The sequence below is a fragment of the Bordetella saccharivorans genome, assembly GCF_045862855.1.
GTDB classification, from domain to species: domain Bacteria; phylum Pseudomonadota; class Gammaproteobacteria; order Burkholderiales; family Burkholderiaceae_B; genus Bordetella_A; species Bordetella_A petrii_F.
Genome location: NZ_BAAFZO010000001.1, coordinates 4,728,127 through 4,783,413 on the forward strand (window position 1 = coordinate 4,728,127; position 55,287 = coordinate 4,783,413).

At 67.9% G+C, this 55,287-nt stretch carries 52 protein-coding genes and 1 tRNA gene (2 of these 53 cut by a window edge); 20 read left to right on the forward strand and 33 right to left on the reverse strand.

Annotated elements, in window-relative coordinates:
* The 3 genes from ACKTT0_RS22640 to purL all read right to left on the reverse strand — a co-directional run.
* On the reverse strand, positions 1 to 482 hold the 5' portion of the coding sequence (locus ACKTT0_RS22640; protein ID WP_407851994.1) for a DUF1415 domain-containing protein. The gene continues 73 nt to the left of window position 1, outside the view; only the first 482 of its 555 coding nucleotides appear in the window; its start codon is at positions 480 to 482; the stop codon falls past the left edge of the window.
* Between the two features lie 4 nt (positions 483 to 486).
* A complete protein-coding gene (locus ACKTT0_RS22645; protein ID WP_407851995.1) occupies positions 487 to 1,956 on the reverse strand; it encodes a M20 family metallopeptidase in 1,470 nt (489 codons plus the stop codon).
* Positions 1,957 to 2,049: 93 nt separating this feature from the next.
* Complete coding sequence (gene purL / locus ACKTT0_RS22650; protein ID WP_407851996.1) at positions 2,050 to 6,096, reverse strand: phosphoribosylformylglycinamidine synthase; 4,047 nt, start codon at positions 6,094 to 6,096, stop codon at positions 2,050 to 2,052.
* A gap of 345 nt (positions 6,097 to 6,441) precedes the next feature.
* On the opposite strand from purL, the gene ACKTT0_RS22655 reads away from it, so the two are divergent.
* Genes ACKTT0_RS22655 through ACKTT0_RS22665 form a run of 3 tightly spaced genes read left to right on the forward strand, consistent with a single transcriptional unit; the run spans position 6,442 to position 9,362 of the window.
* On the forward strand, positions 6,442 to 6,981 hold the full coding sequence (locus ACKTT0_RS22655; protein WP_407851997.1) for a TRAP transporter small permease: 540 nt from the start codon (positions 6,442 to 6,444) through the stop codon (positions 6,979 to 6,981).
* The gene (locus ACKTT0_RS22660) at positions 6,978 to 8,276 is read left to right on the forward strand and encodes a TRAP transporter large permease (RefSeq protein ID WP_407851998.1); all 1,299 of its coding nucleotides are present in this window, start codon (positions 6,978 to 6,980) and stop codon (positions 8,274 to 8,276) included. Before ACKTT0_RS22655 ends, ACKTT0_RS22660 begins: the two co-directional genes overlap by 4 nt.
* A 57-nt stretch (positions 8,277 to 8,333) precedes the next feature.
* On the forward strand, positions 8,334 to 9,362 hold the full coding sequence (locus tag ACKTT0_RS22665) for a DctP family TRAP transporter solute-binding subunit (protein WP_407851999.1): 1,029 nt from the start codon (positions 8,334 to 8,336) through the stop codon (positions 9,360 to 9,362).
* A gap of 111 nt (positions 9,363 to 9,473) precedes the next feature.
* On the opposite strand, the gene greB is transcribed toward ACKTT0_RS22665, so the two are convergent.
* The 7 genes from greB to ACKTT0_RS22700 all read right to left on the reverse strand — a co-directional run bounded on the left by greB (position 9,474) and on the right by ACKTT0_RS22700 (position 17,287).
* A complete protein-coding gene (gene greB / locus ACKTT0_RS22670) occupies positions 9,474 to 10,034 on the reverse strand; it encodes a transcription elongation factor GreB (protein ID WP_407852000.1) in 561 nt (186 codons plus the stop codon).
* A 6-nt stretch (positions 10,035 to 10,040) separates the two neighbouring features.
* Positions 10,041 to 10,886: a 3',5'-nucleoside bisphosphate phosphatase gene (locus tag ACKTT0_RS22675; protein ID WP_407852001.1), complete on the reverse strand. Its 846-nt coding sequence runs from the start codon at positions 10,884 to 10,886 to the stop codon at positions 10,041 to 10,043.
* Positions 10,887 to 10,928: 42 nt separating this feature from the next.
* Positions 10,929 to 11,864, reverse strand: a complete 936-nt coding sequence (locus tag ACKTT0_RS22680) for an alpha/beta fold hydrolase (RefSeq protein WP_407852002.1) — start codon at positions 11,862 to 11,864, stop codon at positions 10,929 to 10,931.
* A 60-nt stretch (positions 11,865 to 11,924) separates the two neighbouring features.
* The gene (locus ACKTT0_RS22685; RefSeq protein ID WP_407852484.1) at positions 11,925 to 14,333 is read right to left on the reverse strand and encodes a DNA internalization-related competence protein ComEC/Rec2; all 2,409 of its coding nucleotides are present in this window, start codon (positions 14,331 to 14,333) and stop codon (positions 11,925 to 11,927) included.
* Between the two features lie 149 nt (positions 14,334 to 14,482).
* Positions 14,483 to 15,289 (reverse strand): TatD family hydrolase, encoded by an 807-nt coding sequence (locus ACKTT0_RS22690; RefSeq protein WP_407852003.1) that lies wholly within the window; start codon positions 15,287 to 15,289, stop codon positions 14,483 to 14,485.
* A 65-nt stretch (positions 15,290 to 15,354) separates the two neighbouring features.
* Positions 15,355 to 16,062, reverse strand: a complete 708-nt coding sequence (locus tag ACKTT0_RS22695; protein WP_407852004.1) for an ABC transporter ATP-binding protein — start codon at positions 16,060 to 16,062, stop codon at positions 15,355 to 15,357.
* The gene (locus tag ACKTT0_RS22700) at positions 16,055 to 17,287 is read right to left on the reverse strand and encodes a lipoprotein-releasing ABC transporter permease subunit (RefSeq protein ID WP_407852485.1); all 1,233 of its coding nucleotides are present in this window, start codon (positions 17,285 to 17,287) and stop codon (positions 16,055 to 16,057) included. Before ACKTT0_RS22700 ends, ACKTT0_RS22695 begins: the two co-directional genes overlap by 8 nt.
* A 132-nt stretch (positions 17,288 to 17,419) precedes the next feature.
* Between ACKTT0_RS22700 and ACKTT0_RS22705 the strand changes: the two genes are divergently transcribed.
* From ACKTT0_RS22705 to ACKTT0_RS22730, 6 genes are all read left to right on the forward strand, one after another.
* Positions 17,420 to 18,370 carry a hypothetical protein gene (locus ACKTT0_RS22705; protein WP_407852005.1) on the forward strand — a complete coding sequence of 317 codons (951 nt, stop codon included), beginning with the start codon at positions 17,420 to 17,422 and terminating at the stop codon, positions 18,368 to 18,370.
* Positions 18,352 to 20,052, forward strand: a complete 1,701-nt coding sequence (gene recJ / locus ACKTT0_RS22710; RefSeq protein WP_407852006.1) for a single-stranded-DNA-specific exonuclease RecJ — start codon at positions 18,352 to 18,354, stop codon at positions 20,050 to 20,052. The genes ACKTT0_RS22705 and recJ overlap by 19 nt, the downstream gene beginning before the upstream one ends.
* A 47-nt stretch (positions 20,053 to 20,099) precedes the next feature.
* A protein-coding gene (gene prfB / locus ACKTT0_RS22715; protein WP_407852007.1) for a peptide chain release factor 2 occupies positions 20,100 to 21,204 on the forward strand; the annotation gives its coding sequence in 2 pieces (ribosomal slippage) (positions 20,100 to 20,180 and positions 20,182 to 21,204; 1,104 coding nt in all).
* Positions 21,205 to 21,253: 49 nt separating this feature from the next.
* Positions 21,254 to 22,009 (forward strand): SDR family oxidoreductase, encoded by a 756-nt coding sequence (locus ACKTT0_RS22720; RefSeq protein ID WP_407852008.1) that lies wholly within the window; start codon positions 21,254 to 21,256, stop codon positions 22,007 to 22,009.
* 6 nt (positions 22,010 to 22,015) lie between these two features.
* Positions 22,016 to 23,536 carry a lysine--tRNA ligase gene (lysS, locus tag ACKTT0_RS22725; protein WP_407852009.1) on the forward strand — a complete coding sequence of 507 codons (1,521 nt, stop codon included), beginning with the start codon at positions 22,016 to 22,018 and terminating at the stop codon, positions 23,534 to 23,536.
* Between the two features lie 15 nt (positions 23,537 to 23,551).
* Positions 23,552 to 23,860 (forward strand): preprotein translocase subunit TatB, encoded by a 309-nt coding sequence (locus ACKTT0_RS22730; protein ID WP_407852010.1) that lies wholly within the window; start codon positions 23,552 to 23,554, stop codon positions 23,858 to 23,860.
* A 20-nt stretch (positions 23,861 to 23,880) separates the two neighbouring features.
* Here ACKTT0_RS22730 and ACKTT0_RS22735 read toward each other — a convergent pair whose 3' ends face one another.
* The 11 genes from ACKTT0_RS22735 to uvrB form a co-directional block, all read right to left on the reverse strand.
* Positions 23,881 to 24,771 (reverse strand): methylglyoxal synthase, encoded by an 891-nt coding sequence (locus tag ACKTT0_RS22735; protein WP_407852011.1) that lies wholly within the window; start codon positions 24,769 to 24,771, stop codon positions 23,881 to 23,883.
* Positions 24,772 to 24,774: 3 nt separating this feature from the next.
* Positions 24,775 to 24,969 carry a Fe-S cluster assembly protein IscX gene (gene iscX, locus ACKTT0_RS22740; protein ID WP_407852012.1) on the reverse strand — a complete coding sequence of 65 codons (195 nt, stop codon included), beginning with the start codon at positions 24,967 to 24,969 and terminating at the stop codon, positions 24,775 to 24,777.
* The gene (gene fdx, locus ACKTT0_RS22745; protein ID WP_407852013.1) at positions 24,969 to 25,310 is read right to left on the reverse strand and encodes an ISC system 2Fe-2S type ferredoxin; all 342 of its coding nucleotides are present in this window, start codon (positions 25,308 to 25,310) and stop codon (positions 24,969 to 24,971) included. Before fdx ends, iscX begins: the two co-directional genes overlap by 1 nt.
* A gap of 21 nt (positions 25,311 to 25,331) precedes the next feature.
* Entirely contained in the window at positions 25,332 to 27,197 is a 1,866-nt protein-coding gene (hscA, locus tag ACKTT0_RS22750) for a Fe-S protein assembly chaperone HscA (protein ID WP_407852014.1), read from the reverse strand.
* 58 nt (positions 27,198 to 27,255) lie between these two features.
* Entirely contained in the window at positions 27,256 to 27,765 is a 510-nt protein-coding gene (gene hscB, locus ACKTT0_RS22755) for a Fe-S protein assembly co-chaperone HscB (RefSeq protein ID WP_407852015.1), read from the reverse strand.
* A gap of 3 nt (positions 27,766 to 27,768) precedes the next feature.
* On the reverse strand, positions 27,769 to 28,092 hold the full coding sequence (gene iscA, locus ACKTT0_RS22760; protein ID WP_407852016.1) for an iron-sulfur cluster assembly protein IscA: 324 nt from the start codon (positions 28,090 to 28,092) through the stop codon (positions 27,769 to 27,771).
* 1 nt (position 28,093) lies between these two features.
* Positions 28,094 to 28,519, reverse strand: a complete 426-nt coding sequence (gene iscU, locus ACKTT0_RS22765) for a Fe-S cluster assembly scaffold IscU (RefSeq protein WP_407852017.1) — start codon at positions 28,517 to 28,519, stop codon at positions 28,094 to 28,096.
* Positions 28,520 to 28,550: 31 nt separating this feature from the next.
* On the reverse strand, positions 28,551 to 29,762 hold the full coding sequence (locus ACKTT0_RS22770) for an IscS subfamily cysteine desulfurase (protein ID WP_407852018.1): 1,212 nt from the start codon (positions 29,760 to 29,762) through the stop codon (positions 28,551 to 28,553).
* 16 nt (positions 29,763 to 29,778) lie between these two features.
* On the reverse strand, positions 29,779 to 30,315 hold the full coding sequence (gene iscR, locus ACKTT0_RS22775) for a Fe-S cluster assembly transcriptional regulator IscR (protein WP_407852019.1): 537 nt from the start codon (positions 30,313 to 30,315) through the stop codon (positions 29,779 to 29,781).
* Between the two features lie 161 nt (positions 30,316 to 30,476).
* Positions 30,477 to 30,968 carry a low molecular weight protein-tyrosine-phosphatase gene (locus ACKTT0_RS22780; protein ID WP_407852020.1) on the reverse strand — a complete coding sequence of 164 codons (492 nt, stop codon included), beginning with the start codon at positions 30,966 to 30,968 and terminating at the stop codon, positions 30,477 to 30,479.
* Positions 30,969 to 31,171: 203 nt separating this feature from the next.
* Complete coding sequence (uvrB, locus tag ACKTT0_RS22785) at positions 31,172 to 33,199, reverse strand: excinuclease ABC subunit UvrB (protein ID WP_407852021.1); 2,028 nt, start codon at positions 33,197 to 33,199, stop codon at positions 31,172 to 31,174.
* Between the two features lie 76 nt (positions 33,200 to 33,275).
* Between uvrB and ACKTT0_RS22790 the strand changes: the two genes are divergently transcribed.
* Together ACKTT0_RS22790 and lexA are read left to right on the forward strand one after the other, a co-directional pair.
* Entirely contained in the window at positions 33,276 to 34,481 is a 1,206-nt protein-coding gene (locus ACKTT0_RS22790; RefSeq protein ID WP_407852022.1) for an amino acid aminotransferase, read from the forward strand.
* Positions 34,482 to 34,645: 164 nt separating this feature from the next.
* Positions 34,646 to 35,317: a transcriptional repressor LexA gene (gene lexA, locus ACKTT0_RS22795; RefSeq protein ID WP_407852023.1), complete on the forward strand. Its 672-nt coding sequence runs from the start codon at positions 34,646 to 34,648 to the stop codon at positions 35,315 to 35,317.
* A gap of 95 nt (positions 35,318 to 35,412) precedes the next feature.
* Here lexA and lon read toward each other — a convergent pair whose 3' ends face one another.
* From lon to ACKTT0_RS22830, 7 genes are all read right to left on the reverse strand, one after another.
* Complete coding sequence (gene lon, locus ACKTT0_RS22800; protein ID WP_407852024.1) at positions 35,413 to 37,869, reverse strand: endopeptidase La; 2,457 nt, start codon at positions 37,867 to 37,869, stop codon at positions 35,413 to 35,415.
* Between the two features lie 176 nt (positions 37,870 to 38,045).
* Entirely contained in the window at positions 38,046 to 39,344 is a 1,299-nt protein-coding gene (clpX, locus tag ACKTT0_RS22805) for an ATP-dependent Clp protease ATP-binding subunit ClpX (RefSeq protein ID WP_028355697.1), read from the reverse strand.
* 107 nt (positions 39,345 to 39,451) lie between these two features.
* Positions 39,452 to 40,105 (reverse strand): ATP-dependent Clp endopeptidase proteolytic subunit ClpP, encoded by a 654-nt coding sequence (gene clpP / locus ACKTT0_RS22810; protein ID WP_028355696.1) that lies wholly within the window; start codon positions 40,103 to 40,105, stop codon positions 39,452 to 39,454.
* A 2-nt stretch (positions 40,106 to 40,107) separates the two neighbouring features.
* Positions 40,108 to 41,418, reverse strand: coding sequence for a trigger factor (gene tig, locus ACKTT0_RS22815; RefSeq protein WP_407852025.1), 1,311 nt, complete (start codon positions 41,416 to 41,418; stop codon positions 40,108 to 40,110).
* 296 nt (positions 41,419 to 41,714) lie between these two features.
* Complete coding sequence (locus ACKTT0_RS22820) at positions 41,715 to 41,921, reverse strand: cold-shock protein (protein ID WP_028355694.1); 207 nt, start codon at positions 41,919 to 41,921, stop codon at positions 41,715 to 41,717.
* Positions 41,922 to 42,127: 206 nt separating this feature from the next.
* Positions 42,128 to 42,331: a cold-shock protein gene (locus tag ACKTT0_RS22825; protein WP_028355693.1), complete on the reverse strand. Its 204-nt coding sequence runs from the start codon at positions 42,329 to 42,331 to the stop codon at positions 42,128 to 42,130.
* A gap of 276 nt (positions 42,332 to 42,607) precedes the next feature.
* Positions 42,608 to 42,928: a hypothetical protein gene (locus ACKTT0_RS22830; RefSeq protein ID WP_407852026.1), complete on the reverse strand. Its 321-nt coding sequence runs from the start codon at positions 42,926 to 42,928 to the stop codon at positions 42,608 to 42,610.
* 128 nt (positions 42,929 to 43,056) lie between these two features.
* Here ACKTT0_RS22830 and ACKTT0_RS22835 point away from each other — a divergent pair, with 128 nt between their 5' ends.
* Positions 43,057 to 43,353, forward strand: a complete 297-nt coding sequence (locus ACKTT0_RS22835) for a DUF2513 domain-containing protein (RefSeq protein ID WP_407852027.1) — start codon at positions 43,057 to 43,059, stop codon at positions 43,351 to 43,353.
* A gap of 9 nt (positions 43,354 to 43,362) precedes the next feature.
* Here the strand turns inward: ACKTT0_RS22835 and ACKTT0_RS22840 are convergent, their stop codons facing one another.
* Entirely contained in the window at positions 43,363 to 43,668 is a 306-nt protein-coding gene (locus tag ACKTT0_RS22840) for a hypothetical protein (RefSeq protein WP_407852028.1), read from the reverse strand.
* Between the two features lie 53 nt (positions 43,669 to 43,721).
* Positions 43,722 to 43,808 (reverse strand) — tRNA-Leu (locus tag ACKTT0_RS22845).
* 45 nt (positions 43,809 to 43,853) lie between these two features.
* Between ACKTT0_RS22845 and dapC the strand changes: the two genes are divergently transcribed.
* Genes dapC through ACKTT0_RS22870 form a run of 5 tightly spaced genes read left to right on the forward strand, consistent with a single transcriptional unit; the run spans position 43,854 to position 49,906 of the window.
* Entirely contained in the window at positions 43,854 to 45,050 is a 1,197-nt protein-coding gene (gene dapC / locus ACKTT0_RS22850) for a succinyldiaminopimelate transaminase (protein ID WP_407852029.1), read from the forward strand.
* A 26-nt stretch (positions 45,051 to 45,076) separates the two neighbouring features.
* Positions 45,077 to 45,898: a 2,3,4,5-tetrahydropyridine-2,6-dicarboxylate N-succinyltransferase gene (gene dapD / locus ACKTT0_RS22855; protein ID WP_407852030.1), complete on the forward strand. Its 822-nt coding sequence runs from the start codon at positions 45,077 to 45,079 to the stop codon at positions 45,896 to 45,898.
* A complete protein-coding gene (gene dapE / locus ACKTT0_RS22860; protein WP_407852031.1) occupies positions 45,898 to 47,040 on the forward strand; it encodes a succinyl-diaminopimelate desuccinylase in 1,143 nt (380 codons plus the stop codon). Before dapD ends, dapE begins: the two co-directional genes overlap by 1 nt.
* Positions 47,041 to 47,052: 12 nt before the next feature.
* A complete protein-coding gene (prmB, locus tag ACKTT0_RS22865) occupies positions 47,053 to 47,952 on the forward strand; it encodes a 50S ribosomal protein L3 N(5)-glutamine methyltransferase (RefSeq protein ID WP_407852032.1) in 900 nt (299 codons plus the stop codon).
* 19 nt (positions 47,953 to 47,971) lie between these two features.
* Positions 47,972 to 49,906, forward strand: a complete 1,935-nt coding sequence (locus ACKTT0_RS22870) for an ABC-F family ATP-binding cassette domain-containing protein (protein WP_407852033.1) — start codon at positions 47,972 to 47,974, stop codon at positions 49,904 to 49,906.
* A gap of 28 nt (positions 49,907 to 49,934) precedes the next feature.
* On the opposite strand, the gene ACKTT0_RS22875 is transcribed toward ACKTT0_RS22870, so the two are convergent.
* Complete coding sequence (locus tag ACKTT0_RS22875; protein ID WP_407852034.1) at positions 49,935 to 50,837, reverse strand: LysR family transcriptional regulator; 903 nt, start codon at positions 50,835 to 50,837, stop codon at positions 49,935 to 49,937.
* Between the two features lie 165 nt (positions 50,838 to 51,002).
* Between ACKTT0_RS22875 and ACKTT0_RS22880 the strand changes: the two genes are divergently transcribed.
* From ACKTT0_RS22880 to ACKTT0_RS22890, 3 genes are read left to right on the forward strand one after another with little or no spacing between them, the layout of a single operon-like run.
* On the forward strand, positions 51,003 to 52,259 hold the full coding sequence (locus ACKTT0_RS22880; protein ID WP_407852035.1) for an aromatic ring-hydroxylating dioxygenase subunit alpha: 1,257 nt from the start codon (positions 51,003 to 51,005) through the stop codon (positions 52,257 to 52,259).
* A gap of 2 nt (positions 52,260 to 52,261) precedes the next feature.
* A complete protein-coding gene (locus tag ACKTT0_RS22885) occupies positions 52,262 to 52,735 on the forward strand; it encodes an aromatic-ring-hydroxylating dioxygenase subunit beta (protein ID WP_407852036.1) in 474 nt (157 codons plus the stop codon).
* Positions 52,736 to 52,754: 19 nt separating this feature from the next.
* Positions 52,755 to 53,069: a non-heme iron oxygenase ferredoxin subunit gene (locus ACKTT0_RS22890; protein ID WP_407852037.1), complete on the forward strand. Its 315-nt coding sequence runs from the start codon at positions 52,755 to 52,757 to the stop codon at positions 53,067 to 53,069.
* Positions 53,070 to 53,077: 8 nt separating this feature from the next.
* On the opposite strand, the gene ACKTT0_RS22895 is transcribed toward ACKTT0_RS22890, so the two are convergent.
* Both ACKTT0_RS22895 and ACKTT0_RS22900 read right to left on the reverse strand, forming a co-directional pair.
* Positions 53,078 to 53,383, reverse strand: a complete 306-nt coding sequence (locus ACKTT0_RS22895; RefSeq protein ID WP_407852038.1) for a chorismate mutase — start codon at positions 53,381 to 53,383, stop codon at positions 53,078 to 53,080.
* Positions 53,384 to 53,388: 5 nt separating this feature from the next.
* Positions 53,389 to 55,287: the 3' portion of a UvrD-helicase domain-containing protein gene (locus ACKTT0_RS22900; protein WP_407852039.1), read on the reverse strand. 363 nt of this gene lie beyond the right edge of the window; 1,899 of the gene's 2,262 nt are visible here — the last part of the coding sequence; the start codon falls outside the window, past its right edge — the gene reads right to left on this strand; its stop codon occupies positions 53,389 to 53,391.

Here is a 55,287-nt window from a genome sequence, read left to right on the forward strand (position 1 = left end):
TCGGCGGGGTCGCCGAACGCATCCACTGCGCGGTCGACGCTGTCTTCGCGCAACAGGTGCAGGATCGGGTGCGGCGACCGGTTGGTGCAGTTCTCGATGTCTTCCGGCTCGGTGTCGGCGAACTGGAAGGCCGGGTGGAAGGTGGCCACCTGCAGCACGCCGACCAGCCGCATGCGCTTGAGCAGGCGGTCGGACAGGTCGGCAAAATCGTTGAACTCGTAGAAATCGTCGAGCGCGTCCGGCAGGATCAGCAAGGTCGTATCCAACTGCTCCGGGTCGGCCTGCGACAACCGCAGCAACTCGTCTTCCAGGTCGGCCAGCACGCCTTCGGCATCGGTGGCGTCGCTGGCCGCGTAGCGTACCTGGTCTTTGACCTGCACCGCCTTGGCGAAGGGACACAGGTTCAGGCCGATGACGGCCCGCTCCACCCACTGGCGGGTCTCGTCGATGATGCGCTGGTAGGCGCCTTCGGTGTGGATCATGGATTCAGGCCGGCATGGCCGCCATGGTCTGCGCCACCGCGGCGGTCAGCCGCTTGCCGTACGGGACATGCAGGAACTCGTTGGGGCCATGGGCGTTGGAGCGCGGCCCCAGCACGCCGCACACCATGAACTGCGCCTTGGGGAACCCCTGCTGCAGCAGGCTCATGAGCGGGATGGTGCCGCCCTGCCCGATGTAGCCGCACGGCGCCCCATAGTACTGGCGCGAAGCGGCATCGAGCGCCTGGGTCAGCCAGGGCGCCGAGGCGGGCGCATTCCAGCCGGTGGCCGCCCCCTGGTTGGCATGGAAGATGACCTTGGCGTTGTACGGGGAATCGGCTTCGAGCAATTGCTTGATTTCCTGCGAGGCCGCCACCGCGTCGACCAGCGGCGGCAGGCGCAGCGACAGCTTGAAGGCCGTGCGCGGGCGCAGCACGTTGCCGGCGCTGGACAGCGGCGGCAGGCCCTCGGCGCCGGTCACCGACAGCGTGGGGCGCCAGGTGCGGTTCAGCAATGCCTCTTCCGGATGGGTGGTCATGGGCAGCACGAAGCCGCCGTCGGCGCCACAGCTCCAGGGGAAGCGGCGCCAGACTTCGTCGCCCAGGATGCGCGCGGTCTCGCGCACCTGCTCGCGGCGCTCGGCGGGGATTTCGCAATGCAGGCTCTGCGGCAGCAGGCGCCCGGTGGAGCTGTCCTCCAGGCGGTCGAGCAGATGGCGCAGGATGCGGAAGCTCGACGGCACCACGCCGCTGGAATCCCCCGAGTGCACGCCTTCGTCGAGCACCTGCACTTCCAGCGTGCCTGCCACCATGCCGCGCAGCGAGGAGGTCATCCAGAGCTGGTCGTAGTTGCCGGCGCCGGAATCGAGGCACACCACCAGGGCCACGTTGCCCAGGCGGTCGCGCAACGCATCGACATAGGGCAGCAGGTCGTAGCTGCCGGATTCTTCGCAAGTTTCGACGATGCCGACGCAACGCGGCCGCGGCACGCCCTGCGCATCGAGCGCCATGATGGCCGTCAGCGAGGCATAGATGGCGTAGCCGTCGTCGGCGCCGCCGCGCCCATAGAGCTTGCCGTCTTCGTACTTGGGCGTCCAGGGGCCGAGGTCGGAGCGCCAGCCGGAGAACTCCGGCTGCTTGTCCAGGTGCCCGTACAGCAGCACGGTGTCGCCGCTGTCGGCGCGCGTGGCCGGCGCGTCGAAGAAGATGACCGGGGTGCGGCCCGGCAGGCGCACCACTTCCAGCTTCAGGCCCGCGACCTTGCGCGCTTCGACCCATTGGGCCGCGTCGCGCACCACCCGCTCGATGTAGGCGTTCTTTTCCCAGTCGGCATCGAAGGCCGGGCTCTTGGCCGGCACGGCGATGTAGTCGGTCAGGGCAGGAATGATTTCATCGTCCCACTGCCGGTCGACGAAGGCCTGCAGGGCGTCCGGGTCGAGGGTGGGAGGCAGGGCGTCGTCGGGGATGCGGGCGTTCATGGCGCGGTCCTGTACGGGCAAAACCCGATTTTATGCCCGCCGCGCCAAAAGTGGGGGAACGGCCGCCACCGCCCCCCCATGCAGGCTGCCGCCCTACCCCAGCCAGACGCGCGCGTTGCGGAACATGCGCATCCAGGGGCTGTACTGCCCGCCGCTGTCGGCCGGGCCCCATTGTTGCGGCGCCCATGACATCATCACGTTGCGGGTCACGCGCTCGGGGTGCGGCATGATGACCGTGAAGCGGCCGTCGGCGGTGGTGACCGAGGTCTGCCCGCCCGGGCTGCCATTGGGGTTGAACGGATAAGCCTCGGTGGGCTGGCCGCGATTGTCGATGTAGCGCGCCGCCACCAGCACCTTGCCGGGATCGCCCTGCTGGGCGTAGTCGGCATAGCCCTCGCCATGCGCCACTGCCACCGGCACGCGCGTGCCTTGCATGCCGGCGAAGAAGATCGACGGCGAGTCGGCGATCTCGACCAGCGACAGGCGCGCCTCGTATTTCTCGGACTGGTTGCGGGTGAAGCGCGGCCAGTGCCCGGCGCCCGGGATCATGGGCGCCAGCGCGGCCATCATCTGGCAGCCATTGCATACGCCCAGCGCAAAGGTGTCGGGCCGGGCGAAGTACGCGGCGAACTGATCCGACAGGCGGCTGTTGAAGCGGATGGTGCGCGCCCAGCCCTCGCCGGCGCCCAGCACGTCGCCGTAGCTGAAGCCGCCCACCGCCACCAGGCCCTGCATGCCGGCCAGGTCGATGCGGCCGGCCAGCAGGTCGGTCATGTGCACGTCGATGGCGTCGAAACCGGCGGTATCGAAGGCCCAGGCCATTTCCACCTGGCTGTTGCAGCCCTGCTCGCGCAGAATGGCCACGCGCGGGCGCTTGCCGCTGGCGATGAACGGCGCCGCGATGTCCTCCTGGGGGTCGAATGCCACGCGCGGGGACAGGCCCGGATCGGCGGCGTCGTTCCAGGTGTCGAGTTCCGCCTGCGCGCAGGCGGGGTTGTCGCGGCGCGCCATGATGCGATAGCTGACCTCGCTCCAGGCGCGGCCCAGCTCGGCGCGCGGCTGGCTCCAGACTTTCTTGCCATCCCGGAAGAACTCGACCGTGTCGGCGTCGTTCAGGCCGCCGATGACGTGCGAATGGGCCGACAGGCCGGCGCCGCGCAGCACCTGCATCACGGCGTCGCGCTGCGCGGCCGGCACCTGGATCACCGCCCCCGCCTCCTCGGAGAACAGGGCCTTGAGCGTCAGCTCGTCGCGCTGCACCGCCACCTGCTCGGGGCGGATCTTGTAGTCGCCCCAGTCGGCCGACTGGGGATCGAAGGTGAGCATGTCCAGGTTGACCGAGATGCCGGTGCGGCCGGCGAACGCCATCTCGCACAACGTGGCGAACAGGCCGCCGTCGGAACGGTCGTGATAGGCCAGCAGCACGCCGGCCTCGGCCAGCGTGCGGATGGTGACGAAGAAGGCGCGCAAGTCCTGCGGCACGTCGATGTCCGGCACGCTTTCGCCGAGCTGGTTGTAGACCTGCGCCAGGATGGAGCCGCCCATGCGATGGCGGCCGCGGCCCAGGTCGACGAGGATGAGCACGCTGTCGCCGGCATCGGCGCGCAGTTGCGGCGTCAGGCTGGTGCGCACGTCGCCGACCGGCGCGAAGGCGGTCACGATGAGCGAGACGGGCGCCACCACCTGGCGGGCTTCGCCGTCCTGGTCCCAGGTGGTTTTCATGGACAGCGAATCCTTGCCCACCGGGATCGACAGGCCGGTGGCCTGGCACAGCTCGCTGACGGCGGATACGGTGTCATACAGCGCGGCATCCTGCCCGTCGACGCCGCAGGCGGCCATCCAGTTGGCCGACAGCTTGATGTCCTCCAGGCGCGCCACGTCGGCGGCGGCCAGGTTGGTCAGCGCCTCGGCGACAGCCATGCGGCCGGAGGCCGGCGCGTCCAGCACGGCGAGCGGCGTGCGCTCGCCCATGGCCATGGCTTCGCCGCGGAAACCTTCATAGTCGGCCAGGGTGACCGCGCAATCGGCCACCGGCACCTGCCAGGGGCCGACCATCTGGTCACGGCTGGACAGCCCGCCCACGGTGCGATCGCCGATGGTGATCAGGAACGACTTGTTGGCCACGGTGGGATGGCGCAGCACCCGGTAGGCAGCCTCGGTGAGGTCGAGGCCGGCCAGGTCCAGCGGCTCGGACACGCCAGGCTGGCGGCGCACGTCGCGTGTCATGCGCGGCGGCTTGCCGAGGATGACGTCGATGGGTACGTCGACCGGCCGGGTGCCGGCCTGTGGCGCCTCGGCGTCGATGCCGGGCAGCCCCTCGCCGTCCACCACGCGCAGTTGGCGCGACTCGGTCGCCACGCCCACCACGGCGTACGGGCAGCGCTCGCGCCGGGCGATGGCATCGAAACGGTCCAGGTCTTGCGGCAGGATCGACAGCACGTAGCGCTCTTGCGACTCGTTGCTCCAGATCTCGGCCGGCGACAGGCCCGATTCCTCCAGCGGCACGCGCTTCAGGTCGAATACCGCGCCGCGCCCGGCGTCGTTGACCAGTTCCGGAAAGGCATTGGACAAGCCGCCGGCGCCGACGTCATGGATGGCCAGGATGGGGTTGGCCTCGCCCTGCTGCCAGCAGCGGTCGATGACTTCCTGCGCGCGGCGCTCGATTTCGGGGTTGCCGCGCTGGACCGAGTCGAAATCCAGTTCGGCCGAATTGCTGCCCATGCTGATGCTGGAAGCCGCGCCGCCGCCCATGCCGATGCGGAAGCCCGGGCCGCCGAGCTGGATCAGCAGCGCGCCGGGCGGGATCACTTCCTTCTTGGTGAGGCCGGCATCGATGCTGCCCAGGCCGCCCGCGATCATGATGGGCTTGTGGTAGCCCCAGCGCGTGCCGCCGGCGGTCTGCTCGTAGCTGCGGAAGTAGCCCAGCAGGTTGGGCCGGCCGAATTCGTTGTTGAACGCGGCGCCGCCGATGGGGCCGTCGATCATGATGGACAGCGGCGAGGCGATGCGGTCCGGCAAGCCGTGATGATCGGCTTCCCAAGGCTGCGGCGCGTCGGGAAAGCGCAAATGCGACACGGTGAAACCGGTGAGGCCCGCCTTGGGCTTGGAACCGCGGCCGGTGGCGCCTTCATCGCGGATCTCGCCGCCCGCGCCGGTGGAAGCGCCCGGAAACGGCGCGATGGCGGTGGGATGATTGTGGGTCTCGACCTTCATCAGCGTATGCACGGTGGTGTCGCGGCGCACATAGCGCGCGGCCTCGCCGCCCTGCCCGTCCGCCTGCGGCACGCCCGCCTGGAAGCGTTGCGCGGGGCCGCCTTCCATGATCGCGGCATTGTCGGAATAGGCCACCACCGTACCGGCCGGCTGGGCCTTGTGGGTGGCGCGGATCATGCCGAACAGCGTCTCGGATTGCGGCTGGCCGTCGATGACCCACTGCGCGTTGAAGATCTTGTGGCGGCAGTGCTCGCTGTTGGCCTGCGCGAACATCATCAGTTCGACGTCGGTGGGGTCGCGCCCCAGGCTGGCGAACGACTGCGCCAGGTAGTCGATCTCGTCTTCGGACAGCGCCAGCCCCAGGCTGGCATTGGCCTCGACCAGCGCCGCGCGGCCCTGCGCCTGGACCGCCACGGTGCGCATCGGCTTGCCCTCGAGCGGCTGGAACAGCGCCTGCCCGTCGAAATCGGCGCCCACCACGGTTTCGGTCATGCGGTCGTGCAGGCAGTCGGCCGCCCGCGCCAGCATGGCGCTGTCGAGCGCCTTGGCGCCCAGCAGGCCGCGTTCCGGCACCAGGAAATAGCGCACTCCGCGCTCGATGCGGCGCACCGCCGCCAGCCCGCAGTTGTGGGCGATGTCGGTGGCCTTGCTGGCCCAGGGAGAAATGGTGCCCAGGCGTGGAATGACCAGCAGCGCCAGGCTCTTGGCGGGCGCTTCGCCGGCGGCGGCGGTGGTGCCGTAGTCGAGCAGTTGCGCCAATTGCCGCTGCTGGTCGTCGCTCAGGGCGGCGTCGGTGCTGACGAAGTGTTCGTAGCGCGCGGAGATATCGGCGATGGGCAGGCCGGCTTCCTGGAGCCGCGCCAGCAGGCGTTCGCGGCGAAAGGCGGAAAGGACGGAGGAACCGGGCAGATGCTGGACGAGGGACACGATGCGGGCGCCGTTAGAAGTGGAAAGAAGCGAAACGGGGATTTTACCTTTTCAGGGTTTCCCCCGAGCGGCCGGTGTCCCCCGGGTCGGGCATGCCCCCCTGCGCGGTTACAAAATAATTCGAGAGCGCCCCCGACTTTCATGTCGCGACGCACAAACCGGTACCATCGGCCGGCCTCCCCGGCCGCCGAAAGCATGCCAAGGGCGCGCCGAAGACGCGGATGCTGTGCCGCAGCATGTTGCAAAAGCCCTTCACCCGCGGGAAAACACGCACTAACGCACCGCGGCGGTGCGAGTAGCATGCTGCGATCCACGTTTCTGTCCCGCTTTTCGTAGCTGTTGCCAATGTCCCGCCCTGACGTCGCCGTCGAACCGGCCGAGCCGGTTGAGCCCATCATCCCCGCCGAACCAGATCCCGCCGTAAAAGTCCCGCTGGCCGTGGAAGACTGGTTGGCCGTCATCGTGCTGGCGGTGCTGGCGCTGATCACTTTCACCAATGTGCTGGTGCGCTACTTCACCGACCAGTCGTTCGCCTGGACCGAAGAAATCTCGATCTTCCTGCTCATCGTGCTGACCATGGCGGGCGGCAGCGCGGCCTTCGTGCGCAACCACCACATCCGCATCGAGGCAGTGGCAGACGGCGGCACGCCGGCCCGCCGGCGGGCGCTGGCGCTGCTGGCCAACGGCGTGGTGCTGCTGTTCTTCATCCTGCTAACCGTCCTCTCGGTGCGCCTGGTAATGGACGAGTACATGTACGAGGAAACCTCGCCGGCGATCGGCGTGCCGACCTGGTGGTACTCGATCTGGCTGCCCATCCTGGCCGCGGCGATCGCGCTGCGCACGGCGGGCACGCTGCGTCGCCTGTGGCGGAGCCAGGCCCGATGATCGCCGCCCTGCTGTTCGCGGTCTTCGCCGTCCTGATGGTGATCGGCGTGCCGGTATGCGTGGCGCTCGGCGTGGCCGGGACCCTGGCCATCGTGCTGTCCAACCAGGACGTCGCCTGGTTCGGCCTGTTGGCGGTGCCGCAGAATTTCTATGCCGGGCTGGCCAAGTACCCGCTGCTGGCCATCCCCATGTTCGTCCTGGTGGGATCGATCTTCGACCGATCCGGGGTGGCGCGCCGCCTGGTGGACCTGGCCATCGCCATCGTAGGCCGCGGCCCGGGCATGCTGCCGCTGGTGGCGATCGCCGTGGCAATGTTCCTGGGCGGCATCTCCGGCTCCGGCCCGGCCTGCGCCGCCGCGGTCGGCGCGGTGATGATCGCGGCAATGGCGCGGGCCGGCTACCCGGGCCCCTTCTCCGCCTCGGTGGTGGCAGCGGGCGCGGCAACCGACATCCTGATCCCGCCGTCGATCGCTTTCATCATCTACTCGGTGCTGGTGCCCGGCGCATCGGTGCCCGCGCTGTTCGCCGCCGGCATGGTGCCAGGCCTGCTGGCGGGCCTCGCGCTGATCGTGCCGACAGTCTGGCTGGCGCGCCGGCACAACATGGGCACGCTGGAAGCCCACTTGCCGCGCCCGCCATTCTGGGCCAGCCTGCGCGAGGCCAGCTGGGGCCTGGCCGCCCCGGTGCTGATCCTGGGCGGCATGCGCATGGGCTGGTTCACGCCCACCGAAGCCGCCGTGGTGGCGGTGTTCTACGGGTTGTTCGTGGGCATGTGCATCCACCGCACCATCAAGGTCCGCGACCTGTTCGTGATCCTGCGCGAGGCGGCCGAATTGTCGGCGGTGATCATGATGGTGGTGGCGCTGGCCGGCATCTTCGCCTGGGCGCTGTCCACCCTGAGCATCATCGACCCCCTCACCCACGCTATCGTCAATTCGGGGCTGGGCGAATGGGGCGTGCTGGCCCTGTTGATCGTGCTGCTGATGACGATGGGCATGTTCCTGGACGGCATTTCGATCTTCCTGATCTTCGTGCCGCTGCTGATGCCGATCGCCGATGCCTACGGCTGGGACCCGGTCTGGTTCGGCGTGATCCTGACCCTGAAGGTCGCGCTCGGCCAGTTCACGCCGCCGCTGGCGGTGAACCTGATGGTGTCGTGCCGCATCGCGCGCGTGCCCATGGAGTCGACCGTGCCCTGGGTGCTGTGGCTGTTGGGCGCGATGTTCCTGGTGCTGGTCGCCGTGCTGGCATTCCCGCAGCTGGCGCTGTGGCTACCGCACCGCCTGGGGTACTGAGGCCGCTAGGCCGCCATCCAAATACCGACAAATGTCATATCGCGAGGAGAAGACGCAATGAAGCTACGCAACCTGATCGGCGCCGCCCTGTGCGCGGCCGCCACGCTGGCCATGGCGCCCGCCCATGCCCAGAACTACAAGTCGGAATACAAGCTGTCCATCGTGGTGGGCACGTCCTTTCCGTGGGGCCAGGGCGCGCAGATCTGGGCCGACCTGGTGCGCGAACGCACCGAGGGCCGCATCAACATCAAGGTCTATCCGGGAACGTCGCTGGTGCAGGGTGACCAGACGCGCGAATTCACGGCCATCCGCCAGGGCGTGATCGACATGGCGGTGGGGTCCACCATCAACTGGTCGCCGCAGGTCAAGCAGCTCAACCTGTTTTCGTTGCCGTTCCTGATGCCCGACTACGCGGCCATCGATGCGCTGGTGCAAGGCGAAGTCGGCCAGGAACTGTTCAAGGTCATCGAAAAGGCGGGCGTAGTGCCGCTGGCCTGGGGCGAGAACGGCTATCGCCAGCTCAGCAATTCCAAGCATGCGGTGTCCAAGCCTGAAGATCTCAAGGGCATGAAGCTGCGTGTGGTGGGTTCGCCGCTGTACATCGATACCTTCACCGCGCTGGGCGCCAACCCCACCCAGATGAGCTGGGCCGATGCCCAGCCGGCGCTGGCCAGCGGCGCCGTCGACGGGCAGGAAAACCCGCTGTCGATCTATACCGGCGCCAAGCTGTACGACGTGGCCCAGAAGTACCTGACGCTGTGGAACTACGTGGCCGATCCGCTGGTGTTCGTGGTGAATCGCGAAGTGTGGCAATCGTGGTCCGAGCAGGACCGCAAGATCGTGCGCGAAGCGGCGCTCGAGGCCGGCAAGAAAGAGATCGCCATTGCGCGCAAGGGCGTCACCCCGGAAGACCCGTCCCTGCTCAAGGAGATCGAAGGCCACGGCGTGACGGTCACCTCGCTCAACGAAGCGCAGCACGCCGAATTCGTGAAGGCCACCAAGCCGGTATACGACAAATGGAAATCGCGCATCGGCGAAGACCTGGTCGAGCTGGCCGAGAAATCCATCGCGGCCCGCAAGAAATAAGCAGCAGCCCAGGGGAGAATGGCGGCGCGAGCCGCCACCGGAAGGCATGGCGCCAGAACCTTGCCTCTAGCACGGACGCCGATATCGGCGTCCGTGTTTTTTTGCGCGCCGTCAGGCGTCGGGCGATGGATACCGCACTTCCAGGATGTCGAGTTCCTCGACCCCGCCCGGCGTGCGCAGCACCACCGTATCGCCCTCGCGCGCCTTGATCAGCGCGCGCGCCACCGGCGAGATCCAGCTGATCTTGCCGGCCAGCGGCTCGGCCTCGTCGACCCCCACGATGGTCACGGTGTGGGTGTCGCCCGCCTTGTCCAGGTAGCTGACGGTGGCGCCGAAGAACACCTGGTCGCGATTGGGCTGCGCGGCCGGGTCGACCACCTCGGCGATGTCCAGCCGCTTGGTCAGGAACCGCATGCGCCGGTCGATCTCGCGCAACCGCTTCTTGCCGTAGAGATAGTCGCCGTTCTCGGAACGATCGCCGTTGGAGGCCGCCCACGACACCACCTGCACTACAGCGGGCCGCTCCACATTCATCAGGTGCGCCAGCTCGTCGCGCAGGCGCGCATAACCGCCGGGGGTCATGTAATTGCGGATGCCGGCAGGCAGGGCCTGGGCTTCCGGCAGGTCGTCCTCGTCGTCGCGGTCCGACTCTTTGACAAAAGCCTTGTTCATGGAATTTCAGAACCAGTCGTGCCAGACCGGTTTCAGGTCGTCGGGCAGGGGCGGCAGCGCCCCGAGGTCGGCGCGGCTCTCCCGCGGGCTGTGGAAATCCGAGCCACGCGAGGCCAGGAAACCGTAGCGGCGCGCCACCTGCGCATACTGGCGCGCCTCTTCGGGCGTATGGCTGCCGGTCGTGACCTCGATACCGACGCCGCCGAGCTGGAGAAACTCGTCGAACAGCGCGTCGAACTGCAACGCGGAATACTTGTACCGGCCGGGATGCGCGATGACGGCCCGGCCGCCCGCGCCGATGATCCAGCCGACGGCATCGGCCAGTGAAGCCCACTGCATGGGCACGTGGCCCGGGCAATCATCGCCCAGGTACTTGTTGAACACTGTCTGCACGTCCGGGCAATAGCCCGCCTGCACCAGGTAGCGCGCGAAATGCGTGCGGCTGACCAATTCCGGATTGCCCGCGAACGGCAGGGCCCCTTCGTAGGCGCCGGGCATGCCCATGTCGGCCAGCCGCTCGCCCATGCGCCGGGCGCGCTCGGCCCGGCCGCCGCGCGTCTTGCGCAGCCCTGCGGCCAGCGCGGCATCGGTCGCGTCGAACCCCAGGCCGACGATGTGCACCGTCTGGCCGGCCCAGGTGACGGAAACCTCGGTGCCGGTGATGAAGCGCATGCCGAGTTCGCGGGCGGTCGCGCCGGCCTGCGCCAGGCCGCCGATTTCATCGTGGTCGGTCAGCGCCCAGACGTCGACGCCATTGGCGCAGGCGCGCTGGGCCACGTCGGCCGGCGACAGGACGCCGTCGGACACGGTGGAATGGCAATGCAGGTCGACATTGAGGACAGCGCTATTCATGCCCCTATTGTAGAGGCCGGCCCCGCCCATGGATAGCGGCGGTCAGCCCTGGCCCGCCCCCAGCAGGAAAGCGGCCACCGGTTCGATCTGCTCGTCGCTCATCAAGGTCGGCGCGTGCCCGACCCCGGCAACCTCGTGCAGGCGCGCGCGCGGGTTGCGCGCCAGCATCTCGGCGGCGGTCGCCGGGCTCAGCAGGTCCGATTGCGCGCCTCGCACGATCAGCACCGGGCAATCCAGCGCCTCGTACGCATGCCACAGGATCTGTTCGCCGGCCGAATAGGCGTCGGCGGTCTCGACCGCGAGCGGCACCGCCAGGTTCAGGTCGTAATGCTTGACCCACCTGCCGTCGCGCTCGACATATACGTGGCGCGCCAGCTCTTCCCATTGCGCGTCGCTGTGCGGACCGAAGGTCGCCGACACTTGCCGCACCGCCTGCACGGCCTGCCCGAAGGTGTCGAACTCGCCCGGCTGCCCCACGTACTGGCCGATGCGGCCCAGCGCGGCGGGGTCGAGCCGCGGCCCCACGTCGTTGAGCACCAGGCGCTCCAGGCGGATGTCCTGGTCCGCCGGCCAGGCCCCCGGGTGCGGGCGCGCGGCGCGCATCATGCGCGCATACGCGGCGGCGCCGGCCAGTCCCAGGCCGATCAGCCCGCCCATCGACGTCCCTACCCATGCGAGCGTGGCGGGCCGCAGCCGGGCGATCAGGGTGACCATGTCGGATACATACTGTGGCACGGTGTAGCCGGCGGGCGCCGCCAGCCAGTCGGACCGGCCGCGCCCCACCACATCGGGGCACACCACGCGGAAATCGCCGGCCAGCCGGCGCGCCAGGTGGTCGAAGTCGCGGCCGGTGCGCGTCAGGCCATGCACGCACAGCAGCACCCGGTCGTTGTCTGGATCGCCCCACTCGCAGTAGGCCATGCGATGCAGGCCGGCCGGGCTGGCGCAGGTGACGAAATCGAATCGGGGTTGCAGCATGGAGGACGCTCCGGGGGCCACGCAAAAGAGCCCACATCTTATAGCAGCCGGCTGCCCGCTCTACGGCTGGACGGCATGCCAGTAGCGCCGTGCGGCCCGCTGCGCCCGCACCTGCAGGCCCGCCACGCTGGATGCCGCCACCACGGCGCCGTCGCGGTCGGTGCGCCAGAACGCCGTGCCGGCCTGCCGCCAGCGGGCTTCGACCAGCGCGGAGGGATGCCGGAACCGGTTCAGATGACCTGCCTGCGCGATCACGTGCCGGGGGCCCGTGGCGGCCACCAGCGCGGCGCTGGATGACGTGGCGGAACCATGGTGGGGTGCCATGACCACGTCGATGCGGGGCAAGTCCGGCGCCAGGCGGCGTTCCTGCGCGGCGCCGATGTCGCCCGGCAACAGCGCCGCATGGGCCTGCCCCTGGATCAGCAGCACGCAACTGGCGGCATTGCCCCGGGCCGGCCCGGCGGTAGCCTCGGCCGGCGGATGCAGGAACTTGAATTGCACGCCATCGGCCTGCCACGCCGTGCCTGCGGCGCAACGCCGTACCGAGCGCGGCAGGCGCGCCTGCGCTGCATTGCCGGCCTGCTTGCGCAGCAGGGCCGGCAAGTCGAACGAAGCGTACGACACGTCCACGGGCAGCGCGGCGAGCACGCTGGCGAGCCCGCCGGAATGGTCCAGGTCGGCGTGCGAAACCACCAGCCCGTCCAGCCGCCGATGGCCGCGCGTGCGCAAATACGGCGCTACGACGCGCTCGCCGGCATCGGCGGCCTCGCGATGGCCCGGGCCCGTATCGAACAGCCACGCCTGCGTGGCTGTTTCGACCAGCACCGCGCCGCCCTGCCCCACGTCGAGCGCGGCAAGACGCCAGAACCCGGGCGCGGGGCGCTCGGGCCGCCAGCACAGCAGGGGCAGCACCAGCAACCAGCCTGCCGCCCGCGCCGGCCAGCCAGGCGGCTGCAAGGCCCATGCCACGCCCAGCGCCGCCAGCGCCAGCAGCGGCCACGGCGCGGTTGCCACGTCCAGCACCGCCCAGCGCGATGCGCCGATCCAGCCGACCGGCAGCATGGTCCAGTCGAACACCGCATGCCCCAGCCAGCCGGCGGCGCGCGCCGGCCAGTCGAACCCGGGCAGCGCGCCCAACGCCGCGCACAGCAGCGCCAACGGCGTCACCACGAAGCTGACCACCGGAATGGCGATGGCGTTGGCCAGCGGCGAGCCAAGCGAGACCTGATTGAGCAGTTGCGCCAGCAAGGGCACCAGGCCCAGCGTAATGGCCGCCTGGACGCGCGTGAACTCGGCCAGCAGCCCGCGCAGCCGGGCCAGCCAGCCGGGCGCGGCCAGGCTGGCGGCCGCTGGAGCAGCCGCGCGCAGCAAGATGGCCACGGCGCCGAACGACAGCCAAAAACCCGGCGCCAGGGTGGCCCAGGGGTCGAGCAGGACCACGGCCGCCGCGGCCAGCGCCAGCACGCGCGACGGCGACAGCGGCAGGCGCGCCATGGCGGCAAGCGCGACCACCGCCAGCATGAAAAAAGTGCGCCGCGCCGGCACGCCCCAGCCCGCCAGCAGGCAATACAAGAGCGCCACGCCAAGCGCCGCCGCCGCGCCAACGACCTGCGCCGGGAGGTACTCCGCCAGGCTCGCGCCGCGCCATCGCGCGCGCCGCCAGAGCGCGGCGGCCAGCATGGCGCCCAGGCCGGCGATCAGCGTGACGTGCATACCGCTGATGGACACCAGGTGCGTGATGCCGCTGCGGTTGAAAATGCGCCAATCTTCGCGCGCCACGCCAGCCTGGTCGCCCATGGCCAGCGCGATCAATACGGGCGCATAGCGGCGTTCGCCGAGGGCGCGCCGCATGCCCGCCCGCACCCGGTGGCGGATGCGTTGGATCCAGATGCCGGCGTCGAACCCGGCCTGGCCGTCGAGCAGGCGCGGCGTGCCGCGCACCGTGGCGGTCGCGCGTATGCCCAGTGCGAACAACCGGCCCTCGGCATCGTAGCCGTCGGGATTGCGCAAGCCATGGGGGCGGCGCAACACCAGCGCCATCTGCCACAGCTGGCCGGGCACGAGGTCCGGCAAGCCGGCGCCCGTCCCTGGCAGCGCACGCCAGCTTACCGCCAGCCGCGCCGGAATGCCGGCCGGGCGGTCGGGCATGGTGTCGGCCAGGAAGCGCCATTGGCTGCCATCGCCCTGCGGCAAGTCGGCCACCCGCACTACCAGACGCGAGACGGCGTCATGATGCCGGGCGGCAAGCGTGTCGGCCAGCCGTTCCTGCGCCTGCCAGATGGCGCACGCGATGCCCAGGCTCAGGCCCAGCCAGGAGGCGGCCACCCGCCGCGCCCAGCCCCGGCCGCGCCGCAGCAGCAGGACCGCCGAGCACGCCAGCGCGGCCAGCAGCCAGGACAACAGCCAGGCGCCCAGGGCGGGCAACGCCGGCCAACGCTGGACCGCCGCCGTGCCGGCGACGATGGCCAACAGGAACAAGCGCCCTACGATGTTCTTCTCCCAAAGCGCACAGCGTAAGGACGCGGTGACTCCGGGGACATGGCGGGTGAACGGAAAAGCCCATGCGTGGCGGCCGCAGGCGGCACGCCGGACGGCGGCCCGGGCCCGATCCCGGGCCGCTACTGTTGCGCAGCCAGGCGCGGCAAGACGCGCCGGGCGTTGGCGCTGGTGGCGCGGACAATGTCGTCGACCCCGGCGCCGCGCAACTGGGCCAGCACGGCGGCAATGCGCGGCAGTTGCGCGGGCGTGTTGCGGCGCTGCGGCGGGTGCAGCCACGCGGGAGGAATATCGGGCGCATCGGTCTCGAGCACCAGGTGCTCCAGCCCCGTCTCCGTCGCATGGCGGCGGATCTGCAAGGCGCGTTCGAATGTCATGGCTCCGCCCAGCCCCAGCGCAAAGCCACGTTCGACGAACGCCGCGGCCTGCTGGGCGCTGCCGTTGAACGCATGGGCGATGCCGCCGCGCACGCCGGGCCGGCGACGCAGGTACTTCAGCAGGATGTCCTGCGAACGCCGCACATGCAGCAGCACCGGCAGGTCGAACTCGGCCGCCAGCGCCAGTTGCGCGTCATAGAAGCGCTCCTGGCGGGCCCGTGGCTCGCCCGCGGCGATGTCCCTGACGAAGAAATCCAGGCCGATCTCGCCAATGGCCACGAAGCGGGGGTCATCCAGGGCGGCCACCACCGCGTCGCGCAATATGTCGAGGTCGGCTTCCCGCGCCCGCCCGACATACAGCGGATGGATGCCCAATGCGTAAGCACCGCCCTCGATCTGGTGGGCCAGGTCGCACACGACGCCGAAGTTGGCCCGCTCGACCGCCGGGATCACGATGGCGCCGACCCCGGCAGCCCGCGCGGCGCGGGCGACGTCCAGGCGGTCGGCGTCGAATTCAGCGGCATCGAGATGGCAGTGCGTGTCGATCAGCATGGCAAGTCGGGGGCCGGTCGGCACCGGACGAAGGCGCGCACCGGCCGGGCGGCGGGCGACACGCCCTAGCCCGACACCAGTTGCCCGCGCTCCATCAGCAGTTGACGGTCGGCCAGGGCGGCCAGTTCGGCATCGTGCGTCACGATAGCAAACGCCGTGCCGGATTCCCGGTTTACTTGAGTCAGCAACTCGAACATCCTGTGCGCCGTGCCGCGGTCGAGGTTGCCGGTAGGTTCGTCAGCCAGCACGCAAGCGGGCCGGGTGACCAGCGCGCGCGCCAGCGCCACGCGCTGGCGCTCGCCGCCCGACAATTGGCCGGGGAAATGTCCTTCCCGCGCGGCCAGCCCCACCAGGGCCAGCACCTTGCGCGCTGCCGCGCGCGCCGTATCGCGGGACTCGCGGCGCACGATCAACGGCATCGCGACGTTGTCCAGCGCCGAGAACTCGGGCAGCAGGTGATGGAACTGGTACACGAAGCCCAGGCTGCGGTTGCGCAAGGCGCTCTTCTGCCCTTCCGACAGGCCCGCGGCCGCCACGCCATCCACCGTGACCTCGCCCGCGCTCGGCACGTCGAGCAGCCCCAGGATGTGCAGCAGCGTGCTCTTGCCCGAGCCGGAGGCGCCCACGATGGCCACCATCTCGCCGCGCGCGACGCTCAGGCTGACGTTGTCCAGCACCTGGATGCGCGCCGGCCCCTCGTCGTAGGTCTTTACCAGGTTGCGGGCTTGCAGCGCCGGCGTATCGCCGGCCGGAGTGAGCACGGTGTCAGTCATGGCGCAGCACCTGGGCGGGTTGCAGGCGCGACGCGCGCCAGCTGGGATACAGGGTGGCCAGCAGCGACAACACCAGCGAGGTCACGCCGATGGTGATGATGTCGCCGGATTGCGGGTCGGACGGCAATTCGCTGATGAAGTAGATTTCGCGCGGCAGGAAATGGATGCCCAGCAGGCCCTCGATGAACGGCACGATCACGCCTACGTTGTAGGCGATGAGCATGCCTCCGAGCACGCCCACCACGGTGCCCACCACGCCGATCAGTGCGCCCTGCACCAGGAAGATGCGGGCCACCTCGCCCGGCCCCGCGCCCAGCGTGCGCAGGATGGCGATATCCGACTGCTTGTCCTTGACGGCCATGACCAGCGAGGACAGCAGGTTGAACGCCGCCACCGCGACGATCAGCGCCAGGATCAGGAACATCATGCGCTTCTCGGTCTGCACCGCCGCGAACCAGGTGCGGTTGTTGCGAGACCAGTCGCTGGCCATCACGTAGGGCGGCAGCGTCTTGGCCAGGTCGACCGCCACCTGGGGCGCGCGCTGCATGTCGGCCACGCGCAGGCGCACGCCCGCGGTGCCGCTGTCGCGGAACACCCGCGCCGCGTCCTGCGCGTCGATAAAGGCCAGGCTGGAATCGTATTCGTAGTGGCCCGACGTGAAGGTGCCCACCACCGTGAACTGCCGCATGCGCGGCGTGAAGCCGGCCGGGCTGATCGAGCCTTGCGGCGCCAGCATCAGCAGCGTGTCGCCGACCTGCACGCCAAGCGCGCCGGCCAGGTCGCTGCCCAGCACGACGCCAAAACTGCCGGGCTTCAGGTCGGCGAGCTTGCCGCTGGACATCTGGCCGGGAATGTCGGATACCTGTCCCTCGGTGGCCGGGTCGATGCCGCGCACCTGCACGCCGCGCAGCGCCTGGCCGCGCGCCAGCATGGCCTGCGCGGCCACGAACGGAGCAGCGCCCCTGACCTCCGGATTGCGCTCGGCCGCGTCGGCGAACTGGCGCCATTGCTCCAGCACCCGCTCGGGCACGGCGCCGGGAATGTACAGCTCGATGTGCGGCAGCACCGACAACATGCGGTCGCGCACTTCTTTCTGGAAACCGTTCATCACCGACAAGACCACGATCAGCGCGGCCACGCCCAGGGCGATGCCGGCCATCGAGGTAGCCGCGATGAACGAGATGAAGCGATCGCGGCGCCCGCGTCGCTGGCGGATGCGGGCCATGCCCGCGTAGCGGGCGCCGATCCATAGTTCGTAAGGTATTTTCAGCACCTGCGCATTATGGCATTAACGGCGTCGGCGGCCAGCGACGGCCGCCTTGCGGCAGCGGCCGACCCTGGGACTACAATCGGCGCCATGCTCATTGCCATTCCGGGCGCCCTGCCCCCCCTGCCCGTCGCCGCCGAACTGGCCCGGCTGCTGCCGCAGCGCGCGCCGGTGCTGCATGGCTGGCTGCAGGCCGGCGCTGCGCACGTGGCCGCCTTCGATCCGCGCGAACACGGCTGCACGCCCTACGAAGCCTGGCAGCTGGAACGGGCCGGCTACCGGCCGGCGGCCGGCGAACCGCTCGGCGCCGGACTGGGCCCCTTGCTGGCCGGCCCGGCCGGGGCGGACGGCAAGCCGGTCTGGCTGGCCGAGCTGACGCATCTCTCGCTCGGCACGGACCAGGCCACCTTGCTCGACCCGGCCACGATGGACCTGCGCGCCGACGAAGCGGCGGCCTTGCTGGACACGGCGCGGCCCTGCATCGACGCGGCCGGCTTCGCCGCCGATCCGCTCGCGCCGCAGCGCTGGCGGCTGCATCTGCCGGCGGGGCTGGCGCCGCGCAGCGCCAGCCCCGCCGCGGTCGCGGGCCAGCCGCTGCGCGACTGGTGGAGCCAGGACCCCGCCATGCGCCCCTGGCGCCGCCTGCTGAACGAAATCCAGATGGCGTGGCACGAACACCCCGTCAACGAAACCCGCGCCGCACGCGGCGCGCCGCCCGTCAACGCGCTCTGGCTGTACGGCGGCGCCGCGGCCTGGCCAGCCCCGGCCAGCACCGTCGCGCCGGCCGACATCGCCAGCCAGCTCGAGGCGCCCCATCGCGCCGGCGACTGGGCCGGCTGGCTCGACGCGCTGGCCGAACTGGACCGGCGCCACCTGAAGCCGCTGGCAGACCATGCCGGCCTGCCGGCCCGGCCCGTGCAACTGATCCTGCTGGGCGGCGACCGCCGCGCCACCCTGACCCTTAAACCGCGCGGCCGCCTGCTGTCCTGGCTGCCCGCACCCAAGAAGAACTGGAACGCCTGGTGGTCTCGCCCCGTCTGACTGTCCGCTCGCCCGATCCCGACGCCCGCCGCATCCTCGAGGCGGCGGGCATACATCCGCTGCTGGCGCGCCTGTGGGCGGCGCGCGGCGTCACGCATCCCGACCAGACCCGGCTGGCCTGGCCCGCCTTGCTGCCGCCCGCGGGGCTGACCCACGCCGAGCACGCCGCGCGGATCCTGGCCGATGCGATTGCGCGCGGCCAACGGCTCCTGATCGTGGCCGACTACGACTGCGACGGCGCCACCGCATGCGCCGTGGGGCTGCGCGCGCTGCGGGCATTCGGCGCGAACGTCGACTTCCTGGTGCCCAACCGTTTCGAAACGGGCTATGGCCTGTCGCCGGCCGTGGTCGAGCTGGCGTGCGCGCACCGCGGCGGCAAGCCGGACCTGATCATCACGGTGGACAATGGCATCGCCAGCGTCGACGGTGTGGCCGCCGCCAATGCGGCCGGCATCGGCGTGGTGGTCACGGATCACCACCTGCCCGGCGACACGCTGCCGGATGCGCTGGCCATCGTCAACCCGAACCAGCCGGGTTGCGGTTTCCCGTCCAAGAACCTGGCCGGGGTGGGCGTCATCTTCTACCTGATGCTGGCGCTGCGCGCCGAACTGCGCCGGCGCGGCGCCTATCCTCCCGACGGCGGGCCGCGCCTGGACGCACTGGCCGACCTGGTCGCCCTGGGCACGGTCGCCGACGTGGTCAAGCTCGATGGCAACAACCGGCTGCTGGTCACCCAGGGCTTGCAGCGCATGCGCGCCGGCCGCATGCAACCGGGCGTGCGCGCCCTGTTCGCGGTGGCGGCGCGCGAGCCGCGCAGCGCCTGCGGCTTCGACCTGGGCTTCGCCCTGGGGCCGCGCATCAACGCGGCCGGCCGGCTGGCCGACATGAGCCTGGGCATCGCCTGCCTGACCACCGACGACGAGGCGCAAGCCCTCGAGATGGCGCGCCAGCTCGACCAGATCAACCGCGAACGGCGCGGCATCGAAGCCGAGATGCGCGAGCAGGCGCTGGCGGCCATGGAAGCCGCCGACAACGCCGCGGGCGCTTCGGTGTGCGTCTTCGATCCAGGCTGGCACCAGGGCGTGGTCGGCCTGGTCGCCTCGCGCCTGAAAGAGAAATTCTGGCGTCCCACCCTGGCCTTCGCGCCGGCCGGCGACGACGAAATCCGCGGGTCCGGCCGGTCGATCCCCGACGTACACCTGCGCGACGCGCTCGACCTCGTATCCAAGCGCCACCCCGGGCTCATCCGCAAATTCGGCGGGCATGCCATGGCGGCGGGGCTGACGCTGGGCCGCGACGATTTCGCCGCCTTCGCGCCGGCGTTCGACGCCGCGGTGCGCGAACTGACCGGCCGCGCCACCTTCGAACCGCTGATCGAGACCGACGGCTCGCTCGAGTCGGGCTACGCCAACGCCGACGTCGCCACGTTGCTGCAGCAGCAGGTCTGGGGCGCGGGTTTCGCCGCGCCGCTGTTCCTGGACGAATTCACCGTGCGCAATCAGCGGCTGGTGGGCGAAAAACACCTCAAGCTGTCGCTCGAGCGCGGCCACCAGCGCTTCGACGCCATCTGGTTCGGCCACGACCAGTCGCTGCCCGAGCGCGTCCAGGTGGCGTACCGGCTCGAACCCAACATCTGGAACGGCATGGTATCGGCCCAGCTGGTCGTCGAGCATGCCGAATAATCCACGTTAAAATGCTGGGTTTCGCACAATAGCCACCAGGAAGCACCATGGAAGCCGAACGCCAGAACCAGCTCGCCGCCCGCCTTGCCGACTACGCAGAGCGCGAGCAGGCGCTACGGGGGTATCTTTGACTACGATCTGAAGGCCGAACGCCTGCAGGTCGTCAACGCCGAACTCGAAGACCCGGCGGTCTGGAACGACCCCAAGCACGCCCAGGACCTGGGCCGTGAAAAGAAATCCCTCGAAGACGTGGTCGAGACGCTGAGCGCCCTGCGCAGCGGCATCGCCGACTCCCAGGAGCTGTTCGAGCTGGCCGCGGCCGACGCCGACGACGCCACGCTCGAGTCGATCGAGCGCGATGCCGACGGCTTCCAGCAGCAGCTCGAGGGCCTGGAATTCCGCCGCATGTTCTCCAACCCGGCCGACCCGCTCAATTGCTTCCTGGACATCCAGGCGGGCGCGGGCGGCACCGAAGCGCAGGACTGGGCGTCCATGCTGCTGCGCCAGTACCTGAAGTACGCCGAGCGCAAGGGCTTCAAGGCCGAGGTCCTGGAAGAATCCGAAGGCGAAGTGGCCGGCATCAAGTCCGCCACCATCAAGCTGGAAGGCGAGTACGCCTTCGGTTACCTGCGCACCGAAACCGGCGTGCACCGCCTGGTGCGCAAGAGCCCGTTCGACTCGTCCGGCGGGCGCCATACGTCGTTCGCCAGCGTGTTCGTATACCCCGAGGTCGACGACTCCTTCGAGATCGAGGTCAACCCGGCCGACCTGCGCGTGGATACCTATCGCGCCAGCGGCGCGGGCGGCCAGCACATCAACAAGACCGACTCGGCCGTGCGCCTGACCCACATCCCCACCGGCATCGTGGTCCAGTGCCAGAACGACCGCTCGCAGCACCGCAATCGCGCCGAAGCCATGCAGATGCTGAAATCCAAGCTCTACGAGCTGGAAATGCGCAACCGCATGGCCGAGCAGCAAAAACTCGAGGACTCCAAGACCGACGTGGGCTGGGGCCACCAGATCCGTTCGTACGTGCTCGACCAGAGCCGTATCAAGGACCTGCGCACCAACGTGGAAATCTCCAACACCCAGAAGGTCCTGGACGGCGACCTGGACACCTTCATCCAGGCCAGCCTGAAGCAAGGCGTGTGATTCCCCGGCGGCGCCTGCGGGCGTCCCCATCTCTTTCAGAGGCAAGCGCATGACCGACACGATCGCAATCCTGACCGGCGCCTCGCGCGGCATCGGTGCCGCCCTGGCGCGCGGCCTGGCCCGGCCCGGCACGCGGCTCATCACCCTCGCCCGCCGCGCCGATCCGGACCTGGCCGCCCACGCCCGCGCGCAGGGCGCCGAACTCGAGCAGATCCAGGTCGACCTGGCCGATCTGTCCGCGGCGGCGCAGGCCGCCGAGCGCATTGCCGCCGCCCTGCCCCGCGACGCCGGGCGCTATCTGCTGATCAACAACGCCGGCACCGTACAGCCCGTGGCCGCCGCCGCGGAACTGGTCGACGGCCCCGCCATCGCCGCGGCGTTCACCCTGAACGTCTCCGCCGTGATGCTGCTGACCGCCCGCTTCGTGGCAGCCGTCCATGGCCTGCGGGCCGACCGCCGCGTGCTGAATATTTCCTCGGGCGCCGGTCGCAACCCCAACGCCGGCTGGGGCGTCTACTGCGCCTCCAAGGCCGCCCTCGACATGTACACCCGGGTACTCAAGCAGGAACAGGGGCCAGAAGGCGTGCGCGCCGTGGCCCTGGCTCCAGGCATCGTCGACACCGACATGCAGCAGGCCATCCGCGCCAGCGACCCGGCCAGCTTCCCGGCGCTGGCCAAGTTCCAGGAATTCCACGCCACCGGCAAGCTCGCCGCTCCCGCAGCGGTCGCGGCCCGCATCCTGGCCTATCTAGACCGCGATGATTTCGGCAACACCGAAATCGACGATATCCGCAATTACGACTGACCCACCATGACCGACCATTCGCCCGCCCCGGCCGCCCAGGACGAAAACCGCTTGATCGCCGAACGGCGCGCCAAGCTGTCCAAACTGCGCGAAGCCGGCGTCGCGTATCCCAACGACTTCGTGCCGGACGCGCACGCCGCCGACCTGCACCGCCAGTATGGCGAGCAAGACCAGGAGGCTCTGGCCGCCGCCGGGGTGCGCGTCAAGGTGGCGGGCCGCATGATGCTCAAGCGCGTCATGGGCAAGGCCAGCTTCGCCACCGTGCAGGACGGCAGCGGCCGCATCCAGGTCTACCTGGAGCGCGGCACGCTCGGCGACGAGGCCTACGCCGCGTTCAAGCAGTGGGACATCGGCGACATCATCGCGGTCGAAGGCACGGTATTCAAGACCAACAAGGGCGAACTCTCGGTGCACGCCGCCACGGCCCGCCTGCTGTCGAAATCGCTGCGGCCGCTGCCCGACAAGTTCCATGGCGTGGCCGACCAGGAGCTGCGCTACCGCCAGCGCTATGTCGATCTCATCATGACCGAGGCCACCCGCCGCACCTTCGAGGTGCGCAGCAAGGCCGTGGGCAGCATTCGCCAGGTCATGCTGGACGCCGGCTTCCTCGAAGTCGAGACGCCCATGCTGCATCCCATTCCGGGCGGCGCGGCGGCCAAGCCGTTCGCCACCCACCACAATGCGCTGGACATGGAAATGTTCCTGCGCATCGCGCCCGAGCTCTACTTGAAGCGGCTGATCGTGGGCGGCTTCGAACGCGTGTTCGAAATCAACCGCAACTTCCGCAACGAAGGCGTCAGCCCGCGCCACAACCCTGAATTCACCATGATGGAGTTCTACGCGGCCTATGCGGATTACCGCTGGCTGATGGACTTCACCGAGCAGATCCTGCGCCAGGCGGCCATTGCCGCCACCGGCAGCGCGGTGCTGACCTACCAGGAACGCGAGCTGGACCTGTCCAGGCCGTTCGACCGCCTCACCATCTGCGAGGCCATCCTGAAGTACACCAGCGGCTATACCCAGGCCCAGCTCGACGACGCCGCCTTCCTGCGCGGCGAACTCAAGAAGCTGGGCGCGGACGTCGACAGCCCGGTGCTGGCGCGCGCCGGCCTGGGCGCCCTGCAGCTGGCGCTGTTCGAGGAAACCGCCGAAGCGCAGCTCTGGAATCCGACCTACATCGTCGACTACCCGGTCGAGGTCTCGCCGCTGGCGCGCGCCTCGGACACCCGCCCGGGCATCACCGAGCGCTTCGAGCTGTTCATGACCGGCCGCGAGATCGCCAACGGCTTCTCCGAGCTGAACGATCCGGAAGACCAGGCCGAGCGCTTCCGCGCCCAGGTCGAGGCCAAGGACGCCGGCGACGAAGAAGCCATGTACTATGACGCGGACTACATCCGGGCGCTCGAATACGGCATGCCGCCCACCGGCGGCTGCGGCATCGGCATCGACCGCCTGGTCATGCTGCTGACCGACAGCGCCAGCATCCGCGACGTCATCCTGTTCCCGCACCTGCGGCGCGAAGACTGACCGGACCCGGCCGCCATGCTCGTCAAGCTGCTGATCATCGCGGTCTTCATCGTCCTGCTGCTGTATGTCGTCCTGCCGAAGCGGCGCGGTCCCGCCGCGCCGCCCCGCGCGGGACGCCTGATGCTGACGCTGCTGGCCAGCGCGGCGGTGCTGTTGTTCGTCCTGGCCCTGTTCTGCGCGCTGCTCTGGCTGGGCGGGATATCCGGCACCGTGACGGGCGGCGGCGACGTGCTGGGCGGCACGGGGCTGCTGCGCATCGCCGGTCTGCTGCTGGTGCTGTCGATTGCCTGCGCGGTCGCCGCGCTGCTGAAACGGCCGCGCTGAATGCGCGGCCGGTTGGCCGGTCAGGCCGCGCGCCGCTCCATTGCCTGGGCCCAGCGCCGGGCCACCGACGGGGACGTCGCGCAAATCGCCGATTCCGTCACTACCCGCACGGCCCGCTCCAGCAACTGGATATCGGCCTCGTGCTGGCGCGCCACATGCGGATCCTCAAAGAAGATCACGCGCTGGCACTGGTGCTCGAGCACCAGTTCGGCGATCTGGGCGTCGCCGCCCAGCGGGCCGCTCAAGTAGCGGTGCACCCAGGGACGGTCGGCCGGCCAGCCGCGCGCCCAGGCCAGCTCGTTCAGGCGCGCGCCCGTCGTGCCGGTGGCCACGCGCCGTTCGAACTTCGACAGCAGGTCGAAATGCTCGGCCGCGAACGCGACCATCTGGTCCTTGAGCGCATCGTGCGAAATCAGCGCCAGGGTGTGGCGCCCGAAATCGAACAGGCGGGACACGGAGGGATCCGGCCGCAGCCCGGCGTGCAACCGCTCTACTTCCATCCATTCGATGGCGCCGGCCAGCGTGGAAATGAACGGCCGCCCGTGCGTGATGCACTGGCGCTTGAGCGCCAGCGCCTCGGGGAAAATGGATGACGGATCGACCGGGTCGATCAGGTAGATGGCCCCGTCGAACGGCGCCTCGCCTTCGCGGCCCTCGGTCACCCGGGCCACCAGCTTCATCAGGCCGCCCTCGCGCCCGTACGGATAGCGGATGAGGCCGGGATAGCCCTGCAGCATGCCCTCGCGCACGATGGCATCGTGCGTGCGCCCCACGGTGTGCAGCTGCACGCCCAGCTCGCGGATCGCCGGCGAACTGGCCCTCAGCCAGGAAAACAGCGCCGCGTCGGGAGTTTCGTGATGCAGGCGGTTGGCCGCCAGGCCGAAGCGCAATCCGGCGGGAGCGGACGCCATGGGTCAGTCCGCCTCGTCGATCCAGGCCATCTGGATGGCCTCCAGGATCTTCTCGCCGCAATGGGCCGGGTCGTCGTCGAAGCCCGGCAGGGCCAGCACCCACTCTCGCAGCTGCGTGAAGCGCACCGTGTTGGGATCCACGTCCGGATGCGCATCGGCCAGCGCGGCCGCGATGTCATATGTATCGACCCACTTCATCAATGACCCTCTTTGGCGTGATTGATAGTGTACTTGGGAATCTCGACGGTCAGGTCGGCATCGGCCACCAGGGCCTGGCAGGACAGGCGCGAAGTGGAGCTCAGCCCCCAGGCCTTGTCGAGCAGGTCTTCCTCGTCGTCGGAAGCCTCCTCGAGCGAGGAAAAACCTTCGCGCACGATCACATGACAGGTGGTGCAGGCGCACGACAGCTCGCAGGCATGCTCGATCTCGATGTGATTGTCGAGCAGCACGCGGCAGATCGACTTGCCCTGCGGCGCGTCTTCGATCACGGCGCCGTCGGGGCAGACGTCCGGATGGGGCAATACAGTCAGTTTAGGCATAAGTTCGAATGGGCGGTTCGGTCAGGCGATTTCGTCCAGCTTGCGGCCGGCCAGGGCAGCGCGGATGCCGCGATCCATGCGGCGCGCGGCGAATTCCTCGGTGGCGTCCGAGAGGGCCTGGACGGCGGCACGCACGATCTCGACATCGGCGGCCTGCTGGGCGGCCTCGGCCTCCTGCAGGCGCTGGTCGACCAGGCGACGCTCGTCGGCATCGAGCAGGTCGCCGTCGCCGGCCAGGGCGGCGCGCACCGATTCGACCAGTTGGCGCGCCTCGACCTGCTGCTCGCGCAGCATGCGCGCCTGCGCGTCGCTGTCGGCCTGGGCCACGCTGTCGGCCAGCATGCGGGATATCTCGTCATCGGACAGCCCGTAGGAAGGCTTGACCGACACGGCCGCCTCGATGCCGGTGCTTTGCTCGCGCGCCGTGACGCTCAGCAGGCCGTCGGCGTCGACCTGGAAGGTCACGCGGATGCGCGCGGCCCCGGCCACCATGGGCGGGATGCCGCGCAGCTCGAAGCGCGCCAGCGACCGGCAATCGGACACCAGGTCGCGCTCGCCCTGCACCACGTGCAGGCTCATCGCGCCCTGGCCGTCCTTGAAAGTAGTGAATTCCTGCGCCCGCGCCACCGGAATGGTGCTGTTGCGCGGGATGATGCGCTCGACCAGCCCGCCCATGGTTTCCAGTCCCAGCGACAAGGGAATCACGTCCAGCAACAGCCAGTCCTCGCCGGGCATGCGGTTGCCGGCCAGCAGGTTGGCCTGCAGGGCCGCGCCCAGCGCCACGACCTGGTCTGGATCCAGATCCACCAGCGGCTGCGTGCCGAACAGTTCGCCCACCGCCTGGCGGACCACCGGCATGCGCGTCGCGCCGCCCACCATGACCACGCCCTTGACGTCGGATACCGCCAGCCCCGCGTCGCGCAAGGCGGCCCGGGCGCGCTCCAGCGTGCGGCGCACCAGCGGTTCGGCCAGTTGCTCGAACTGCCCGCGGGTTAATTCCACATCCAGCGTACGGCCATCCTGCAGGCCGACACGCAGCGCGGCGGACTGTTCGCTCGACAGCGCCTCGCGCGCCGCGCGGGCAGCCACCAGCACGGCGCGCCGGTCGGCCGCCTCCAGTTGCACGTCGGCACCCAGGGTGCGGCGGGCGTATTCGGCGATCGCCCAGTCGAAATCGTCGCCGCCCAGCGCCGTATCGCCGCCCGTGGCGACCACTTCGAACACGCCCTTGGTCAGGCGCAGGATGGAAATGTCGAAAGTGCCGCCGCCCAGGTCATAGACGGCATAGGTGCCCTCGGCGGCCTGGTCCAGCCCATAGGCAATGGCGGCCGCCGTCGGTTCGTTGAGCAGGCGCAGCACGTTGAGCCCGGCCAGGCGGGCGGCATCGCGCGTGGCCTGGCGCTGGGCATCGTCGAAATAGGCCGGCACGGTGATCACCGCGCCCACCAGGTCGTCGCCCAGCACGTCTTCGGCTCGCTGGCGCAGCACCGCCAGGATCTGCGCCGAGATCTCCACCGGGCTGAGGTCGCCCTGCACCGTGCGCAGCCGCACCATCCCGGGCGCGTCGACGAACTCGTAGGGCGCGCCGCTGGCGCGCGCTTCCTCGAGCGAACGGCCCATGAAGCGCTTGACCGACACGACGGTGTTGAAAGGATCGGCCGCCTGCTCCGCCAGGGCGGCGGCGCCGATGACGGCGCGGCCGTCGGCCAGGTAGCGCACGGCGGACGGCAGCAAGGGCCGGCCGTCGGCGTCGCCCAGCACTTCGGGCGTGCTGCTGCGCACCGCGGCCACCAGGGAATTGGTCGTGCCCAGGTCGATGCCTACCGCGAGCTTGCGCTGGTGCGGCGCGGGCGATTCGCCGGGCTCGGAAATCTGCAATAAGGCCATGATTATGCTTCGGATCGGAAAGCTAGAAACAGTGCGACACCGGCCGCCCGGAACCGCGCTAGGCCGGCCGCGCGGCGGCCAGCTCCTGCGCGAGTTTTTCGACGAACATCCATTCGCGCACCTTGATGCCGGCCGCGGCGAAGTCACGCCGGGCGTCCAGCAATGTAGCCAGCGTGGCGCGCATTTCCTGGCGTGCCTGCTGCAGTTCGGCATCGAGCGCGGCGAACGCGGCAGGATCCTGGCGCGCATCGTCCAGCATCTCGCGCCACTGCATCTGTTGCATCAGGAAGGCGGGGTCCATGGCGGTGTTGCTTTCGGTCTGCAAGTCCACGCCCGCCTGTTCACACAGGTAGCGGGCCCGCAGCAGTGGATCGCGCAGTTGCCGGTAAGCCTCGTTGGCGCGCGCGGCCCATTGCATGGCGACGCGGCGCTCGGCCGGACTGGCGGTGGCATAGCGATCGGGATGCACCCGCGCCGCCACCGCGCGCCAGGCCTGCTCGAGCGCCTGGGTATCCAGCTCGAAACGGGGCGGCAGGCCGAACAGGCTGAAGTGGTCGTCGCCGGCCAAGACCTACACCGTGAACGACTCGCCGCAGCCGCAGGTCGCCTTCTCGTTGGGGTTGCGGAACTTGAAGCCTTCGTTCAGGCCTTCGCGCGCGTAATCGAGCTCGGTGCCGTCCAGGTAGGAGAGGCTCTTCGGGTCCACGAACACCTTGACGCCGAAGCTCTCGAAGACCAGGTCCTCGGTCGCGGGCTCGTCCACGTATTCGAGCTTGTAGGCCATCCCCGAGCAACCGGTGGTCCGCACGCCCAGGCGCAGGCCCAGGCCCTTGCCGCGCTTCTGCAAGTAGCGCCCGATATGGGACGCGGCCTGTTGGGTCAGGGTGACAGACATATCAGCCCGCCGCGACAGCCGCCGCCGCGGGTTCGGCCCGGGCCGGCTCCGCGTGCTTGTCCTTGTAGTCCTGCACCGCGGCCTTGATGGCGTCTTCGGCCAGGATCGAGCAGTGGATTTTCACCGGCGGCAGGGCCAGTTCCTCGGCGATCTGCGTATTGCGGATGTTGAGTGCCTCGTCCAGCGTCTTGCCCTTGACCCATTCGGTGACCAGCGAGCTGGAGGCGATGGCCGAACCGCAGCCGTACGTCTTGAAGCGCGCGTCTTCGATGACGCCCGACTCGTTGACCTTGATCTGCAGCTTCATCACGTCGCCGCAGGCCGGCGCGCCGACCATGCCGGTGCCCACCGAGGCGTCGCCCTTGTCGAACGAGCCCACGTTGCGGGGGTTTTCGTAGTGGTCCAGAACTTTGGTGCTGTATGCCATGATGTTTCTCCTGTGTCGATCGCGCGGGCGCTCAGTGCGCGGCCCACTGCACGGTGTTCAGGTCGATGCCGGCCTGGGCCATTTCCCACAGCGGCGACATGTCGCGCAGCTTGCCCACGCGGCTCTTGATGAGTTCGACGGTGAAATCCACTTCCTGCTCGGTGGTGAAGCGCCCCAGCGTGAAGCGGATCGAGCTGTGCGCCAGCTCGTCGTTGCGTCCCAGGGCGCGCAGCACGTAGGAAGGCTCCAGGCTGGCCGAGGTGCACGCCGAGCCGCTGGAGACGGCGAGTTCCTTGATGGCCATGATCAGCGATTCGCCTTCGACGTAGTTGAAGCTGACGTTCAGGTTGTGCGGCACGCGCTGCTCGAGGCTGCCGTTCAGGTAGGTTTCCTCGATCTGGGAAAGCCCTGCCCACAGGCGGTCGCGCAGCATGCGGATGCGTTCGTTCTCGGTGCCCATTTCCTCGCGGGCCAGGAGGAAGGCCTCGCCCATGCCGACGATCTGGTGCGTGGCCAGCGTGCCCGACCGGAACCCGCGCTCGTGCCCGCCGCCGTGCATCTGCGCCTCGATGCGCACGCGCGGCTTGCGCCGCACATACAACGCCCCGATGCCCTTGGGACCGTAGGTCTTGTGCGCCGAGAACGACATCAAGTCGACCTTGAGCTTCTGCAGGTCGATCTCGACCTTGCCAGTGGCCTGCGCGGCATCGACATGGAACACGATGCCCTTGTCGCGGCAGATCTCGCCCAGCGTCTCGATGTCCTGGATGACGCCGATTTCGTTGTTGACCATCATCACCGACACCAGGATGGTATCCGGCCGCAACGCCGCCTTGAAGGCGTCCAGGTCCAGCAGGCCGTCGTCGCGGACGTCCAGGTAGGTGACCTCGAAGCCCTGGCGCTCGAGCTCGCGACAGGTATCCAGCACCGCCTTGTGCTCGGTCTTGACCGTAATGACGTGCTTGCCGCGCTCGGCGTAGAAATTGGCCGCGCCCTTGATGGCCAGGTTGTCGGACTCCGTGGCGCCGGAGGTCCAGATGATTTCACGCGGGTCGGCGTTGACCAGTTTGGCGACTTCCTGGCGGGCGTTCTCGACAGCCTCTTCCGCTTCCCAGCCGAAGGCATGGCTGCGCGAGGCGGGGTTGCCGAAGTTGTCGTACAGCCAGGGCACCATCTTTTCGACCACACGAGGGTCGACCGGCGTGGTGGCGGAATAATCGAGGTAGATCGGGCGGGTGGTCATGGGTTGCTACTCCTGCTTATACGGTGGCGTCGGCGGCAATAGCCGAGGCGGTCGAGGCGGACCCGGGAGTTCCCCGTTCCACCCGCACGGCGGTGCAGCCCTGGGCGCCCTTGGAAGCCTCCTGCAGCTGTCGCAGGCGCTGCTGGTCGACCAGGTCTTGCAGCGACACGGAGTCGAGGTAGTCGACCATCTTGCGGTTCAGCGTGGTCCAGAGCTCGTGCGTCATGCACTTGCCGCTCTTGCCGTCGTTGCCGCTGGTGCAATCGTGCTTGCCCCCGCAGCTCGTGGCGTCGAGCGGCTCGTCGACCGCGAAAATGATGTCGGCGACGGTGACGTTGCGCGCCAGGCGGGCCAGCGAATAGCCGCCACCGGGGCCGCGCACGCTGTCGACCAGCTCGTGCCGGCGCAGCTTGCCAAAAAGCTGCTCCAGGTAGGAAAGAGAAATATTCTGACGCTGGCTGATTGCCGCGAGAGTCACCGGACCGCTGTGCTGCCGCATGGCCAGGTCGATCATCGCGGTTACCGCGAAACGCCCTTTGGTAGTGAGCCGCATGGTGGATTCCTGTTGAACGGACCGGTTGCCCGCAACGCCGGGCAACCAATACCTGAGTAATTACCTCAAGTATAGCAAATTCCCGAGTAATTTGCTAAGTCATCGCACCCGCAAAAAACCGCGCCGTAGCGCGGTTTCTGGAAGCCGGTCCGGACCGGCGATCAAGCGGCCTGGTACTGGGTGGCCCGCTTGCGGACCAGTTCCAGCACGCCCTGACAGGCGTCCTCGAGGTAGTCGAGCACCTTGCCGAAGCCTTCCGGGCCGCCGTAGTAGGGATCGGGCACGGTGGCTTCCTCGAACTCGTTGGCGAAGCGCATCAGCAGCATCAGCTTGTGCTGGTAGGCCTTGGGGCACTGCTGCTGCAGCGCGGAAAGGTTGTCCCAGTCCATGGCCAGGATGAGATCGAAGTCGCGGAAATCTTCCGCGGTGACCTGGCGGGCTTCGCAATGATTGATCTCGTAGCCGCGCTTGCGGGCCGCAGCCTGGGCGCGGGCGTCGGGCGCCTCGCCGATGTGGTAGGCATGCGTGCCGGCGGAATCCACCCGTACGACGTCGCCCAAACCGGCATCGTTCACCAAATGGCGAAAAACGCCCTCTGCGCTCGGCGAGCGGCAGATATTACCCATGCAAACGAAAAGTACCTTGGTCATCATGGGTGTAAGTCTGAGGGAAAACCCGGAATATAGCAAGTTTTTTTTGCAATTGCGCAAGCATTTCCCTGGCTGGGCGGCCGATTATTTTTTAATATTAAATCAATAGCTTGAAGCAATAATGTGAGATTCAAAATGAGGTTTTTTCAGCGACTTCCGTAACAATACCGGCGACTTGACCGCAATGCAGCAGAAGCGCCCGGTTCCTACGCCGCGCCATCGAGCAGCACCCGCTGCTTGAGCGCATTGAGGGCGTCGCGCGCCGCCGCCGCCTGCTCGAATTCGAGGTTGCGGGCGTGATCCATCATGAGCTTCTCGAGGCGGCGGATTTCGCGCGCCATGGCCTTCTCGTCGGTCAGCAACTGGGGCTCGATGGCAGCCTCCAGCGTGTCGTGTCGCGCCGGCGCGACAATGCCGTCGATCAGCTCGCGCACCGCCTTGTTGACGCCGCGGGCCGTAATGCCGTGCTCGGCATTGAACTGCATCTGCTTGGTGCGGCGCCGTTCGGTCTCGTCGATGGCGCGCTGCATCGAGGCGGTCACGGTGTCGGCATACAGGATGGCATGGCCGTTCAGGTTGCGGGCGGCGCGGCCGATGGTCTGGATGAGGCTGCGTTCCGACCGCAGGAAACCCTCTTTGTCGGCGTCCAGGATCGCCACCAGCGAGACCTCCGGGATGTCCAGCCCCTCGCGCAGCAGGTTGATGCCGACCAGCACGTCGAAGGTGCCCAGGCGCAGGTCGCGGATGATTTCGACGCGCTCGACCGTATCGATGTCGGAATGCAGGTAACGGACCCGCACGCCATGCTCGGCCAGGAAGTCGGTGAGATCCTCGGCCATGCGCTTGGTGAGGGTCGTGACCAGCACGCGCTCCTGCGCGGCGACCCGCTGCTTGATCTCGCCCAGCAGGTCGTCGACCTGGGTGCGGGCGGGCCGCACCTCGACGCGCGGGTCGACCAGGCCGGTGGGCCGCACGACCTGTTCCACCACATTGTCGGAATGTTCCTGCTCGTACGCGGCCGGGGTAGCCGAGACGAACACGCATTGGCGCATGCGGGCCTCGAACTCCTCGAGGCGCAGCGGACGGTTGTCCAGCGCCGACGGCAGCCGGAACCCATACTGCACCAGCGTTTCCTTGCGCGCCCGGTCGCCGCGGTACATGCCGCCCAGCTGGCCCATGGTGACGTGGCTCTCGTCGATGAACATCAGCGCATCGGCCGGCAGGTAGTCGATCAGGGTGGGCGGCGGCTCGCCCGGCGCGGCGCCGGACAAATGGCGCGAGTAGTTCTCGATGCCCTTGCAGAAGCCCAATTCCTGCAGCATTTCGAGGTCGAAGCGGGTGCGCTGCTCGAGACGCTGCGCCTCGACCAGCTTGCCTTCGGCGGTCAGCAGCTTCAGGCGTTCGCGCAGCTCTTCCTTGATGGTTTCTATGGCGCGCAGCACGGTGTCGCGCGGCGTCACGTAGTGCGAGCCCGGGTAGACGGTGAACCGAGGCAGTTTCTGGCGCACCCGGCCGGTCAGCGGGTCGAACAGCTCGAGCGACTCGATCTCGTCGTCGAACAGCGTCAGCCGCAGCGCCAGCTCGGGACTTTCGGCCGGGAAGATGTCGATCGTCTCGCCGCGCACCCGGAACGTGCCGCGGGTGAAATCGGCATCGTTGCGGGTGTACTGCATGGCCACCAGGCGCGCCAGGATCTCGCGCCGCGAGATGCGGTCGCCGCTGCGCAGGATCAGCACCATGGCGTGGTAGTCGCCGGGGTTGCCGATGCCGTAGATGCACGACACCGTGCCGACGATTACCGTATCGCGACGCTCGAGCAGGCTCTTGGTGGCCGACAGGCGCATCTGCTCGATGTGCTCGTTGATGGACGAGTCTTTCTCGATGAAGAGGTCGCGGGTGGGGACGTATGCCTCGGGTTGGTAGTAGTCGTAGTAGGAAACGAAATACTCGACCGCGTTCTTGGGAAAGAACTCGCGCATCTCGGCATACAACTGCGCGGCCAGGGTCTTGTTGGGGGCCAGCACCAGGGCCGGCCGACCCAGCCGGGCGATGATGTTGGCCATGGTGTAGGTCTTGCCCGAACCCGTCACCCCCAGCAGGGTCTGGTACATGAGGCCGTCCCGCATCCCCTGGGTCAGGCCTTCGATCGCGGCAGGCTGGTCGCCCGCCGGCGGATACGGCTGGTACAGGTGGAACGGGCTGTCGGGAAAATCGACGAATCCGGGAGCGGTCATGCTAGACTGTCTCAGGGTAAACCCCCCATTATCCACAGCACCGCCGGGTGCGTCCACCTATCGCTTGCGAACCTTCATGAGCTCTCTTTTCGATTCCGTCGAACTTGCGCCGCGCGACCCCATCCTGGGGTTGAATGAACAATACAACGCCGACTCCCGCCCCGGTAAGGTCAACCTGGGCGTCGGCGTGTATTACGACGACGATGGCCGCATCCCGCTGCTGGCCGCCGTCCGCAAGGCCGAGACGGCGCGCATCGAGGCGGCCGCGGCGCGCGGCTACCTGCCCATCGAGGGCATCGCCGGCTACAACAAGGGCGCCCAGACGCTGCTGCTCGGGGCCGACTCCCCCCTGGCGGCGGAAGGCCGCGTCCTGACGGCCCAGGCCCTGGGCGGCACGGGCGCCCTGAAAATCGGCGCCGATTTCCTGCGCCAGCTGCTGCCGCAGGCCAAGGTCCTGATCAGCGACCCCAGCTGGGAAAACCACCGCGCCCTGTTCGAGCGCGCCGGCTTCCCGGTGGAAACCTACGCCTACTATGATCCCGCCACGCACGGGCTGGACTTCCAGGGCATGCTGGCCTCGCTGCGGGCCGCCCCGGCCCAGAGCATCGTCGTGCTGCACGCCTGCTGCCACAATCCCACCGGCGTCGACCCCACCGCCGAGCAATGGCAGCAGATCGCCCAGGTCGTCAAGGAACGCAACCTGGTGCCGTTCCTCGACATCGCCTACCAGGGCTTCGGCGCCGGGCTCCAGGAAGACGCCGCGGTGGTGCGCCTGTTCGCCGACCTCGGGCTGACCATGCTGATCAGCTCGTCGTTCTCCAAGTCGTTCTCGCTGTACGGCGAGCGCGTCGGCGCCCTGACGGTCGTGGCTGGCAACCAGGACGAAGCCAAGCGCGTGCTCAGCCAGCTCAAGCGCGTCATCCGCACCAACTACTCCAACCCGCCCACCCACGGCGGCACGGTCGTTTCCACGGTGCTGAACACCCCCGAACTGTACGCCCTCTGGGAACAGGAACTCGCCGGCATGCGCGACCGCATCCGCCTGATGCGCCAGCAACTGGTCGACAAGATCAAGGCGGCCGGCGCCACCCAGGACTTCAGCTTCGTGCTGCAGCAGCGCGGCATGTTCTCGTATTCCGGGCTCACCGCCGCCCAGGTCGACACGCTGCGCGAAGAACACGGCATCTACGCCGTCTCGAGCGGCCGGATCTGCGTGGCGGCCCTCAACAGCCGCAATATCGACACCGTGGCCAAGGCCATCGCGGCCGTCCTCAAGCAATAGGCAGCGGCAAGCTTCGCGCCCGTCCAGGCCTCCGCAAGGAGGCCTTTTTCATGGCGGCGCGCGGGCGCCATCCGCCCGGCCGGGCGAGCAGGCACTTGCATTTTTGCCGCGGGTCGTCCAGAATCGCCGCTGTATATCCATACAGTTCGAACCGGAATACCGCCATGGCCAGCAAACTCACCGACCGCCAGCAGGAAATCCTCGACCTCATCCGGCAAACGGTCGCGCGCACCGGGTTTCCGCCCACCCGCGCCGAAATCGCCCGGGCGCTGGGCTTCCGCTCCCCCAACGCAGCCGAAGACCACCTCAAGGCGCTGGCCCGCAAGGGCGCAATCGAGCTCACCGCGGGGGCCTCGCGCGGCATCCGCCTGAAAGACCCCGCCGAGGCAACGGCCGCCACGCCCGCGGCCGCGTCCGCCATGGCGAACCTGGCCGACGCCGTCGGGCGCCTGCTGCTGCCGCTGGTGGGCCGGGTAGCGGCCGGCAGCCCCATCCTGGCGGCCGAACACGTCGAACGCGAAGTCGGGGTCGACGCCGGCCTGTTCGCCCAGGCGCCCGACTACCTCCTGAAGGTGCGCGGCATGAGCATGCGCGACGCCGGCATCCTCGAAGGCGACCTGCTGGCCGTCAAGCGGGCGGCCGAGGCCCGCAACGGCCAGATCGTGGTCGCCCGCCTGGGGGACGACGTCACCGTCAAGCGCCTGCAACGCCACAATGGCCGCATCGAATTGCTGCCCGAAAACCCCGACTTCTCTCCCATCGTGGTGGACGGCACCCAGGAATTCGCCCTGGAAGGCATCGCGGTCGGGCTCATCCGCACCCACGCCCTGCACTGATCCCCGCCCCGCACGGCGGGTGACACAAAAAAGGGTGGCCCGCGGGCCACCCTTTTCCATTGGCGCCAGCCACGCTGGGGGCGCCTGCCTGGCGATCAATGCTTGAACATCGGGTCGCCGGGGGCACCGGTTTCCGCCGGCTTGGCCACCAGGGCTTCCTTCACCGCCTCTTCCTCGGCCAGCGGTTCGGGCATGCGCTCCAGCGCCAGCTCCAGCACCTTGTCGATCCAGCGCACCGGCACGATCTCGAGGTGGTTCTTGACGTTGTCCGGGATCTCGGCCAAGTCCTTGACGTTCTCTTCGGGAATCAGCACGGTCTTGATGCCGCCCCGGTGAGCCGCCAGCAGCTTTTCCTTCAAGCCGCCGATGGGCAGGACCTCGCCGCGCAAGGTGATCTCGCCGGTCATGGCGACATCGGCCCGCACCGGAATGCGCGACAACGCCGACACCATGGCGGTGGTAATGGCGATGCCCGCCGACGGGCCGTCCTTGGGCGTGGCGCCTTCCGGCACGTGAACGTGCATGTCGTGCTTTTCGAACACGCTGTCGGCGAAACCCAGACGGCGCGCGCGCGAACGCACCACCGTGCGCGCCGCCTCGACCGATTCCTTCATGACGTCGCCCAGCGACCCGGTGCGCTGGATGGCGCCCTTGCCCGGCATGTCGGCGACTTCGATGGTGAGCAGGTCGCCGCCCACTTCGGTCCAGGCCAGTCCGGTCACCTGGCCGATCTGGTTTTCCTTCTCGGCCATCCCGAAGGTATAGCGCCGCACACCCAGGTAATCGCTGAGATTGTCGGCATCGACGTGCACCGGCGCGTGAGGCTGCTCGGGCTTGCCCTCGGCCTTGGCCTTGTCGCTTTGCGCGAGCAGTTCCTTGACGACCTTGCGGCAGATCTTGCCCACCTCGCGCTCGAGCGCGCGCACCCCTGCTTCGCGCGTGTAGTAGCGCACGATATCGCGCAGCGCGGAATCGTCGACCGTCAGTTCGGCCTCCTTCACGCCGTTGTTCTTCATCAGCTTGGGCAGCAGGTGGTCGCGGGCAATGTGAATCTTTTCGTCTTCGGTGTAGCCCGACAGGCGGATCACCTCCATGCGGTCCAGCAGCGCCGGCGGGATGTTCAGCGTGTTGCTGGTGGCCACGAACATGACATCGGAGAGATCGAAATCCACCTCGATGTAGTGATCCTGGAACGTGTGGTTCTGTTCCGGGTCAAGCACCTCGAGCAGCGCCGAGGATGGATCACCGCGGAAATCCATGCCCAGCTTGTCGATCTCGTCGAGCAGGAACAACGGGTTGCGCACGCCCACCTTGCTCATGTTCTGGAGGATCTTGCCGGGCATCGAACCGATGTAGGTGCGGCGGTGGCCACGGATCTCGGCCTCGTCGCGCACGCCGCCCAGCGCCATGCGCACGAACTTGCGGTTCGTGGCCCGCGCGATCGACTGGCCGAGCGAGGTCTTGCCCACGCCCGGAGGGCCCACCAGGCACAGGATCGGCGCCTTGACCTTGTCGACGCGCTGCTGCACGGCCAGGTATTCCAGGATGCGTTCCTTGACCTTTTCCAGGCCATAGTGATCGTCGTCGAGCACGGTCTCGGCATTGCCGATGGAGTTGTTGATCTTGCTCTTCTTCTTCCAGGGAAGATTGATGAGCGTATCGATGTAGTTGCGCACCACGGTGGCCTCGGCCGACATGGGCGACATGAGCTTCAGCTTCTTGAGCTCGGCATCGGCCTTCTTGCGCGCCTCCTTGGGCATGTGCGCGGCGATGATTTTCTTTTCGAGCTCTTCGATATCGGCGCCCTCTTCGCCTTCGCCCAGCTCTTTCTGGATGGCCTTGACCTGCTCGTTCAGGTAGTAGTCGCGCTGGCTCTTCTCCATCTGCTTCTTGACGCGGCCACGGATGCGCTTCTCGACCTGCAGAATGTCGATCTCGGTTTCGAGCTGCGTGAGCAGCCCCTCGAGGCGCTCGGACGTGCCGAGGATCTCGAGCATTTTCTGCTTTTGCTCGAGCTTGAGCGGCAAATGCGCGGCGATGGTATCGGCCAGGCGGCCGGCATCATCGATGCCCGCCAGCGAGGTGAGGATCTCGGGCGGGATCTTCTTGTTGAGTTTGACGTACTGCTCGAACTGGGCAACGATGGCGCGGCGCAGGGCCTCGGTCTCGGAGCCCTGCACGGCGTCGGGTTCGACGGGCGTCACCTGGCAGACGAAATGCGATTCGGCATCGTCGATGCTGTCGATGCGGGCACGCTGGGTGCCTTCGACCAGCACCTTGACGGTACCGTCAGGCAGCTTGAGCATTTGCAGGATGCCGGCCACGCAGCCGATCTCGTAGACGTCGTCGGGCGTGGGGTCGTCCTTGCCGGCGGATTTCTGGGCCACCAGCATGATGCTCTTGCCCGCTTCCATGGCCACTTCCAGCGCCTTGATGGAGCGCGGACGGCCCACGAACAGCGGGATGACCATATGCGGAAACACCACCACGTCGCGCAGCGGCAGCAGCGGCAGGTCGATGGGTTCGGAAGGCAGGGTCTGACTGGCAGACATAGAGGATTCCTTGGTATGACTCGGCGTATCGGGAACGGAATCGCGGGCGCGTGACCCATTTATCCGTGTCGGTTACGTCTGATATGGGAACGATAGCCGAAAAATCAAGCAGCCGGCGGCCGGATGGCGTCCAGAGGCAAAAAAACCCGTTACAAAACGGGTTTTTTGCTGTGTTTTCAAGCAGCTGCGCCGCGCACCTGGTTGCGGGCCGGCTTGTCCGGCGCGGCCGCCTCGTCGGCGTAGATGAGCAGCGGCTTGCCGTCGCTGTCGATGACGTTTTCGTCGAGCACCACCCGGCTGACGTTGCCCTGGGAAGGCAGGTCGTACATGGTGTCCAGCAGCGCCGCTTCGATGATCGAGCGCAGGCCGCGGGCCCCGGTCTTGCGCTTGAGCGCCTTGCGGGCGATGGCCTTGAGCGCGCCGGGGCGGACGTCGAGTTCGGCGCCTTCCATGGCGAACAGCTTCTGGAACTGCTTGATCAACGAGTTCTTGGGCTCGGTGAGGATCTGGACCAGCGCCGCTTCGTCGAGCTCGTCCAGGGTGGCCACCACGGGCAGGCGGCCGACCAGCTCGGGGATAAGGCCGAACTTGATGAGGTCTTCCGGCTCGACCTCGCTGAACAGCTCGCCCACGCCCCGCTCGGACTTGGCCCGCACGGACGCGGAAAAGCCGATGCCCGATTTCTCGGTGCGGTCGCGGATCACCTTCTCGAGGCCATCGAAGGCGCCGCCGACGATGAACAGGATATTGGTGGTGTCGACCTGGACGAAATCCTGGTTGGGATGCTTGCGCCCGCCCTGCGGGGGCACCGAAGCCACGGTGCCCTCGATGAGCTTGAGCAGCGCCTGCTGCACGCCCTCGCCCGACACGTCGCGGGTGATCGAGGGGTTGTCGGACTTGCGCGAGATCTTGTCGATTTCGTCGATGTAGATGATGGCGCGCTGCGCCTTCTCGACCTCGTAGTTGCAGTTCTGCAGCAACTTCTGGATGATGTTCTCGACGTCCTCGCCAACATAGCCGGCTTCGGTCAGCGTGGTGGCGTCGGCCATCACGAACGGCACGTTGAGCATGCGCGCCAGCGTCTGGGCCAGCAGCGTCTTGCCCGAACCGGTGGGGCCGATGAGCATGATGTTGCTCTTGGAGAGCTCGACCTCGTCGCCCTTGATCTCGCCGTGGCGGATGCGCTTGTAGTGGTTGTAGACGGCCACCGCCAGCATGCGCTTGGGCAGCGTCTGGCCGATGACGTATTGGTCCAGGAAGGTCTTGATTTCAGCCGGCGTGGGCAGCTCGGACCGTATGGCCGCGCGCGCGGTCGCCTGAGCTTCCTCGCGGATGATGTCGTTGCAGAGGTCGATGCATTCATCGCAGATGAACACCGACGGCCCTGCGATCAGCTTGCGGACTTCGTGCTGGCTCTTGTTGCAGAACGAGCAGTGCAGTACCTTTGCGTCGGCCGATCCCTTTTTTTCAGGCATATGTGTTTCGTATCTCTGGTGAGAACGCGCCCGCCGGAAATCGGCCGGCGCATTCAACGCTTACTCGGACGTGACGGCACCGCACAGGCCCGGGGAATTCCGTTCGACTAGCCCTCGGAACGGGATGCGAGAACCTTGTCCACCAGACCATACGATACCGCATCTTCGGCCGACATGAAGTTGTCGCGCTCGGTGTCCACGGCAATGCGTTCCACGGGCTGGCCGGTATTCTCGGCCAGGATGCGGTTCAGGCGCTCGCGCAGGTCGAGGATCTCGCGGGCCTGGATCTGGATGTCGGAAGCCTGGCCCTGGGCGCCGCCCGAAGGCTGGTGAATCATGATGCGCGAATTCGGCAGCGTGAAGCGCTTGCCCTTCTTGCCGGCCGCCAGCAGGAAAGCCCCCATGCTGGCCGCCAGCCCGGTGCACAGCGTCGACACGTCGGGCTTGACGAACTGCATGGTGTCGAAAATGGCCATCCCCGCGTACACCGACCCGCCCGGCGAGTTGATGTACAGCGAGATGTCCTTGTCGGGGTTCTCCGATTCCAGGAACAGCAATTGCGCCACGATCAGGTTGGCCGTGTTGTCGTTGACCGGGCCGACCAGGAAGATCAGGCGCTCGCGCAGCAGGCGCGAGTAGATGTCGTACGCGCGCTCGCCGCGCCCGGATTGCTCGATGACCATGGGGATATACCCCAGGCCAGTGGGCGTGACCGACGACCCGCCGTACATTGCCGCATAGAAATCGGTGAAACGCTGCATGCTTACGCCATCCCCATCAGCTGATCGAAAGGCACCTGCTCTTCGGTGACCTTGGCTTTGTCCAGCACGTGCTGCACCACGTTGTCCTCGAGCACGATGGCTTCGATTTCGGCGCGGCGCTGGCGGTCGGTCAGGTAGTAGCTGACGACCTGCGCGGGCTGCTCGTAATTTTGCGCGAACTCTTCGATGCGCGCGCGCACCTGCTCGGGCTTGGCCTGCAATTGCGCCTGCTTGACCAGCTCCGAAACCAGCAGGCCCAGGCGCACGCGGCGCTCGGACTCGGTGGCAAAGGCTTCGGCCGGAATGGGCACCGACTCGGCGTTGGGCACGCCGCGCTGCTTCAGTTCCTCGCGGGCGGCCTGGACGCGGCCCTGCACGTCGTTGTCCACCAGGGCCTTGGGCACGTCGAACTTGCCGGCCTCGACCAGGGCATCCATGACGCTGGCCTTGGTGCGGCCCTGCGTGCGCGCCTTGACTTCGCGCTCGATGTTGGTACGGATGTCGGCCTTGAGCTTTTCGACATCGCCTTCCGCCTGGCCGAGCGCCTTGGCGAAATCGCCATTGACCTCGGGCAGCACGCCTTCGGCGACTTCCTTGACCGTGATGGTGAATTCGGCGGTCTTGCCGGCGACTTCCTTGCCCTGGTAGTCATCGGGGAACTTGAGCGGGAACACTTTCGTCTCGCCCGCCTTCAGGCCCTGCGCGGCGGCTTCGAATTCGGGCAGCATGCGGCCCTGGCCCAGCACGAAGGGGAAGTTCTCGGCCTTGCCGCCCTCGAACGGCACGCCGTCGATGGTGCCGGCGAAGTCGAGCGTGACGCGGTCGCCATCCTGGGCGGCGCGATCTTCGCGGGCTTCATAGGTGGCGCGCTGCTTGCGCAGCACGTCGAGCGTCTGCTGGACTTCGGCGTCGGACACGGCGGTCTCGTAGCGGGTCACGGACAGCGCGGCCAGGTCGGGCACGGCCACTTCGGGGTAGACCTCGAAGGTGGCGGTGAAAGCCAGCGTGTCGTCGGCCACGCCCTCGGTCTTCGGTTCGAGCGTAGGCGCGCCGGCGACGCGCAGCTTGGCGCCATCGATGGCCTGCTCGAAAGCGCGGCCGACCTGGCCGTTGATCACATCGTAGCGAATGCCGGGGCCGTGGCTGCGCTCGAGCATGGCCAGCGGGGCCTTGCCCGGACGGAACCCGGGCACCTTGGCGGTACGAGCCACGCGCTTCAACTGCGCCTGGACTTCCTTTTCGACGTCGGCCACCGAAACCGCGAGGTCGACGCGGCGTTCCAGACCAGAGAGGGTTTCAACCACAGGCTGCATCAAAATTTTCCGAGAAATTGGGTGAACGAACGAATAAACAGGGCATTTTACCGGAAACTTCAACCCCTCCGCGACAGGCGGAGCCGAGCCCTGGGGAAGTCCCCAAGGCAGTCGCCGGGCCGGCTGGCAAATTGGCGGCGCCGGGCTTGCCTAGAGATGCGCACAGCGCCCGGCGACCCGGCCCCGGACCGAACCGCCCGTGCAGATTTTTTTTACATCTGCGTGCCGCGCACGACAAAACGCCCCCACCGGCGCGGGGCCGCATGGGGGCGGGAAGCGCGGACGGGCCGCGCGCGCTAGCTGGTGACCTTGATGTTCTTGGCGCTGGGGCCCTTGGGCCCCTGCCCCACATCGAACGTCACGCGCTGGTTTTCCTGCAGCGACTTGTAGCCTTCGCTGCTGATTTCCGAGTAGTGCGCGAAAAGATCCTTGCTGCCGTCATCGGGCGTGATGAAACCGTAGCCCTTTTCAGCGTTGAACCACTTGACGATACCTGTTGCCATGGATGTGTCCTTCAGATAGCGATTGCTCGCGGGGCGACAGGCAGAACGGCAAGCGCGTCGCCAGTCCAGTGTAGGTGCGGCCATCGAAAAACGTCAAATATTGCAAATTGATGCAAATTCGTCGGCATCCGGCCATAGGTCTGGCCCCATATATGGCCTGCGGGCAACAAAAAAGCCCCCGCAGGGGCTTTTCGGAGCGCCAGGCCTTACAGGACCTGGATTTTCGTTGCTTGCGGACCCTTGGGACCATTAGCCGTCACAAAGCTGACGCGTTGGTTCTCTTCGAGGGACTTGAAGCCGTTGGCCTGAATTTCGGAAAAATGCGCGAACAAATCCTTGCCGCCTCCTTCCGGAGTAATAAAGCCGTAGCCCTTTTCCGAGTTGAACCACTTAACGACGCCGGTTTCCATACTGTGTTTCCTAGAGATAATGGGCAAATGCCCGGGGTCACGAATCAATCAAGGAGGGGACAGTAGAACAATAACGCTGGCCGGCAAAGGCACTGCACTGATCGAAAATCGCAACGCTTGAGATCGTGTGCCGTCACTATCGTTAGGTTCCCCTCACAAGTCAACATAATCCTCAAAAATACGTGCCAATAATGCAACAAAGCGCAACGGCACGCGGGCAAATTTGGAACTATTCAGGCGCGGGGCGGTCCCGCGCGTGTGCGCAGCCCGCGCGCGTCAGGACTCGAGCGGCAATCCCAGCAGGTCGAGGGCGGCGTTGTAGGCATCCGCATCCGCGCACAGGAATACGGCCACGTCGCCGGGGTTGATGTTGTCGAGCACCTGGTCGACCTGCTCTTGCGCCGTGTCGATCGCGTCCACGGCCGTGACGTGGATTTCCGCGCCCGCCTCGACCTTCTCGCGCGGCACGATATCGGCGACGGCCTCCAGGTCGGAAACGCCTGCCACCACGTACGTGTCGATGCGCTCGCCGTCCAGCGTGGTCTGCAGGGCAAGGCCGCCGGGGATCGCGGCGACTTGGCGGCTGGTGATGTCCATGATCGGGTCCTTTGCATGCGCGGGGACGCGACTATACCAGCCTGGCCGGCCGCGCGCAGCGGCTGGCTGGGCCGCAGCGCGGGATACTGGTATCGTGCCGCATGGACGGCTTTCGGGAGGAACGAGCCATGCAACGCGATTTCGATCTTGTGGTCACGATACTGAGCGAGCTGCGCGATGCCGACACCGCCGCGCTGTCCGAAGCCCATATCGTGGCAGCCGTGCACGCCAGCATGCAGGATGCCCCGCCCGCGCCCTTGATTGCCCACCACCTGGACATCCTGGCCGATGCCGGGCTGATCAAGGCCGCCCTCTCGATGGACGGCAGCCCGCACGACGCGCATTGGCGCCTGACCTGGAAAGGCCACGACGCGCTCGACCAGCAGGACAGCGAGGAAGACGACGGGGACGAGGAAGACGACTGAACCGCCGGTTCAGCCCAGACGGCCGGGCGCGCGGCGCGCGAGCCGCTGGTGGCGGACGCGCCGGGCCAGCAACGTGGCCGCCGTGCCGATGACCAGGAAGAACATGAAAGACGCCACGGACAGCAGCGCGGCGAGGTCGCCCAGGCCGGCGCGCGAGGCCAGCAGGGCCACGGCCGCCAGCACCACCACGCCGGCCAGTGCCACGCCGGCAAGACTGCGCGCCACGCTGCCGCAGCGTCCCAGTGCCGCGCCGCTTGCCAGGGCCAGCGCCACCACGGCGGCCATGGCCCAGAAGATGTACTCGTAGTGCTGCACCGCGGCCATCCGGCTGGTTGGGGCCGCCCCCGTCAAAGGGAGCGGCCGGGAACTGGTGCGAAGGGCGGGACTCGAACCCGCACACCTGTTACGGCGTCAGGACCTAAACCTGGTGCGTCTACCAATTTCGCCACCTTCGCAAAGCCAAGCCCGGTATTGTAGCTTGCTTGCTAAAATCTTGCGCCATGAACTCGCGCCTCGATGCCCTGCATCCCTATCCCTTCACCAAACTGCGGGCACTGCTCGAATCGGCCGGACCCGCGCCCGCCGGGCTGGCCCCGATCGACCTGTCCATCGGCGAGCCCAAGCACGCGGCGCCGGCATGCGTGGCGCAGGCACTGCGCGACAACCTGGCGGGCCTGTCGGTGTATCCCGCCACCAAGGGCGACGCGGCGCTGCGCTCGGCCATTGCCGGGTGGCTGGCGCGCCGCTACAGCATCCCCGCTCCCGACGCCGACACGCAGGTGCTGCCCGTGCTGGGATCGCGCGAGGCGCTGTTCGCGTTCGCGCAGACCGTGGTCGATGCCGCCGCACAGCCCCTGGTCGTGTGCCCCAATCCGTTCTACCAAATCTACGAAGGCGCGGCGCTGCTGGCCGGCGCGCAGCCCTACTACGTCAATGCCGACCCGGCGCGCGACTTCGGCAGCGATTGGCGCAGCGTGCCCGACGACGCCTGGCGCCGCACCGCGCTGGTGTTCGTGTGCTCGCCCGGCAATCCGGCCGGCAACGTCATGCCGCTGGAGGACTGGCGCGCGCTGTTCGAACTGTCGGACCGCCACGGCTTCGCCATTGCATCCGACGAATGCTATTCCGAGATCTATTTCGACGAGGGCGATCCGCCCCTGGGCGCGCTGCAGGCGGCGCGCCGCCTGGGCCGCGACGGCTACAAGAACCTGGTAGTGTTCTCGAGCCTGTCCAAGCGCTCCAACGTGCCGGGGCTGCGTTCCGGATTCGTGGCGGGCGATGCCGCGCTGCTGGCGCGCTTCCTGCTGTACCGTACCTATCACGGCAGCGCCATGAGCCCGATCGTCTCCGCCGCCAGCGTGGCCGCCTGGAACGACGAGGCCCATGTCCGCGACAACCGCGCGCAGTATCGCGACAAGTTCGCCGCCGTCGTGCCGCTGCTGCAGCCCGCGCTGGGCGTCCGGTTGCCGCAGGCCTCGTTCTACCTGTGGGCGGCCGTGCCCGGCTCGGACACGGCATTCGCCCGCGACTTGTATGCCCGCACCGGCGTGACCGTGCTGCCGGGCAGTTTCCTGGCGCGCGAGGCGCACGGCGCCAACCCCGGCCAGGGCCGCATCCGCATCGCGCTGGTGGCACCCCTGGCGCAATGCGTCGAAGCCGCCGGCCGCATTGCCCAATTTGCCAGCACTACGCTTTGATCAACTTTTTCACTGACTGAGCCGCTATGACTCTCGACCTGCAAACCACTATTGAAAACGCCTGGGAAAACCGGGGCAACCTGTCGCCAGTCGACGCCAGCGCGGAAGTGCGCGAGGCGGTCGAGCAAACCATCGCCGCGCTCGACCTGGGCCGCCTGCGCGTGGCCGAGAAGACCGAGGCCGGCTGGATCGTGCACCAGTGGGTGAAGAAGGCCGTGCTGCTGTCGTTCCGGCTGCAGGACAACGCCGTCATGGGCCAGGCGCCCCTGCAGTTCTACGACAAGGTGCCGCTCAAGTTCTCGGAATACGGCGATGCCGCGTTCAAACACGGCGGCTACCGCGTCGTGCCGCCGGCCGTGGCGCGCCGCGGCGCCTTCATCGCGCGCAACGTCGTGCTGATGCCCTCCTACGTGAACATCGGCGCCTACGTCGACGAAGGCACCATGGTCGACACCTGGGCCACCGTGGGTTCGTGCGCCCAGATCGGCAAGAACGTGCACCTCTCGGGCGGCGTCGGCATCGGCGGCGTGCTCGAGCCGCTGCAGGCCAACCCGACCATCATCGAGGACAACTGCTTCATCGGCGCGCGCTCCGAAGTCGTGGAAGGCGTGGTCGTCGAAGAGAACTCGGTGCTGGCCATGGGCGTGTACCTGTCGCAGAGCACCAAGATCTACGATCGCGCCACCGGCAAGATCACCTACGGCCGCGTGCCCTCGGGTTCGGTGGTGGTACCCGGCTCGCTGCCCGCCGAGGACGGCTCGCACAGCCTCGCCTGCGCCGTCATCGTCAAGCGCGTGGATGCGCAGACTCGCGCCAAGACCAGCATCAACGACCTGCTGAGGGCCTGATGAGCGCCGACAGTGCCGTACTTTCGCTGGTGCGCGAGCTGATCGCCCGCCCCTCGGTGACGCCCGACGACGTCGATTGCCAGATGCTGCTGGCGCAGCGCCTGGAGCAGATCGGCTTCCGCTGCGAGACCATCGCGCGCGGCGGCGTCACCAACCTGTGGGCGCGGCGCGGCAAGTCCGCCCCGCTGGTCGTGTTCGCCGGCCATACCGACGTGGTCCCCCCCGGCCCGCGCGACAAATGGGACAGCGACCCGTTCGTTCCGACGGAGCGCGACGGCTACCTGTACGGCCGCGGCGCGGCCGACATGAAGAGCTCGATCGCCGCCTTCGTGGTGGCGGCCGAGCGATTCGTGGCGGCCCATCCGCAGCACGAAGGTTCCATCGCCCTGCTGATCACTTCCGACGAGGAAGGGCCGGCGGTCGACGGCACCGTGATCGTCTGCGACGAACTCAAGGCGCGCGGCGAGCAACTGGACTATTGCATCGTCGGCGAGCCCACCTCGGGCGACACGCTGGGCGATACCTGCAAGAACGGCCGGCGCGGCTCGCTGTCGGGCCGGCTCACCGTCAAGGGCATCCAGGGCCACGTGGCCTATCCGCACCTGGCGCGCAATCCGGTGCACCAGTTGGCGCCGGCGCTGGCCGAGATCGCGGCCACCGAATGGGACCGCGGCAATGAGTACTTCCCGCCGACCACCTTCCAGGTGTCCAACCTGCGCGCTGGCACCGGCGCCACCAATGTGGTGCCCGGCGAGGCGGTGGTGCTGTTCAACTTCCGGTTCTCCACCGCCAGCACGCCCGACAGCCTGAAAGCGCGGGTGCACGCGATGCTCGACAAGCATGGGCTGGAATACGACCTGGACTGGGAACTGGGCGGCGAGCCTTTCCTGACCCCGCGCGGCCCGCTGACCGACGCGCTGGTCGAGGCGATCCGCGCCGAGACCGGCGTCGCGGCCGAGTTGTCGACCACTGGCGGCACCTCGGATGGGCGCTTCATCGCCAAGATCTGCCCGCAGGTGATCGAGTTCGGCCCCTGCAACGCCACCATCCACAAGGTCAACGAGCGCATCGAGCTGGCTTCGCTGGAGCCGCTCGCGCACATCTACCGGCGCACGCTGGAAAACCTGCTGCTGCCCCGCTGAGCCAAGGCCTGTATGCCCTCTTCCGACCGACAAGACCTGCGCACACTGCGCGACCTGATCCGCTATGGCGTCTCGCGCCTGGGCGAAACGGGCGCAGCGCTGGGCCACGGCAGCGACAACCCGTGGGACGAAGCCGTCTACCTGGTGCTGCACGCGCTGCACTTGCCGCTGGACACGCTGGACCCGTTCCTGGATGCCCGGGTCCTGCCGCACGAGCGCGCCCGCGTGCTCGAGCTGCTCGACCGGCGCGTCGCCGAACGCGTGCCGGCGGCCTACCTGACCGGCGAGGCCTGGCTGCGCGGCCACCGCTTCCAGGTCGACCCGCGCGTCATCGTGCCACGCTCGCCCATTGCCGAATTGCTGGAGCAGGGGCTGGCGCCCTGGGTGGACGCGGCGGACGTCGAGGCGGCGCTCGACATGTGCACCGGCTCGGGCTGCCTGGCGATCCTGGCCGCGCTGGCTTTTCCGCGGGCGCATGTCGATGCGGTGGACCTGTCCGCCGACGCGCTGGACGTGGCGCGCCGCAACGTGGCCGACTATGCGCTGGAAGACCGCCTGGAGCTGCACCGCAGCGACCTGTTCGACGACTTGCCGGCGCGCGCTTATGACGTCATTGTCTGCAACCCGCCCTACGTGAACAGCGCCTCGATGGCCGACCTGCCGGCCGAGTACCGTCATGAGCCGGCGCTGGCGCTGGCGGGCGGCGCCGACGGCATGGACCTGGTGCGGCGCATCCTGCGAGACGCGCCCCGCTACCTGGCGTCCGGCGGCGTGCTGGTGCTGGAGATCGGCCACGAGCGCGCGCACTTCGAAGCGGCCTTCCCCGCGCTGGAGCCGGTGTGGCTGGAAACCGAAACCGCCAGCGACCAGATACTGCTGCTCACCCGCGAGCAACTGGCCCAGGGCCATTGATTTGTAGGATCCGCTTTTAGTGATACGCGCCTCTGGATTGACCCTGCGCCGCGGCACCAAGGTGCTGCTGGAAGACGCGGACTTCGTCGTGCACCCCGGCGAACGCGTCGGCATCGTCGGCAAGAACGGCGCCGGCAAGTCGTCGCTGTTTGCCCTGTTGACAGGCGCGCTGGACCCCGACGCCGGGGGCATCGACCTGCCGGCCGGCTGGCGTATCGCCGGCGTGCAACAGGAAATCGCCGCTGACGCGCAGGCCGCGCGCGAGTTCGTCATCGACGGCGACGTACACCTGCGGCGCTTGCAGGCGCAACGCGCGGCCCTCGCGGACGATCAAGGCACGCAGATCGCCGAAGCTGAGGCGGCGCTGGTGGAGGCCGGCGCGTGGAGTGCCGCGTCGCGCGCCGAGCAACTGTTGGCCGGCCTGGGCTTCAAGCCGGACGAATGGATGCGTCCGGTGGCGAGCTTCTCCGGCGGTTGGCGCATGCGGCTGGCGCTGGCCCGCGCGCTCATGGCGCCCTCGGACCTGCTGTTGCTGGACGAGCCCACCAACCACCTCGACCTGGACGCGATGCTGTGGCTCGAGAAATGGCTGGCGGCATATCCCGGCACGGTGCTGCTGATCTCGCACGACACGGAATTCCTCGATGCAGTGGCGCGCGCCATCCTGCATTTCGACCATGGCAAGCTGGTGCGCTACCGCGGCGGCTACCAGGACTTCCTCTCCCAGCGCGCCGAGCGCTTGCGCCAGACCAGCCTGGCGCACGAACGACAGGCGCGCGAGGCCGCCCGCCTGCGCAGTTTCATCGACCGGTTCAAGGCCAAGGCCACCAAGGCCAAGCAGGCGCAAAGCCGCGTCAAGGCGCTGGCCCGCATGGAAACGCTGGCGCCGCTGCACGCCGAGGCCGGCATCGATATCCGCATCCCGTCGCCGGATCACATGCCCGACCCCCTGCTGGCGCTCGAACACCTGTCGGCCGGCTATACGGACGCGGCCGGCAATGCGGTACCGATCCTGCAGGACGTGACGCTGATGGTGCGGGCCGGCAGCCGCATCGGCATCCTGGGCGCCAACGGCGCCGGCAAGAGCACGCTGATCAAGACGCTGGCCGAGGAATTGCCGGCGCAGGCGGGCGAACGCCGCGCCTCGCGCGGCCTGGCGATCGGCTATTTCCACCAGCACCAGCTGGACATGCTGGACCTGGATGCCACGCCGCTGGCGCACCTGGCGCGCCTGGCGCCCGATGCCCGCGAGCAGGAACTGCGCAACTACCTGGGCGGGTTCGGTTTTTCCGGCGATGCGGCGACCGGCCCCGTAGGCCCCATGTCAGGCGGCGAGAAGGCCCGCCTGGCGCTGGCGCTGATCGTGTGGCAAAAGCCCAACCTGCTGCTGCTGGACGAACCCAGCAACCACCTGGACGTCGAAACGCGCGAAGCGCTGGCGACGGCGCTGGCCGAGTTCGCCGGCAGCATGCTGCTGGTCTCGCACGACCGGCATCTGCTGCGCACCACGGTCGACAGCTTCTGGATCGTGGCCGATGGCGGCGTGCGCGAATTCGATGGCGACCTCGAGGACTACCGCGACTGGCTGGCCGCCCGCACCGCCCAGGAAAAAGCGGCCGGCGCCACGACGCGCGACCCCTCCGGCGCAGCCGATCCCGTCAATCGCAAGGCCCAGCGCCGGCTCGAGGCGGAGCAGCGCCAGCGGCTGGCCGCCTTGCGCAAGCCGCTGGAAAGCGAGCTGGCCAAGGTCGAGGCAGACATGGAAAAAATCCGCGCGGCGCTGCACAAGCTGGATGATCTCATCGCCGACGCCGACTTGTATTCCGACGCCCGGCGCGCCGAGCGCCAGCAAGTGATGGCCGAGCACGGCGACCTGGGCAAGCGCATGGGCGCGCTGGAAGAACGCTGGCTGGAATTGCAGGAAGCCCTCGAGGGCATCCAGCAAGCCGGCTAGCGCGGGCGCGGCGCCCGGGCATCCCGCCTCACTCGCCGAATACTTCGCAGACGGTGTTGCGCAGCCACTGATTGGCCGGCTCGCGGTGATTGCGGGCGTGCCAGAACACGTTGATGACCGACTCCGGGATCTTCACCGGGCAAGCCGCGGCCGCCAGGCCGAACGGTTCGCAGGCACAATCGGCGAAGCGCCGCGGCACCACGGCGATCATGTCGGTATTCTGCAGGACCGGGCCAACCGCCATGAAATGCGGCACGGTCAGCCGTACCCGCCGCGCAATGCCGTTGCGCGCCATGATCTCGTCCACCACGCCATGGCCGGTGCCCTCGGCCAGGATCGCCACATGCTCGGCGGCCCGGAACTGGCGCAGCGTGACCTGGCTTTCCGCCAGCGGATGGCCGCGGCGGAACAGGCATACGTAGGGCTGGCTGAACAGCCGGCGCTGGAAAAAACCGCTCTTGAGCGCCGGCAGGAATCCCATGGCCAGGTCCATGCGGCCGCGCTCCATCTCGTCGCGCACGTCGATGGAAGTGGTGCGCGCCGTACGGACGGTGACCTCCGGGGCCACCCGCCCCAGGTGCTGCATCAAGCGCGGCAGGAAATAGGTTTCGCCCACGTCATTGACGCCGATGACGAAGCCGCGCCGGCTGCCGGCCGGCTCGAAGCGGGTGCGCGCATTCAGGGTGTCGCGGATCGCGTCCAGCGCGCCCGCCAGGGGCTCGGCCAAGCCCTCGGCGTAGGGAGTGGGCACCATGCCGCGCGAGGTGCGCAGGAACAGCTCATCGCCCAGCAAGCGGCGCAGCCGGTTCAGCGCGTTGCTGACGCCGGGCTGCGACACGCCCAGAGTGGCGGCCGCCCCCGAGACGCTGCCCTGCCTGAGCAAGGCATCGAATACGACCAACAGATTGAGGTCGACATCTTTCAAGTCCATGCTTGTCTCCACCATTATTGATTCTGGTGATCTGCTTTATTCACGAGATTCTATTTATTAATTTCGTGGAACGCACGATGATCGCTCCATAACTACACCTGGAGACATCATGCGCCACCCTGCCCCGCCGGCCGAGCCGGCGCAGTCCTGTACCCGGAACGCCCCATGAGCGGCGCCTCCCCCTCTTCCGCCACGCCCGCCTGGCCCGGCGAAGGGTCCAGCCGGATTCCCTTCGGCGTCTATACCGACGCGGCGCTGCACCAGCGCGAGATGGAGCGCTTCTTCTACCGGGGGCACTGGAATTATGTCGGCCTGGAAGCCGAAATCCCGCGGCCGGGCGACTTCAAGCGCACCGCGATCGGCGAACGTTCGGTGATACTGGTACGCGACAACGAAGGCGCAGTGCGGGTGCTGGAAAACGTCTGCGCACACCGGGGCGTGCAATTCTGCCGCGCGCGCGCTGGCAACCGCAGCGAATTCGTCTGCCCCTACCATCAATGGAATTACGACCTGCAAGGCCGCCTGATCGGCGTGCCGCTGCGGCGCGGCGTCAAGCAGGATGGGCGGGTGCATGGCGGCATGCCGACGGATTTCGACCCCGCCGAGCACGGGCTGACGCAACTGAAGGTCGCCTGCCGCCATGGCGTGGTGTTCGCGTCATTCGACCATGGCGTCGAGCCGCTGGAAGCGTTCCTCGGCCCCGACATCCTGCATTATTTCGACCGCGTGTTCGACGGACGCGAGCTGGTCATACATGGCTACAGCCGGCAGCGCATTGCCGGAAACTGGAAACTGATGCAGGAGAACATCAAGGACCCATACCATCCTGGCCTGCTGCACACCTGGTTCGTGACCTTCGGCCTGTGGCGGGCGGACAACCGCTCCGAGCTGAAAATGGATCGGCACTTCCGCCACGCGGCGATGATCTCGACGCGCGGCCAGGGAGGCAAAGGTTCGGTCACCCAGGGCGTGGCCAGCTTCAAGGAACAGATGCAGCTCAACGACGACCGCTTCCTGGACATCGTTCCCGAGCCATGGTGGCAAGGCCCCACCGCTGTGCTCATGACCCTGTTCCCCAGCCTGATCATCCAGCAGCAGGTCAACTCGCTGTCCACCCGCCACATTCAGCCGGTGGGGCATGACGCGTTCGACTTTGTCTGGACCCACTTTGGCTTTGCCGAGGACACGCCCGAAATGACGCGCCGGCGACTGCGCCAGGCGAACCTGTTCGGCCCGGCCGGCTTCGTCTCGGCCGACGACGGCGAAGTCATCGAGCTGTCGCAGGCCGGCTTTGCCCAGAAGCCATTCCACCGGGCCGTGGCGGAACTGGGCGGCTACGCAGCAGAAAATACCGACCACATGGTGACGGAGACCCTGATCCGCGGCATGTATGCCTACTGGCGCCGGGTGATGGAGGCGTGAACATGGTCGATTTCCCGACGTACCAGGCCCTTGCGCGGCTATATGCCGACTATGCCGCGACGCTCGATGCCGGCGACTGGACGCAATGGCCGGAGTTCTTCGTGGACGATTGCATCTATCGCATCGTGCCGCGCGAGAATTACGACAACGGCCTGCCGCTGGCCACGCTGGCCTTCGAAAGCAAGGCCATGCTGCAGGATCGCGTCTATGCCATCAGCGAGACGATTTTTCACGACCCGTATTACCAGCGCCATGTCGTGGCAGCCCCGCGCGTGCTGGCGGCGGACGCACGCCAGCTCGAATGCGAGGCCAGTTATGCGGTGTTCCGCACCAAGCCGAGCCAGCCGACCACGGTCTTCAATGTGGGCAGGTACATCGACGTGGTCCGCCACACGCCGCAAGGCCTGAAATTCGCCAGCCGCCAATGCGTGTTCGACAGCGAGCTGATTCCAAACTCGCTGATCTATCCGTTATGAAAACCAGGGAATCCTGCCGATGACCACTGCCCTCTGGACCGCTGCCCTGCCGCACGGCGAACTGGCCGCTGACGACGTGACGCCATGGGTTGCGGGCGGCCGCGAAATTGCGCTATATGCGGTGGGCGACGCCGTCTATGCCACCGACAACCTCTGCACGCATGGGCTGGCCCGTTTGTGCGACGGCTTCCTGGAAGGCCATGAAATCGAATGCCCGCTGCACCAGGGCCGCTTCGACGTGCGCAGCGGCAAGGCCTTGTGCGCGCCGCTGAAAGAAGACATCAAGACCTATCCCGTGAAAATCGAAGACGGCATGGTCTACGTGCAGATCTGAGGCGACGCTCAGGAATACGGCCGTTCGCGCCGCTGGCGATGCTGTTCCAGCACAGTATCGATGACCGCCCGCAGGATCGTGGCGGCCAGGTCCGGCGGGACGCCCGCGTCGACGGCCAGCTCGCGGATGCGGGCGAGCTGTTGCTCGACGCGGCGCGGATCGGCGGACTCGAGCCCGTGCGCCTGCTTCAGTTCGTCGAGCATGTCGGTGCAGCGAAAGCGCACCCCCAGCAACAGCATGATCTGCTGGTCGATCTCGTCGATCTCGGCGCGCAGCGCCTGCAGATCGGGCTCGGAAGCATCGCTGCCGGTCATGGCAATCACCCCTGGATGATGTCGAGCTTGGCGATGCCCAGGGCCAGGGTCTTGGCGCCGACATCGCGAAACTGGATCTGTGCCTGGGCGTCCTGGCCGGATCCGCTCAGGCCGATGATGGTGCCGTCGCCGAAACGCGCGTGCCGCACCCCCTGGCCAATACGATACTGCCGGTCGCCGACGGTGACCCCGCTGGTGACGCCGCGCGGCGGGCGCGGCGTAATCGTGCCGGTCGGCCGGCGACCGAACGCGTCGCCATGGCCGCTCCAGGCCGCCGAGGCGCCGAACCCGGCGTGCGCATGGCTGCTGCCGGCGCGCGGCGTCAGCCATTTCAAGTGCTGTTCGGGGATTTCGTCCAGGAAGCGCGACCGCATGGCATAACGCGTCTGACCATGCAGCATGCGGCTCTGCGCCAGGCTGAGATACAGGCGCTGGCGGGCCCGCGTGATGGCCACGTACATGAGGCGCCGCTCTTCCTCGAGCCCCGACGGCTCGAGGATGCTGTTCTCGTGGGGGAACAGGCCTTCCTCCAGCCCGGTGATGAAGACGGCGTCGAACTCCAGCCCCTTGGCCGCGTGGACGGTCATCAACTGCACGGCATCCTGGCCGGCCTGGGCCTGGTTGTCGCCGGCTTCCAGGGCGGCGTGCGCCAGGAAGGCGGCCAGCGGCGTCAGGCCATCAGGCGGCGCATCGGCGCCGAGATCGGGTACGATGCCGGCCGGCAAGCCGTCGTAGTTCTCTTCGGAGGCAAACACGGCCGCCGCGGTGATCAGTTCGTTGAGGTTCTCGAGCCGCTCGGCCCCCTCGCGCTCGGTCTTGTAGTGGGCGACCAGGCCGCTGGCTTCCAGCATGTGCTCGACCAGTTCGGGCAGCGGCAGTTCGCGCGTTTCGTGGGCCATCCGGCCGATCAGCTGGGCGAACTGCGCCAGGTTGGCGCCGCCCTTGCCGGCCACGCGCGCCACGGCGCCGAACAGGCTGGAATCAAGTTCGCGAGCGGCGTCGGCCAGTTGCTCGAGCGTGCGGGCGCCGATGCCGCGCGTCGGGAAATTGACCACCCGCATCCAGGATGTGTCGTCGTGCGGATTGGCCATCAGGCGCAGGTAGGCCAGCGCGTGCTTGATTTCCTGGCGCTCGAAGAAGCGCAGGCCGCCGTAGACCTTGTACGGGATGCCCGCCGAGAACAGCGCGTGCTCCAGTACGCGCGACTGCGCATTGCTGCGATAGAGCACGGCGATTTCGCGGCGCAGGCTGCCTTCGTTGATCAGCGAGCGCACCTCGTCGACCAGCCACTGGGCCTCCATGCCATCGGACGGCTGCTCGATGACCCGCACGGGCTCGCCTTCGCCCTGCTCGGTCCAGAGATTCTTGCCCAGGCGGCCATTATTGTGGCCGATGAGCGCGTTGGCCGAATCGAGGATGTGCCCGTACGAGCGGTAGTTCTGCTCGAGGCGAATGACCGTGCCGCGCGCGTAGTCGCGCTCGAAGTCGGCCATGTTGCCGACATTGGCGCCGCGAAAGGCGTAGATGGACTGGTCGTCGTCGCCCACCGCGAAGATGGCCGCGCCGCCGCCGGCCAGCAGCTTGAGCCACTGGTACTGCAGCGTGTTGGTGTCCTGGAATTCGTCGACCAGGATATGGCGGAAGCGCCGCTGGTAATGCTCGCGGACTGGTGCGTTGCGCACCAGCAACTCGTGGGCGCGCAGCAGCAGTTCGGCGAAATCGACCACGCCTTCGCGCTGGCACTGGGCTTCGTAGAGCTGATAGATCTCGATCAGGCGGCGCCGGTGGCTGTCGTGGGCCTCGAGGTCGCCGGGACGCTGGCCGTCCTCCTTGGCGCCGTTGATGAAGCGCTGCACGTCGCGCGGCGGATACTTTTCATCGTCAATGCCGTTGGCCTTGAGCAG

What these genes read in the sequence shown, in the direction of transcription:
- ACKTT0_RS22645 (WP_407851995.1), bottom strand. Translation starts at nt 1,956, where the DNA reads ATGAACGCCCGCATCCCCGACGACGCCCTGCCTCCCACCCTCGACCCG.
- lysS (WP_407852009.1), top strand. Translation starts at nt 22,016, where the DNA reads ATGACCGACCATTCGCCCGCCCCGGCCGCCCAGGACGAAAACCGCTTG.
- tig (WP_407852025.1), bottom strand. Translation starts at nt 41,418, where the DNA reads ATGCAGCCTGTGGTTGAAACCCTCTCTGGTCTGGAACGCCGCGTCGAC.
- iscU (WP_407852017.1), bottom strand. Translation starts at nt 28,519, where the DNA reads ATGGCATACAGCACCAAAGTTCTGGACCACTACGAAAACCCCCGCAAC.
- greB (WP_407852000.1), bottom strand. Translation starts at nt 10,034, where the DNA reads ATGAACAAGGCTTTTGTCAAAGAGTCGGACCGCGACGACGAGGACGAC.
- dapD (WP_407852030.1), top strand. Translation starts at nt 45,077, where the DNA reads ATGACTCTCGACCTGCAAACCACTATTGAAAACGCCTGGGAAAACCGG.
- ACKTT0_RS22830 (WP_407852026.1), bottom strand. Translation starts at nt 42,928, where the DNA reads ATGGACATCACCAGCCGCCAAGTCGCCGCGATCCCCGGCGGCCTTGCC.
- prmB (WP_407852032.1), top strand. Translation starts at nt 47,053, where the DNA reads ATGCCCTCTTCCGACCGACAAGACCTGCGCACACTGCGCGACCTGATC.
- lexA (WP_407852023.1), top strand. Translation starts at nt 34,646, where the DNA reads ATGGCCAGCAAACTCACCGACCGCCAGCAGGAAATCCTCGACCTCATC.
- dapE (WP_407852031.1), top strand. Translation starts at nt 45,898, where the DNA reads ATGAGCGCCGACAGTGCCGTACTTTCGCTGGTGCGCGAGCTGATCGCC.
- ACKTT0_RS22780 (WP_407852020.1), bottom strand. Translation starts at nt 30,968, where the DNA reads ATGATGACCAAGGTACTTTTCGTTTGCATGGGTAATATCTGCCGCTCG.
- ACKTT0_RS22735 (WP_407852011.1), bottom strand. Translation starts at nt 24,771, where the DNA reads ATGGCGTCCGCTCCCGCCGGATTGCGCTTCGGCCTGGCGGCCAACCGC.
- ACKTT0_RS22790 (WP_407852022.1), top strand. Translation starts at nt 33,276, where the DNA reads ATGAGCTCTCTTTTCGATTCCGTCGAACTTGCGCCGCGCGACCCCATC.
- ACKTT0_RS22820 (WP_028355694.1), bottom strand. Translation starts at nt 41,921, where the DNA reads ATGGCAACAGGTATCGTCAAGTGGTTCAACGCTGAAAAGGGCTACGGT.
- ACKTT0_RS22700 (WP_407852485.1), bottom strand. Translation starts at nt 17,287, where the DNA reads ATGGCCCGCATCCGCCAGCGACGCGGGCGCCGCGATCGCTTCATCTCG.
- iscR (WP_407852019.1), bottom strand. Translation starts at nt 30,315, where the DNA reads ATGCGGCTCACTACCAAAGGGCGTTTCGCGGTAACCGCGATGATCGAC.
- ACKTT0_RS22675 (WP_407852001.1), bottom strand. Translation starts at nt 10,886, where the DNA reads ATGAATAGCGCTGTCCTCAATGTCGACCTGCATTGCCATTCCACCGTG.
- fdx (WP_407852013.1), bottom strand. Translation starts at nt 25,310, where the DNA reads ATGCCTAAACTGACTGTATTGCCCCATCCGGACGTCTGCCCCGACGGC.
- ACKTT0_RS22885 (WP_407852036.1), top strand. Translation starts at nt 52,262, where the DNA reads ATGGTCGATTTCCCGACGTACCAGGCCCTTGCGCGGCTATATGCCGAC.
- ACKTT0_RS22695 (WP_407852004.1), bottom strand. Translation starts at nt 16,062, where the DNA reads ATGACTGACACCGTGCTCACTCCGGCCGGCGATACGCCGGCGCTGCAA.
- clpP (WP_028355696.1), bottom strand. Translation starts at nt 40,105, where the DNA reads ATGCAGCGTTTCACCGATTTCTATGCGGCAATGTACGGCGGGTCGTCG.
- ACKTT0_RS22825 (WP_028355693.1), bottom strand. Translation starts at nt 42,331, where the DNA reads ATGGAAACCGGCGTCGTTAAGTGGTTCAACTCGGAAAAGGGCTACGGC.
- dapC (WP_407852029.1), top strand. Translation starts at nt 43,854, where the DNA reads ATGAACTCGCGCCTCGATGCCCTGCATCCCTATCCCTTCACCAAACTG.
- hscA (WP_407852014.1), bottom strand. Translation starts at nt 27,197, where the DNA reads ATGGCCTTATTGCAGATTTCCGAGCCCGGCGAATCGCCCGCGCCGCAC.
- ACKTT0_RS22730 (WP_407852010.1), top strand. Translation starts at nt 23,552, where the DNA reads ATGCTCGTCAAGCTGCTGATCATCGCGGTCTTCATCGTCCTGCTGCTG.
- ACKTT0_RS22770 (WP_407852018.1), bottom strand. Translation starts at nt 29,762, where the DNA reads ATGACCACCCGCCCGATCTACCTCGATTATTCCGCCACCACGCCGGTC.
- ACKTT0_RS22890 (WP_407852037.1), top strand. Translation starts at nt 52,755, where the DNA reads ATGACCACTGCCCTCTGGACCGCTGCCCTGCCGCACGGCGAACTGGCC.
- ACKTT0_RS22705 (WP_407852005.1), top strand. Translation starts at nt 17,420, where the DNA reads ATGCTCATTGCCATTCCGGGCGCCCTGCCCCCCCTGCCCGTCGCCGCC.
- iscX (WP_407852012.1), bottom strand. Translation starts at nt 24,969, where the DNA reads ATGAAGTGGGTCGATACATATGACATCGCGGCCGCGCTGGCCGATGCG.
- ACKTT0_RS22720 (WP_407852008.1), top strand. Translation starts at nt 21,254, where the DNA reads ATGACCGACACGATCGCAATCCTGACCGGCGCCTCGCGCGGCATCGGT.
- lon (WP_407852024.1), bottom strand. Translation starts at nt 37,869, where the DNA reads ATGTCTGCCAGTCAGACCCTGCCTTCCGAACCCATCGACCTGCCGCTG.
- uvrB (WP_407852021.1), bottom strand. Translation starts at nt 33,199, where the DNA reads ATGACCGCTCCCGGATTCGTCGATTTTCCCGACAGCCCGTTCCACCTG.
- ACKTT0_RS22655 (WP_407851997.1), top strand. Translation starts at nt 6,442, where the DNA reads ATGTCCCGCCCTGACGTCGCCGTCGAACCGGCCGAGCCGGTTGAGCCC.
- clpX (WP_028355697.1), bottom strand. Translation starts at nt 39,344, where the DNA reads ATGCCTGAAAAAAAGGGATCGGCCGACGCAAAGGTACTGCACTGCTCG.
- ACKTT0_RS22880 (WP_407852035.1), top strand. Translation starts at nt 51,003, where the DNA reads ATGAGCGGCGCCTCCCCCTCTTCCGCCACGCCCGCCTGGCCCGGCGAA.
- ACKTT0_RS22680 (WP_407852002.1), bottom strand. Translation starts at nt 11,864, where the DNA reads ATGCTGCAACCCCGATTCGATTTCGTCACCTGCGCCAGCCCGGCCGGC.
- ACKTT0_RS22690 (WP_407852003.1), bottom strand. Translation starts at nt 15,289, where the DNA reads ATGCTGATCGACACGCACTGCCATCTCGATGCCGCTGAATTCGACGCC.
- ACKTT0_RS22665 (WP_407851999.1), top strand. Translation starts at nt 8,334, where the DNA reads ATGAAGCTACGCAACCTGATCGGCGCCGCCCTGTGCGCGGCCGCCACG.
- ACKTT0_RS22660 (WP_407851998.1), top strand. Translation starts at nt 6,978, where the DNA reads ATGATCGCCGCCCTGCTGTTCGCGGTCTTCGCCGTCCTGATGGTGATC.
- ACKTT0_RS22875 (WP_407852034.1), bottom strand. Translation starts at nt 50,837, where the DNA reads ATGGACTTGAAAGATGTCGACCTCAATCTGTTGGTCGTATTCGATGCC.
- iscA (WP_407852016.1), bottom strand. Translation starts at nt 28,092, where the DNA reads ATGTCTGTCACCCTGACCCAACAGGCCGCGTCCCATATCGGGCGCTAC.
- ACKTT0_RS22895 (WP_407852038.1), bottom strand. Translation starts at nt 53,383, where the DNA reads ATGACCGGCAGCGATGCTTCCGAGCCCGATCTGCAGGCGCTGCGCGCC.
- ACKTT0_RS22835 (WP_407852027.1), top strand. Translation starts at nt 43,057, where the DNA reads ATGCAACGCGATTTCGATCTTGTGGTCACGATACTGAGCGAGCTGCGC.